Annotated in this window: 52 protein-coding genes, 1 other RNA gene and 1 pseudogene (1 of these 54 running past the window's edge); 36 read left to right on the top strand and 18 right to left on the bottom strand. The window is 41.2% G+C overall.

Going from position 1 to position 57,671, the window contains the following annotated elements; translation table 11 throughout:
• The 3 genes in view from OU683_RS06010 to OU683_RS06000 are tightly spaced (at most 10 nt apart) and all read left to right on the top strand, a layout consistent with a single transcriptional unit that may run on beyond the window.
• Window positions 1-480, top strand: the 3' portion of a protein-coding gene (locus OU683_RS06010) for a universal stress protein (RefSeq protein ID WP_268136254.1). Its footprint begins 372 nt before the window's first position; only the last 480 of its 852 coding nucleotides appear in the window; the start codon falls outside the window, past its left edge; its stop codon occupies window positions 478-480.
• Window positions 481-490: 10 nt separating this feature from the next.
• Window positions 491-1,336 carry a restriction endonuclease gene (locus OU683_RS06005; protein WP_268136252.1) on the top strand — a complete coding sequence of 282 codons (846 nt, stop codon included), beginning with the start codon at window positions 491-493 and terminating at the stop codon, window positions 1,334-1,336.
• Window positions 1,329-2,702 (top strand): MBL fold metallo-hydrolase RNA specificity domain-containing protein, encoded by a 1,374-nt coding sequence (locus OU683_RS06000; RefSeq protein ID WP_268136250.1) that lies wholly within the window; start codon window positions 1,329-1,331, stop codon window positions 2,700-2,702. The genes OU683_RS06005 and OU683_RS06000 overlap by 8 nt, the downstream gene beginning before the upstream one ends.
• Before the next feature lie 77 nt (window positions 2,703-2,779).
• Here OU683_RS06000 and OU683_RS05995 read toward each other — a convergent pair whose 3' ends face one another.
• Window positions 2,780-3,007, bottom strand: coding sequence for a hypothetical protein (locus OU683_RS05995; RefSeq protein WP_268136248.1), 228 nt, complete (start codon window positions 3,005-3,007; stop codon window positions 2,780-2,782).
• A gap of 213 nt (window positions 3,008-3,220) precedes the next feature.
• Between OU683_RS05995 and OU683_RS05990 the strand changes: the two genes are divergently transcribed.
• The 5 genes from OU683_RS05990 to OU683_RS05970 all read left to right on the top strand — a co-directional run bounded on the left by OU683_RS05990 (window position 3,221) and on the right by OU683_RS05970 (window position 6,308).
• A complete protein-coding gene (locus OU683_RS05990; RefSeq protein WP_268136246.1) occupies window positions 3,221-3,652 on the top strand; it encodes a hypothetical protein in 432 nt (143 codons plus the stop codon).
• Between the two features lie 20 nt (window positions 3,653-3,672).
• A complete protein-coding gene (locus tag OU683_RS05985; RefSeq protein ID WP_268136244.1) occupies window positions 3,673-4,116 on the top strand; it encodes a hypothetical protein in 444 nt (147 codons plus the stop codon).
• Window positions 4,117-4,449: 333 nt separating this feature from the next.
• Window positions 4,450-5,067 (top strand): SOS response-associated peptidase, encoded by a 618-nt coding sequence (locus tag OU683_RS05980; RefSeq protein ID WP_268136242.1) that lies wholly within the window; start codon window positions 4,450-4,452, stop codon window positions 5,065-5,067.
• An 85-nt stretch (window positions 5,068-5,152) separates the two neighbouring features.
• Complete coding sequence (locus OU683_RS05975) at window positions 5,153-5,947, top strand: HipA family kinase (protein WP_268136240.1); 795 nt, start codon at window positions 5,153-5,155, stop codon at window positions 5,945-5,947.
• Window positions 5,925-6,308: a DUF3037 domain-containing protein gene (locus OU683_RS05970; protein ID WP_268136238.1), complete on the top strand. Its 384-nt coding sequence runs from the start codon at window positions 5,925-5,927 to the stop codon at window positions 6,306-6,308. The genes OU683_RS05975 and OU683_RS05970 overlap by 23 nt, the downstream gene beginning before the upstream one ends.
• A 47-nt stretch (window positions 6,309-6,355) precedes the next feature.
• On the opposite strand, the gene wrbA is transcribed toward OU683_RS05970, so the two are convergent.
• From wrbA to OU683_RS05950, 4 genes are all read right to left on the bottom strand, one after another.
• Window positions 6,356-6,964, bottom strand: a complete 609-nt coding sequence (gene wrbA / locus OU683_RS05965) for an NAD(P)H:quinone oxidoreductase (protein ID WP_268136236.1) — start codon at window positions 6,962-6,964, stop codon at window positions 6,356-6,358.
• 152 nt (window positions 6,965-7,116) lie between these two features.
• Entirely contained in the window at window positions 7,117-8,376 is a 1,260-nt protein-coding gene (gene capB, locus OU683_RS05960) for a cysteate-C-fatty acyltransferase (RefSeq protein WP_268136234.1), read from the bottom strand.
• Between the two features lie 186 nt (window positions 8,377-8,562).
• The gene (capA, locus tag OU683_RS05955) at window positions 8,563-9,603 is read right to left on the bottom strand and encodes a cysteate synthase (protein ID WP_268136232.1); all 1,041 of its coding nucleotides are present in this window, start codon (window positions 9,601-9,603) and stop codon (window positions 8,563-8,565) included.
• A gap of 87 nt (window positions 9,604-9,690) precedes the next feature.
• Window positions 9,691-11,760 carry a S9 family peptidase gene (locus tag OU683_RS05950; protein ID WP_268136229.1) on the bottom strand — a complete coding sequence of 690 codons (2,070 nt, stop codon included), beginning with the start codon at window positions 11,758-11,760 and terminating at the stop codon, window positions 9,691-9,693.
• A 126-nt stretch (window positions 11,761-11,886) separates the two neighbouring features.
• Between OU683_RS05950 and OU683_RS05945 the strand changes: the two genes are divergently transcribed.
• Window positions 11,887-12,216 (top strand): YbaB/EbfC family nucleoid-associated protein, encoded by a 330-nt coding sequence (locus OU683_RS05945; RefSeq protein WP_268136227.1) that lies wholly within the window; start codon window positions 11,887-11,889, stop codon window positions 12,214-12,216.
• Between the two features lie 110 nt (window positions 12,217-12,326).
• On the opposite strand, the gene OU683_RS05940 is transcribed toward OU683_RS05945, so the two are convergent.
• Window positions 12,327-13,355: a threonine aldolase family protein gene (locus OU683_RS05940; protein WP_268136225.1), complete on the bottom strand. Its 1,029-nt coding sequence runs from the start codon at window positions 13,353-13,355 to the stop codon at window positions 12,327-12,329.
• 135 nt (window positions 13,356-13,490) lie between these two features.
• Here OU683_RS05940 and prfB point away from each other — a divergent pair.
• The 3 genes from prfB (at window position 13,491) to OU683_RS05925 (ending at window position 17,762) form a co-directional block, all read left to right on the top strand.
• A protein-coding gene (gene prfB, locus OU683_RS05935) for a peptide chain release factor 2 (protein WP_268136223.1) occupies window positions 13,491-14,589 on the top strand; the annotation gives its coding sequence in 2 pieces (ribosomal slippage) (window positions 13,491-13,553 and window positions 13,555-14,589; 1,098 coding nt in all).
• A gap of 100 nt (window positions 14,590-14,689) precedes the next feature.
• Window positions 14,690-15,034 (top strand): arsenate reductase (glutaredoxin), encoded by a 345-nt coding sequence (gene arsC, locus OU683_RS05930; RefSeq protein WP_268136221.1) that lies wholly within the window; start codon window positions 14,690-14,692, stop codon window positions 15,032-15,034.
• A 187-nt stretch (window positions 15,035-15,221) separates the two neighbouring features.
• Complete coding sequence (locus OU683_RS05925; RefSeq protein WP_268136219.1) at window positions 15,222-17,762, top strand: TonB-dependent receptor; 2,541 nt, start codon at window positions 15,222-15,224, stop codon at window positions 17,760-17,762.
• A 114-nt stretch (window positions 17,763-17,876) separates the two neighbouring features.
• On the opposite strand, the gene OU683_RS05920 is transcribed toward OU683_RS05925, so the two are convergent.
• A complete protein-coding gene (locus OU683_RS05920) occupies window positions 17,877-18,050 on the bottom strand; it encodes a hypothetical protein (RefSeq protein ID WP_228913349.1) in 174 nt (57 codons plus the stop codon).
• 194 nt (window positions 18,051-18,244) lie between these two features.
• Between OU683_RS05920 and fumC the strand changes: the two genes are divergently transcribed.
• A complete protein-coding gene (gene fumC / locus OU683_RS05915; protein WP_268136216.1) occupies window positions 18,245-19,642 on the top strand; it encodes a class II fumarate hydratase in 1,398 nt (465 codons plus the stop codon).
• Window positions 19,643-19,775: 133 nt separating this feature from the next.
• On the top strand, window positions 19,776-20,177 hold the full coding sequence (locus tag OU683_RS05910; protein WP_268136214.1) for a hypothetical protein: 402 nt from the start codon (window positions 19,776-19,778) through the stop codon (window positions 20,175-20,177).
• Here OU683_RS05910 and hutH read toward each other — a convergent pair.
• Window positions 20,147-21,652 carry a histidine ammonia-lyase gene (gene hutH / locus OU683_RS05905; RefSeq protein WP_268136212.1) on the bottom strand — a complete coding sequence of 502 codons (1,506 nt, stop codon included), beginning with the start codon at window positions 21,650-21,652 and terminating at the stop codon, window positions 20,147-20,149. The two genes, OU683_RS05910 and hutH, sit on opposite strands and share 31 nt — an antisense overlap.
• On the bottom strand, window positions 21,652-23,181 hold the full coding sequence (locus OU683_RS05900; RefSeq protein ID WP_268136210.1) for an NAD(P)H-hydrate dehydratase: 1,530 nt from the start codon (window positions 23,179-23,181) through the stop codon (window positions 21,652-21,654). The genes hutH and OU683_RS05900 overlap by 1 nt, the downstream gene beginning before the upstream one ends.
• Before the next feature lie 140 nt (window positions 23,182-23,321).
• On the opposite strand from OU683_RS05900, the gene gcvT reads away from it, so the two are divergent.
• The 7 genes from gcvT (at window position 23,322) to OU683_RS05865 (ending at window position 29,152) form a co-directional block, all read left to right on the top strand.
• Complete coding sequence (gcvT, locus tag OU683_RS05895; RefSeq protein ID WP_268136208.1) at window positions 23,322-24,404, top strand: glycine cleavage system aminomethyltransferase GcvT; 1,083 nt, start codon at window positions 23,322-23,324, stop codon at window positions 24,402-24,404.
• A gap of 3 nt (window positions 24,405-24,407) precedes the next feature.
• On the top strand, window positions 24,408-25,226 hold the full coding sequence (locus tag OU683_RS05890; protein ID WP_268136206.1) for a sugar nucleotide-binding protein: 819 nt from the start codon (window positions 24,408-24,410) through the stop codon (window positions 25,224-25,226).
• Between the two features lie 73 nt (window positions 25,227-25,299).
• Window positions 25,300-25,590 carry a 4a-hydroxytetrahydrobiopterin dehydratase gene (locus tag OU683_RS05885; RefSeq protein ID WP_268136204.1) on the top strand — a complete coding sequence of 97 codons (291 nt, stop codon included), beginning with the start codon at window positions 25,300-25,302 and terminating at the stop codon, window positions 25,588-25,590.
• Window positions 25,591-25,647: 57 nt separating this feature from the next.
• Window positions 25,648-26,376: a YebC/PmpR family DNA-binding transcriptional regulator gene (locus tag OU683_RS05880; RefSeq protein ID WP_228913359.1), complete on the top strand. Its 729-nt coding sequence runs from the start codon at window positions 25,648-25,650 to the stop codon at window positions 26,374-26,376.
• Between the two features lie 144 nt (window positions 26,377-26,520).
• The gene (locus OU683_RS05875) at window positions 26,521-27,408 is read left to right on the top strand and encodes a cation diffusion facilitator family transporter (protein WP_268136203.1); all 888 of its coding nucleotides are present in this window, start codon (window positions 26,521-26,523) and stop codon (window positions 27,406-27,408) included.
• 129 nt (window positions 27,409-27,537) lie between these two features.
• Window positions 27,538-28,266, top strand: coding sequence for an NYN domain-containing protein (locus OU683_RS05870; RefSeq protein ID WP_228913361.1), 729 nt, complete (start codon window positions 27,538-27,540; stop codon window positions 28,264-28,266).
• Between the two features lie 43 nt (window positions 28,267-28,309).
• Window positions 28,310-29,152 carry a pirin family protein gene (locus OU683_RS05865; protein ID WP_268136200.1) on the top strand — a complete coding sequence of 281 codons (843 nt, stop codon included), beginning with the start codon at window positions 28,310-28,312 and terminating at the stop codon, window positions 29,150-29,152.
• A 153-nt stretch (window positions 29,153-29,305) separates the two neighbouring features.
• Here the strand turns inward: OU683_RS05865 and OU683_RS05860 are convergent, their stop codons facing one another.
• Window positions 29,306-32,515 (bottom strand): cytochrome c biogenesis protein, encoded by a 3,210-nt coding sequence (locus OU683_RS05860; protein ID WP_268136198.1) that lies wholly within the window; start codon window positions 32,513-32,515, stop codon window positions 29,306-29,308.
• A 127-nt stretch (window positions 32,516-32,642) separates the two neighbouring features.
• Between OU683_RS05860 and OU683_RS05855 the strand changes: the two genes are divergently transcribed.
• From OU683_RS05855 to OU683_RS05815, 9 genes are all read left to right on the top strand, one after another.
• The gene (locus OU683_RS05855) at window positions 32,643-33,410 is read left to right on the top strand and encodes a Rossmann-like and DUF2520 domain-containing protein (protein ID WP_268136196.1); all 768 of its coding nucleotides are present in this window, start codon (window positions 32,643-32,645) and stop codon (window positions 33,408-33,410) included.
• Window positions 33,394-33,906 (top strand): KdsC family phosphatase, encoded by a 513-nt coding sequence (locus OU683_RS05850; RefSeq protein ID WP_268136194.1) that lies wholly within the window; start codon window positions 33,394-33,396, stop codon window positions 33,904-33,906. Before OU683_RS05855 ends, OU683_RS05850 begins: the two co-directional genes overlap by 17 nt.
• Window positions 33,903-34,229 (top strand): DMT family transporter, encoded by a 327-nt coding sequence (locus OU683_RS05845; RefSeq protein WP_268136192.1) that lies wholly within the window; start codon window positions 33,903-33,905, stop codon window positions 34,227-34,229. The genes OU683_RS05850 and OU683_RS05845 overlap by 4 nt, the downstream gene beginning before the upstream one ends.
• A gap of 3 nt (window positions 34,230-34,232) precedes the next feature.
• On the top strand, window positions 34,233-35,153 hold the full coding sequence (locus OU683_RS05840) for a geranylgeranylglycerol-phosphate geranylgeranyltransferase (RefSeq protein ID WP_268136190.1): 921 nt from the start codon (window positions 34,233-34,235) through the stop codon (window positions 35,151-35,153).
• Between the two features lies 1 nt (window position 35,154).
• Entirely contained in the window at window positions 35,155-35,742 is a 588-nt protein-coding gene (locus OU683_RS05835) for a Maf-like protein (protein ID WP_268136188.1), read from the top strand.
• 63 nt (window positions 35,743-35,805) lie between these two features.
• Window positions 35,806-36,345 (top strand): mechanosensitive ion channel domain-containing protein, encoded by a 540-nt coding sequence (locus OU683_RS05830; RefSeq protein ID WP_268136186.1) that lies wholly within the window; start codon window positions 35,806-35,808, stop codon window positions 36,343-36,345.
• A gap of 54 nt (window positions 36,346-36,399) precedes the next feature.
• A complete protein-coding gene (locus tag OU683_RS05825; RefSeq protein WP_268136184.1) occupies window positions 36,400-38,928 on the top strand; it encodes a PIG-L family deacetylase in 2,529 nt (842 codons plus the stop codon).
• 108 nt (window positions 38,929-39,036) lie between these two features.
• Complete coding sequence (locus tag OU683_RS05820; protein WP_268136182.1) at window positions 39,037-40,740, top strand: sodium:solute symporter family protein; 1,704 nt, start codon at window positions 39,037-39,039, stop codon at window positions 40,738-40,740.
• Window positions 40,730-41,704, top strand: coding sequence for a Gfo/Idh/MocA family protein (locus tag OU683_RS05815; protein WP_268136180.1), 975 nt, complete (start codon window positions 40,730-40,732; stop codon window positions 41,702-41,704). The genes OU683_RS05820 and OU683_RS05815 overlap by 11 nt, the downstream gene beginning before the upstream one ends.
• Window positions 41,705-41,854: 150 nt before the next feature.
• On the opposite strand, the gene OU683_RS05810 is transcribed toward OU683_RS05815, so the two are convergent.
• From OU683_RS05810 to OU683_RS05800, 3 genes are all read right to left on the bottom strand, one after another.
• A complete protein-coding gene (locus tag OU683_RS05810) occupies window positions 41,855-42,700 on the bottom strand; it encodes a DUF2911 domain-containing protein (RefSeq protein ID WP_268136178.1) in 846 nt (281 codons plus the stop codon).
• Between the two features lie 103 nt (window positions 42,701-42,803).
• Window positions 42,804-43,559: a 3-deoxy-manno-octulosonate cytidylyltransferase gene (kdsB, locus tag OU683_RS05805; RefSeq protein ID WP_268136176.1), complete on the bottom strand. Its 756-nt coding sequence runs from the start codon at window positions 43,557-43,559 to the stop codon at window positions 42,804-42,806.
• An 84-nt stretch (window positions 43,560-43,643) separates the two neighbouring features.
• Window positions 43,644-45,083: an ATP-dependent DNA helicase gene (locus tag OU683_RS05800; protein ID WP_268136174.1), complete on the bottom strand. Its 1,440-nt coding sequence runs from the start codon at window positions 45,081-45,083 to the stop codon at window positions 43,644-43,646.
• 116 nt (window positions 45,084-45,199) lie between these two features.
• Between OU683_RS05800 and OU683_RS05795 the strand changes: the two genes are divergently transcribed.
• Genes OU683_RS05795 through OU683_RS05785 form a run of 3 tightly spaced genes read left to right on the top strand, consistent with a single transcriptional unit; the run spans window position 45,200 to window position 47,194 of the window.
• Window positions 45,200-45,850 (top strand): hypothetical protein, encoded by a 651-nt coding sequence (locus tag OU683_RS05795; protein ID WP_268136172.1) that lies wholly within the window; start codon window positions 45,200-45,202, stop codon window positions 45,848-45,850.
• Window positions 45,834-46,664: a DUF3822 family protein gene (locus tag OU683_RS05790; protein WP_268136170.1), complete on the top strand. Its 831-nt coding sequence runs from the start codon at window positions 45,834-45,836 to the stop codon at window positions 46,662-46,664. The genes OU683_RS05795 and OU683_RS05790 overlap by 17 nt, the downstream gene beginning before the upstream one ends.
• Window positions 46,661-47,194 carry an RsmD family RNA methyltransferase gene (locus OU683_RS05785; protein WP_268136168.1) on the top strand — a complete coding sequence of 178 codons (534 nt, stop codon included), beginning with the start codon at window positions 46,661-46,663 and terminating at the stop codon, window positions 47,192-47,194. The genes OU683_RS05790 and OU683_RS05785 overlap by 4 nt, the downstream gene beginning before the upstream one ends.
• A 388-nt stretch (window positions 47,195-47,582) precedes the next feature.
• Here OU683_RS05785 and rnpB read toward each other — a convergent pair.
• Window positions 47,583-47,919, bottom strand: an RNA gene (rnpB, locus tag OU683_RS05780) — RNase P RNA component class A.
• A gap of 150 nt (window positions 47,920-48,069) precedes the next feature.
• Here rnpB and OU683_RS05775 point away from each other — a divergent pair.
• The gene (locus OU683_RS05775; protein WP_268136166.1) at window positions 48,070-49,962 is read left to right on the top strand and encodes a DNA polymerase III subunit gamma/tau; all 1,893 of its coding nucleotides are present in this window, start codon (window positions 48,070-48,072) and stop codon (window positions 49,960-49,962) included.
• Window positions 49,962-50,543, top strand: a complete 582-nt coding sequence (locus tag OU683_RS05770) for a MiaE family protein (protein WP_268136164.1) — start codon at window positions 49,962-49,964, stop codon at window positions 50,541-50,543. Before OU683_RS05775 ends, OU683_RS05770 begins: the two co-directional genes overlap by 1 nt.
• On the opposite strand, the gene OU683_RS05765 is transcribed toward OU683_RS05770, so the two are convergent.
• The 4 genes from OU683_RS05765 to pdxH are packed head-to-tail and all read right to left on the bottom strand — an operon-like array spanning window position 50,530 to window position 54,676.
• Window positions 50,530-51,438: a Ppx/GppA phosphatase family protein gene (locus tag OU683_RS05765; RefSeq protein ID WP_268136162.1), complete on the bottom strand. Its 909-nt coding sequence runs from the start codon at window positions 51,436-51,438 to the stop codon at window positions 50,530-50,532. The two genes, OU683_RS05770 and OU683_RS05765, sit on opposite strands and share 14 nt — an antisense overlap.
• The gene (gene ppk1 / locus OU683_RS05760; RefSeq protein ID WP_268136160.1) at window positions 51,435-53,543 is read right to left on the bottom strand and encodes a polyphosphate kinase 1; all 2,109 of its coding nucleotides are present in this window, start codon (window positions 53,541-53,543) and stop codon (window positions 51,435-51,437) included. Before ppk1 ends, OU683_RS05765 begins: the two co-directional genes overlap by 4 nt.
• On the bottom strand, window positions 53,544-54,029 hold the full coding sequence (locus tag OU683_RS05755) for a SixA phosphatase family protein (protein WP_268136158.1): 486 nt from the start codon (window positions 54,027-54,029) through the stop codon (window positions 53,544-53,546).
• 2 nt (window positions 54,030-54,031) lie between these two features.
• Window positions 54,032-54,676: a pyridoxamine 5'-phosphate oxidase gene (pdxH, locus tag OU683_RS05750; protein ID WP_268136156.1), complete on the bottom strand. Its 645-nt coding sequence runs from the start codon at window positions 54,674-54,676 to the stop codon at window positions 54,032-54,034.
• Window positions 54,677-55,232: 556 nt separating this feature from the next.
• On the opposite strand from pdxH, the pseudogene OU683_RS05745 reads away from it, so the two are divergent.
• Window positions 55,233-57,671 (top strand): annotated as a pseudogene (locus OU683_RS05745) (hypothetical protein); the annotation flags it as partial.

Below are 57,671 nucleotides of genomic sequence, written 5' to 3'. Positions count from 1 at the left end.
ATCTATGGGACAAATACATTAAACATCATGGAGGAGATTGAAAATTGTCCGGTTTTGACTGTTCCTTCTAACATGGTTTTTGCACCTCCAAAAGAAATTGTTCTTGCCAACAGCTTTAAAGCTGAACTGACTCCCGACGACCTGGATTTCCTTATTTCCCTGGCGGAAAAATTTAAAGCCGCTATTAGAATTCTCCACATAGCCGAAGAAGGTGGCCTTAACAAATCTCAACATCATCACAGGAAGTTACTTAGTGAAAAACTCGAGGAGGTAAAACACTCGTTTCATTCCCTGGAATATCTTAGTGTACCTCTGGGTATCTATTCTTTTTTAGAAAGCCGGGGAAGTGGATTAGTCGCCTTTATAAATAAAAAACATACCTTTTTAGAAAACCTGCTCCTAAACCCATTATACAAGAATTTAGCCCACTATTCAAAAGTACCGGTTTTGGTACTCCACCAGCCTCCAAAGGCAGATTAAAGAAAACGTCATGAAAGTTATTACCGCCTCGGGGGAAAGATCAGAGTTTTCGGAGTCAAAAGTGGCATCTTCCCTAAGAAGAGCCGGTGCACATGAGCCCGTTATCAAAGATATTCTTAAAAGCCTGCGCGGGCACTTACATCCCGATATTTCTACGAAAGAAATATACAAGCAGGCTTTTGATCTCCTTCGAAAGCAGGACGGCCTCACTGCCTCCCGTTTTAAACTTAAAAAAGCTATCTATGAACTGGGACCTACAGGATTCCCTTTTGAAAAATTTGTAGCTGCCATTTTTGAGAATAGCGGTTATAAAGTAGAAGTCGGAAAAACTCTCCAGGGATCTTGTGTAAGTCATGAAGTAGATGTAGTAGCACAGAAAAAGGACCTCAAAATGTTCATGGAATGTAAATTCCATAGTGAACAGGGAAAAAAATGTGACGTAAAAGTTCCTCTGTATATCAACTCCCGGTTTATAGATCTGGAAAGCTTTCACCTTAATAGGCACAAAAATGAAGGTTTTCGCCATGAGGGTTGGGTAGTTACAAATACGAGGTTTACACAGGATGCTATCACCTATGGCAAATGTGTAGGTTTACACCTTTTAAGCTGGGATTATCCTAAAGGGAATGCTTTAAAAGAAAGAATAGACAAATTAGGACTTTACCCCATTACCGTTTCCACTCTTTTGTCTGCCAGAGAAAAACAATTTCTCTTAAGCAGAGATGTAGTGCTGTGTAGGCAATTATTAAAAGACAACTTTTTTCTCGACCAGCTGGAGGTAAAAGAAAACAGAAAGAGAAGAATTCTTCGGGAAATGGAAGAACTGGTTGTGCCCTGTAAAAAAGCAAATGCCTGAAAAAGTAAATATTCGTTTTCTGGGTGCCGCAGGTACCGTCACAGGGTCAAAGTTCCTGCTTGAGACCCCCTGGATGAATATTCTCATTGATTGCGGATTATTTCAGGGACTCAAGGAATTAAGAGAACTCAACTGGAAACCTTTTCCCTTTCCACCGAAAAATATTGACCTTGTACTTCTCACTCATGGACACCTGGATCACACAGGTTACCTGCCAAAATTAGTTAAAGGCGGCTTTACCCGCGAAATTCTGGGAACCTCTCCCACGCTGGCTATAGCCGAAATTATCCTCACAGACAGCGCTAAAATTCAGCAGGAGGATGCTAAGAGGGCTAATGAAGAACATTATTCAATCCATGAGCCGGCATTGCCACTTTATAACGAAGAAGATGTTGAAGAAACTGTTAAATTATTCAAATCTGTTAAGACAGATGAATGGATGGAGGCCTCAGAAAAGGTCAAATTTCGCTTTCTTAGGAACGGGCACATCCTGGGAGCAACCTTTATTGAATTAGATATTAACGGTAAGATCTTCGTCTTCTCAGGAGATATCGGCCGAAAGTCAGACACTCTTCTGGAAGCCCCTCGCAAACCGGGGCATGCAGATTTCCTTTTTATGGAGAGCACATACGGGGATAGGATACATCCCGAGGAAGACGTTGATGAGATCCTTGATTCCTGCATCACAAATACCATTGAAAACAATGGAACATTAATTATCCCCAGTTTTGCAGTAGAGCGTCTCCAAACATTGATGTACAGGATCTATCTACTTTATCAAAAGAATAAGGACCTAACCATTCCCGTTTATATTGACAGTCCCATGGGCAACGAGGTGCTTAAAGTCTTTAGCAGTTTTATGTCCTGGCACAAATTAAATACTGAAGAATTTAAAAAGATGAAAAGATTCTTCAGGATCATTACTCAATATAAAGACACCTGGAAAGTAATTGACGATCCTCAACCCAAGGTTGTCATAGCGGGTAGCGGGATGGTCACTGGAGGCAGGATCTTAACTTATTTGAGATTTCATCTTAAAGACCCCAATACCACCATTCTTTTGGTCGGTTTCCAGGCCGAAGGAACAAGAGGAAGACAACTTCAGGAAGGCGTGGCCGATGTAAAGATCTTTGGAAATTACTATGAGGTAAAAGCCGCAGTAAAGAACATTAACAGCCTTTCTGCCCATGCAGATCAACATGAATTACTGGATTGGCTCATTGACCTGGACAATAACCCGAATCGGATTTTCCTTATCCACGGCGAGAAAAAAGCTTCAGATGTTCTTAGGGTTAAAATTAAAGACCGTTACGGCTGGCATGCCGAGATTCCACACCTGGGAGATACCATAACGGTAGAAGTATAAACAAAAAAAATCCGTGGCTCTCACCACGGATTCTTGTTTGGACATTTTTAAATGCCCGGATTTCTTAAGAATTGAAATTATTCTACAGAAGGAGTATTTGTAATGTCTTCTACTACAGTACCGCCAGTGCTTGTTGTATCAACAACAACTTCTTCAGTCTCAACAGCCTCAACCTCAACAGGAGCCTCAGGAGTTTCGATCACTTCTACTGTAGTGTCTTCAGTAGTTTCAGTAGTTGTTTCTTTACAAGAAGTAAATGAGAATACTAATGCGATAGCAGCAAAAGTCAAAAAGGATTTTTTCATTTTTAATGAATTATTAATTGTTTGAGGGGTCAAATGTATATCATTTTTTGACACTCAATACAACGGCCAAAAAATATTTTAGTTAAATTTTATGAGTTTTCTAAAATGCGGTATTTTTCTTGTTTTACACCCCAAAAAAAATTTCTTATGTGACATTTGTCAGTTTGATGAACAGTTTTTATTCTTACCTTAATAACTTAAATACAGAAGATTATGAGCCGGAACACATCCAGAAGTTTTTCCGCAAATGAAAAGGACATAGATCGCCTGTTAAAAGAAAACAGCAGGTGGAAAGAAAGATTAGCCTACTTCAATGAAGAAATCAACTTCTTAAACCTGTACCTGGGTGCAGATATCTTTCAAAAGAATATACTAAACCTATATGAGCGGCTTCAGCTTTTCTATGATGCCCTGCAGAATTTTAAACAGGAGATCCTGGAGCTTACCAGGGAAGTCCATAACCACCGGTATGACATTGAAGGAATACTGGAATGTGAGGATATAAGCTGTGAAGTCTTTTACCACGATGAACATTTAAAACTCGAACAAAGGATCCTGGATTTTGCCCAAAAATTCAGAGAATTCAAAATGGAAATTTTTTCCTATACCGGGCGCCTGTTACGACGAACCAGCAAGGAGCATTAACAAGTCTAATTTTTTTTGCCATGAAGAATAAAGCCCATAACTACAGGTACATCGAGTGGAAAACACCCGACGAAATGCATTTCTCCTCCTTACAGTGGAAATCTGAACTCAGCTTCATTAAGGACGAACATCGCTTTTTTGAAGATATGCTTAAAGAATATACTTTACCCATAATTGAATCCCAACTTTTTACACGGGTAAAGGAACTTATAAACCAGTTAGATCTTTCGGTTAAAGATCTAAAAGTTCTGGAAAAAAGGGTTTCCGAACATATTAACCGGCTTCGAAACTTGCTTGACGACGTGGACGAACCAAAAGAGGGCCGTGTATATCGCAAAGAACATAAGGAAATCCTTAATGATGTCACTCACTTTTCCAGACAGTACAAACGACTTAAAAAGGAAATTTTTGAAATCATAAGTAAGGTAATGAAACAACAAAAACAGAAAAGGCTACTGGCCTAAGTGCTTAAAAATATTTAAAAAGCACATTTTTTTATTTGAAATGGAGACTGTCTAAATTGCTATTGATCGTTAATCTGAATTTGTTCTGAAGCTTATTAAACAAATTTTTCAGAACGAACCAGAACTTAAAACTCCTGAAATCTTAGGTGAACGGAAAATGGCTTTTTGACATTCTCCTTTTTTTTTAAACCTCAATAAGGTTTATAGTTTTAAGAACTACGGAAAAAGGGCCTGCCAAATTACAGTTACCGGTAATACTTCTCAAAAAAGGCAATTTAGGATGGCATTTTTGAATGCTTTTTTCTGAAGAAAATTTATCTTTAGAAAAAACATATGTGTTTCCGGACAAAATTAAACTCCAGGATCACCGAGATCGAAAAAACTTTTAAAGCTACTTTCTCCGAACCGGAGCTTTATACTCCGCAAGAAGAGATCAATGGCTTCGACTTTTTAACCAATCCTGTCATCACAAATGATGCCCCGGGAGAGATCCTTTTTTTTAACTGGGGCCTTATCCCCTTCTGGGCAAAAAATGACAGCCTGAAGAAATCCACCCTCAACGCAAGAATTGAAACCCTCGACGAAAAACCTGCTTTTCGGAATTCGGTAGATAATAGATGCCTTGTAATCGCTAATGGATTTTATGAGTGGCAGTGGCTGGACGAAAAAGGAAAAACCAAGCAAAAGTACCTCATAACATCATCTGAAGAAGATATTTTTGCCTTCGCCGGAATATATTCTCACTGGCAGGATCCTGCAACCGGCAAGTCTATTGGCTCTTACAGCATCACCACCACCCAGGCGAATGAATTGATGAGCGAGATTCACAACAACAAGCAACGAATGCCGGTGGTGCTTCACCACAGGGATCACTCTGCCTGGCTTGAAGGAGCCTCACATAAGGAATTTGCTTTTCCTTATGAAGTAAACCTAAAGGCCCAAAAAGTGTAAAAACTATTTATATTTCCGGAATAATCCCGGGACTCTGCCGAAGAATCTTAAATTTGCTTCAGAAAATGCCATTTTTAAACCTTCTATGGGAGAAATAATAGATATACGCACAGTCACCGTTTGCCGCTATATCACCGCTTTACGAGAGGGTGGCTCTCTCCCGGCACTGGCCGAGGCCGATGATGATTTCAAATACGTCCTAAAGTTTCGAGGAGCGGGACATGGAGTTAAAGCATTAATAGCCGAATTCCTTGGCGGAGAAATTGCCAGGGCTATTGGGCTAAGAGTTCCCGAGCTAGTATTCGCTAATCTTGATGAAGCCTTTGGTCGTACAGAAGGGGATGAAGAAATTCAGGATTTGCTTCAGGGCAGTAAGGGGCTCAACCTTGCCCTGCATTTTCTTTCGGGGGCAATTAATTTTGATCCGGCAGTGACTGTTGTAGATGAAATAACTGCCTCCAAAATTGTATGGCTGGATGCTTTTATCACGAATGTGGACCGCACCTTCAGGAACACAAATATGCTTATGTGGCACCAGGAGCTTTGGCTAATTGACCATGGAGCTTCCTTTTATTTCCACCATTCCTGGACTAACCTGGAGAAGCATGCACAAAGCCCTTTCAGCTTAATAAAAGATCACGTACTGCTTCCCCAGGCCACTCAACTCAAGGAAGTAGATGAACAGATCAAACAGCTGCTGAAAATCGAAAAAATAAGGGAGATCGTGGAATGTCTACCCGATGAATGGTTACAATGGAGGGAGACCGATCTTTCTCCGCAAGAGATTAGAGCAGCATATATTAAGTTTCTTGAAATTCGTCTCAGGAATTCAAATATCTTTATAAAAGAAGCAAAAAATGCAAGACAGGCACTTATATGAATATGCTACCATAAGGGTGGTACCGCGGGTGGAACGGGAAGAGTTCCTCAATGTGGGGGTTGTGGTGTTTTGTAAAAAAGAGAAATACCTGCAGGTAAGGTATAAAGTGGATTCAGAAAAGTTGCACATGCTTTGCAAAGATCTCGACCTGGACCAGCTGGGAAAGAACCTGGAATCTTTCGAAAAGATCTGCCTTGGTTCCAAAGATGGAGGCCCAATTGCCCAAATGGATATACCCTCGCGGTTTCGATGGCTCACAGCAATACGAAGTTCTGTAATCCAGACTTCGAGGCCTCACCCGGGCTTGTGTGTTGATTTGGACAAAACCCTTGACAGGCTATTCTCTGAGTTGGTATTATAAAAAAAGCTGCCAAAGCAGCTTTTGTAACTTACCTTTTAAAAAAGGTATTATTTACTTCCCTTTTTCACCCAACTTCCCATGGTCATGGTTCTCTTTACCTGATGGGCAACTGCCTTTTTAACCTTATCCCCCAGTTCTTCTTTACCTGCCGTTATACTTACTCCATAGGGATTTCCTCCTGCATTGAATATGGCTTCATTGGTATATCCCGGTGCGGCAACTATTGCTCCCCAGTGAAACATGGTTTTGTACAAAGAAAGTAAGGTAGATTCCTGCCCCCCGTGAACATTACTCGCACTGGTCATTCCACTCACCACTTTATTGGCCAGTTTCCCGTTAAACCAAAGGCCGCCGGTCATATCGAGGAACTGCTTGAACTGGGATGGCAAATTTCCATAACGGGTTGGAGCACTAAAAATATAACAGTCTGCCCAATCCAGGTCATCCATGGAAGCTTCCTTTACATCTTGTGTGGCTTCCAGGTGCTTCTTCCAGTCCTTATTGGCCTCAATTGCCTCTTTTGGTGCCAGCTCCTTTACTTTTCTAAAGCGCACCTCTGCTCCATTTTCTTTGGCTGTTTCTTCCGCCCACTTTGCAAGTTGATAATTTGTTCCTGTAGAACTGTAATAGATCACAGCTACTTTTAAATCTTCCATAGTCTATCTTGTTTTATAGTTGTTAATTCATTTTCAATAAGATAACCTGAAAATATCTACTTTTCTGCTAAACAAATTATAAAAGTTAATACGCAGCGGAACAAAAAATCCCCTTTTAAAAAGGGGATTTATAAGTTATATTTTTAAAAAGACTATTTTTCCATTGCCTCAGCAACTCCTGCGGAAAGCCTTCTGTAAGTACCATTTTCCAGGCGCTCACGAATTGCTGAAAAAGCAGTCAAAGTAATTTCCACATCCTCTAAGGTATGAGTAGCTGTTGGAATTAATCTTAAAAGTATCATTCCTTTAGGAATAACCGGATAAACTACGATAGAACAGAAGATCCCGTGATTTTCCCTAAGGTCGTTGACCAGGGCCATAGCTTCAGGAATACTTCCCTTGAGATAAACCGGAGTCACACAACTTTGAGTTGTTCCTATATCAAAGCCACTGTCTTTTAAGCCGTTTTGAAGAGCATTCACATTCTCCCAAAGCTTTTCTTTTAGTTCGGGCATTGTTCTAAGCATCTCAAGACGTTTAAGAGCGCCAATTACCAGCTGCATTTGCAGGGACTTGGCAAACATTTGAGAACGAAGATTGTACTTAAGATAATCCATGATTTCCTGGTCTCCTGCGATAAAAGCCCCGGTACTGGCAAGAGATTTTGCAAAGGTTGCAAAATAAACATCGATTTGATCCTGCACTCCCTGCTCCTCACCTGCTCCTGCTCCTGTTTTACCAAGAGTACCAAAGCCGTGAGCATCATCTACAAGTAACCTGAAATTATATTTTTCTTTAAGAGCAACGATTTCTTTAAGTTTTCCCTGCTCTCCCCTCATTCCAAAAACACCTTCAGAAATTACAAGGATTCCGCCACCGGTTTGCTCTGCGATCTTCTCGGCACGCTGGAGGTTCTTTTCGATGCTCTCCATATCATTATGCTTGTAAGTAAAGCGCTGACCTAAGTGCAGGCGCACCCCGTCAATAATACATGCATGAGCATCCACGTCATAAACAATAACGTCTTTTTTAGAAACTAGGGCATCAATGGTAGAAACCATTCCCTGGTAACCAAAATTAAGTAAGTATGCAGCCTCCTTGCTCACAAAAGAAGCGAGTTCCTCCTGCAATTTTTCATGTAGAGAGGTGTGACCACTCATCATCCTGGCGCCCATTGGATAGGCAGAGCCCCATTCTGCAGCGGCTTCAGCATCTACTTTGCGCACTTCGGGATGGTTTGCAAGACCCAGGTAATCGTTGACACTCCAGGTAATTACATCCTGCCCGCGGAATTTCATACGATTGGAAATGGGACCTTCCAGTTTAGGAAAAACAAAATAACCTTCAGCTACTTCACTCCACTTGCCTAAAGGCCCTTTGTCCTTATATATTTTATCGAATAAATCTGCCATTTTATATATTTTTCACTTCAACAAAAGTAACAAATAAATAGCAACTGCAGAATCATGGCCGGTCAACTGCATTGAAAAACATGCACTTTTCAGCTTTATTCTTAAGAGCAGCTGCTCCCTGTCGCTATTTAAACCTAAATTGTTTGAAAGGAATCAATAAAGCAGCCCGGTAAAGGCCTCCTGCTGTTACTTTATAAATTCTATTTGATTCTCTGCCTTTTCGTTCTTGCTGTCGAAGAACCCCTGCTCATTCATCCAGTCATCACTAAAGACTTTGCTCATGTAACGGGAACCATGATCGGGGAAAATTATCACAATATTGCTATCGTCGTTGAATTCACCTTCTTCGGCCAGTTGTCGCACTCCCTGTAAAGCAGCACCACTGGTGTAACCAACAAAAAGTCCTTCGGTACGGGCAAGCTCACGTGCAGCATGTGCGCTGTCTTCATCACTTACCTTCACGAATTTGTCTATGCTCTCGAAATCTGTAGCTGTTGGAATAAGATTTTTCCCTAATCCTTCAATGCGATAAGGATAGATCTCTGCAGCATCGAATTCTTTGGTTTCATGATATTTCTTGAGAACAGAACCATAGGCGTCAATTCCAAGGATCCTGATGTTGGGATTTTGTTCCTTTAGGAATCTTGCAGTTCCCGAGATTGTTCCCCCGGTACCGCTGCAGGCTACCAGATGCGTGATCTTTCCTTCGGTCTGTTTCCATATCTCGGGCCCGGTAGAACGGTAATGAGCTTCTATATTAAGCTCATTAAAATATTGATTGATATAAACCGATCCTTTGATCTCGTCATGCATTCTTTTTGCAACCTGGTAATAAGACCTGGGATCATCGGCAGTCACATTAGCAGGACATACATAGACCTTTGCACCCATAGAACGTAGCATATCGATCTTGTCTCTGGAAGATTTTGAGCTCACCGCAAGGATGCACTCGTAACCTTTTATAACGCTAACCATGGCAATACTAAAGCCGGTATTCCCCGAGGTAGTCTCAATAATTGTATCTCCCGGTTTAAGAATTCCTTTTCTTTCGGCTTCTTCTATAATATGTAATGCGATTCTATCTTTGGTGGAGTGCCCGGGATTAAAGGCTTCCACTTTTGCGAAATAATGTCCTTTAAGATCCTGAGTAATACGATTTAAGTGAATTAAAGGGGTATTACCAATTAGTTGTAATACATTATCGAAAACCTGTAAATCTTCTCTCATAAATTGAAGTTATTTACAATAATCGCATTCAGAGATTTTATTCCGAATGCGATCACAAACGAAGCAAATTTAAGTCAAATATTTTAATTATTCGTGGATTCCCTCTAAATCGAGGAGAAATGCATACTCTTCGGCTACTTCTCTCAAAGCCTCAAATCGCCCTGATGCTCCTCCATGGCCCGCCTCCATATTAGTATGAAAAAGTAGTTTATTCGAATCTGTCTTTAACTCCCTCAATTTCGCCACCCACTTCGCCGGCTCCCAGTACTGCACCTGCGAATCATGTAATCCTGTGGTAACCAGCATGTGTGGATACTCCTGCGCAGTGACATTGTCATAAGGCGAGTAGGATTTCATATAGAAATAGAACTCAGGATCATTTGGATTTCCCCATTCATCATACTCCCCGGTAGTCAATGGAATGGTTTCATCCAGCATTGTCGTTACAACATCTACAAATGGAACTGACGCTATAATTCCTTTATATAGCTGCGGAGCCATGTTGGCTATTGCTCCCATTAACAATCCACCGGCAGAGCCTCCACTTGCGTACATATGTTCACTGGAAGTATAATTCTCATTGAGCAGGTGCCTGGTACAATCTATAAAATCTGTAAAGGTGTTCTTCTTTTTCAAAAGTTTACCGTCATCATACCACTGCCGGCCCAGATATTCACCACCTCTAACATGAGCTATGACAAAGATAAAACCGCGATCCAGAAGACTCAAACGAACATTGGAGAAATACGGGTCAATGGTAGACCCGTAAGATCCATAAGCATATTGTAAAACAGGATTTGTTCCGTCTTTTTTAAGATCCTTTCGGTACACCAGGCTCATCGGGATCTTAGTCCCATCCTGGGCAGTTGCCCAAATACGATCGGAAACATAATTCTCTTTTTTAAACTTCCCTCCCAGGACCTCCAGTTCCTTTTTGACATCTTTTTCTTTGGTGCGCATATTGAAATCAACGACCTGTGTAGGCGTTGTCAAAGAATTGTACATGTATCTAAGGGTCTCTGTATCGAAGTCGGGGTTGATACCGGTGAGCGCGGTATAAGTTTCGTTGTCGAACGGCAAAAAGTAAGAATCTGTGCCATCCCACCTACGAATATGGATCTTATTCAATCCTTCACTTCTTTCACTAACTACCAGGTATTCCCTAAACAGGTCTATATCCTCCAGGAGCACATCTTCCCGGTGTGGTATCACCTCTTGCCAGTTCTCCATTCCCGGATTATGAACAGGAGCTTTCATTAATTTAAAGTTGGTAGCCCCATCCAAATTGGTAAGGATATAAAAACAATCCCTGTAGTGGGCGATACTATATTCCACCCCTCTCATTCTTGGCTGAACAATCTGCACTTCCCCATCGGGATCATCGGCAGCAATAAAGCGAAATTCCGAAGTCAAGGTACTATCAGATCCAATTATTATGTAGCGATGAGATTTTGATTTGTAGACATAGGTGTGGAAGGTTTCATCTTCCTCGAAGAAAACAAGCTCATCATCTTTAGCTTTTGTTCCAAAATGATGTTTAAAAATTTTGTTACTGCGCAGGGTTTCTTCATCCTTCCGGGCATAAAAAAGTGTTTTGTTATCATTTGCCCATGTAGCGCCACCGGTAGTATTGTGTATCTTTTCGGGATATATTTCCCCTGTCTCCAGGTTTTTTATAAAGATTGTATATTTCCTTCGGCTTACTGTATCCACCGCATAGGAGATCAATTTATTATTAGGGCTTACACTTAACCCGGTCAACCTGTAATAATCGTGACCTTTGGCCATTTCATTAACATCAAAGAGTATTTCTTCGGGGGCATCAAGCGTTTCTTTTTTACGTGAATAAATAGGATAATCTTTTCCTTTTTCGAAACGCGTGATATACCAGTAGCCATTCAATTTATATGGAACAGAGGAGTCATCCTCTTTTATCCTCTTCTTTACCTCCTGAAAAAGGTTTTCCTGCAGCTCCCTGGTATGAGCTGTCATTTCATCATTATAAATATTCTCCCGGGTTAGGTAATCCAGAACTTCGGGGTTGTCACGTTCGCGCAGCCAGAAGTAGTCATCTGTACGCACATCTCCATGTTTTTCAAGCTTTACCGGAACTTTTTTGATCCGCGGAGCAATTATTTCTTTTGCAGCAACTTTCATTTTTCCCATCTTAATTTTACCGGCTGCAAAGTTACGATTTCTAATAAAGAAAACTTAAAACTGTATCTATAAGTTCTCTTATATGACCTTTTTAGGTAATTTTGTTACAACCATAAAAATGACACTATGTTTGGAGATATGATGGGCATGATGAATAAGATCAAAGAGACCCAGAAAAAAGTTGAAGAAACTAAAGAAAGGTTAAAAACCGTAATGCTTGATGAGCAGTCTGCCGACGGACTTCTTAAAGTAACAATTACCGCAAGCCGTGAGATCAAGAACATTGAAATTGCCGATAAACTTCTTGAAGATAAAGAACAGCTGGAAGATTACCTGGTTCTAACCATTAATAAAGCCGTTGCCCGTGCTACCGAGGTAAATGAAGCCGAACTTGCAGCCGTTGCAAAAGAAGGTATGCCCGATATTCCCGGAATGAATGATATGCTCGGTCAGTAGATCTTAGATTTCAGACGTGAGATTTAAGATAACTTTTTAAAATTCTGACGTCTAAAGACAACATTCTGAAAAATACCCTTCAAAAATGACATTTTTGGAGGGTATTTTTTTTACAATTCAATTCCTTTCAATACCTCCAGAAATCTTCTATGCATTTCTTCTGAATAATCCAAATGGGTCACTACTCTCAGTTTTCCCTGCCCCATATTGCTAATCCTTATATTCTCCTGCTGAAGAGCTTTCATGAAAGCAGCTTCATCTGAAGGATTTTTTAAATAAAAAATGACAATATTGGTTTCAACAGGCTCTACTTCCCCAATATAACTTTGCTCTTTTAGGGTCCTGCCAATTTCTGAAGCTCTATTGTGATCTTCGGCTAAACGCTCCACATGGTTATCAAGAGCATAAATTCCCGCAGCGGCCATAAAACCTATCTGGCGCATTCCGCCCCCGAGAACTTTTCTCACCCGCATGGCATTTCTCATAACTTTTTTGTTCCCGATAAGCACAGTTCCCATTGGGGTGCCAAGCCCCTTGGATAGACAGACAGACACTGTATCAAATACCTTCCCGTATTCCTTAGGATCTTCTTTTTTGGCAACAAGAGCATTAAAAAGCCGCGCTCCATCCAGGTGGAAACCAAGATTATGCTCATCACAAACCTTTCTAATCCTTTTTATCTCTTCAAAGTCATAACAAGCTCCGCCACCCTTATTTGTTGTGTTTTCCAGACAAACGAGCGTAGTAAGCGGACTGTGATAAAAATCGGGAGGATTGATATTTTCCTCCACCTGGGCGGCCGTGATCATACCCCGGTCCCCGTCTACTAATTTGCAGGAAACTCCGCTGTTAAAGGAAGCCCCACCTCCTTCATAATTGTAGACATGAGCCCATTTATCACAAATCAATTGATCGGCAGGTTGGGTGTGCAGCTTAATGGCCGCCTGGTTTGCCATACTCCCGGTAGGAAAAAAAAGCGCTTCATCCATTCCAAACATGTCGGCCAGTTTTCTTTCCAGCTTATTTACTGTGGGATCTTCTTTATAAACATCATCCCCTACCTGGGCGTGGATAATAGCCTGCATCATACCTTCAGTAGGTTTAGTGACTGTGTCACTTCTAAGATCTATTTCTTTCATGATTCAATTTTAAACGTTCAACCTTCAGAAAAAAAGTTGGAAACCGGCATTTTTGAAGGCGTATAAAACTATAAAATAATTGTAAAATAGTTTCCGGGAACCCTCATAAATTCTATTTTTGTTCAAAATTCAAGTATGCTTACTATAGATACTATTAAAGATCTCAAAGATCGCCTGGTTGCGTTAAGGAGGTATCTTTGACGTTGATGCCAAAAAAATAGAGATATCCAATCTCCAGGAAAAAACCCTGGCACCCGATTTCTGGAACGATCCAAAAAAGGCTGAACTTCTTCTGAAAGAACTCAATTCCCAAAAAAAATGGGTTGATGACTATGAAGAGGCGGTCACTCTTGTGGATGACCTCGAAGTAATTTTTGAATTCTACAAAGAAGGGGAAGCCACCGCCGAAGACGTCGAGGAAAGGCATGAGAAATCCAAAACTCTAATTGAGGACCTGGAATTTAAAAACATGCTTTCGGAAGAAGGAGATAATTTGAGTGCGGTTCTCCAGGTAACTGCCGGTGCCGGTGGCACCGAGAGTTGCGACTGGGCAGAAATGCTTATGCGAATGTACCTGCGCTGGGCCGAAGATCGCGGCTACTCTGTACGTGAACTTAATTACCAGGCCGGGGAAGTTGCCGGTATAAAAACCGTCACCATTGAAATAGAAGGAGAATTTGCCTTTGGCTGGCTAAAAGGGGAAAACGGGGTACACCGCCTGGTGAGAATCTCTCCCTTTGACAGTAATGCCAAAAGACACACTTCCTTTGCCAGCGTCTATGTATATCCTTTAGCCGATGACACTATCGAAATTGACATCAATCCTGCAGATATTTCCTGGGAAACCATGAGATCTTCGGGTGCGGGAGGACAAAATGTGAACAAGGTTGAAACCGCCGTGAGGCTTCGCCATGCCCCATCTGGAATTGTGGTAGAAAATTCTGAAACCAGGTCTCAATTGGATAACAAGACAAAGGCGATGCAGTTACTTAAGAGTCAGCTTTATGAAATCGAACTTCAGAAGCAACAGGCACAGCGAAGGGAGATTGAGGATTCAAAGATGAAAATTGAATGGGGATCGCAGATTAGAAATTACGTGATGCACCCATATAAACTGGTGAAGGATGTGCGAACCGGTGAAGAAACAGGAAATGTAGATTCGGTGATGGATGGAGATATCAACCGGTTCCTTAAAGCCTATCTCATGATGATGGGACAAAAAGTCGAAGAGTAACAAGATTTGAGATTTGAGATAAAAAAATCCTTTCATCCAACAACAAAGTCAACTATCTCAGGTCTAACATCTAAAATCTAACATCTAATATCTATTAAACATGATTACAATTTACCACAACGCCAGATGTAGAAAGTCCAGGGAAGGGCTGGAAATCCTGAAGGAATCTGGAAAGGATTTTGAGATTAGAGAATACCTGAAGGAACCACTTAATGAAAAAGAAATTACAGATCTTCTTCAGAAATTAAACATGGCTCCTATTGAACTTGTACGGACTGAAGAAAAGATCTGGAAAGAAAATTATCGGGACCGGGACCTCAGCGATAAAGAATTGATAAGGATAATGGCTGAACATCCTAAACTTATTCAGCGCCCGGTGGTAGAAACCAACACCAAAGCCGTAGTTGGACGACCGGCCTCCAATATTGAAGATCTTATTGCTTAAAAAACAAATTACGGTTGAGCAGAAGAAATAATTTCCTGCAGAAGTTAAATTTTTAGGCACCTATATTTTTCTTTTAGCACCTACACCTTAACCGCTTTTTAATCAGCGGCTTATAAAAAATGTTTATTTTTTTAGAGAAAAAATTAAACCATTTTGATTTTTAGCTGTCCAAGATTAAAAACCAAATATGATTGCGAGCATAACCCGGCACCGCTTCAGTGCCTTATTTTTTTCCTTCTTTTTTCTTCTTTCTTTTTCAGCCTTTGCACAAGACTCCCAGTACGAGGTTTCGGGAAAAGTGACCGATGAGCAGGGAACTCCCCTCGAATACGCCACAATATCTTTTCAAAGCACCAATGACCCTAATAAACTCACGGGAGGGATTACAGATGCACAGGGAAATTTTGCTATTGAAGTACCGGAAGGAAATTATGTTATCACTGCAGAATTTATAGGTTTTAGTCCAAAGAAATTTTCGGCCCGTGAAATCAATTCAGATATACAAATGGGCCGGATTGTATTGGGAATGGCCGCGGGAGAACTGGAAGAAGTAATTGTAACAGCAGAAACAACCCAGGTGGAAATTCGGCTCGATAAAAAAATATACAATATAGGAAAAGACCTTACCACTGCAGGAGGTACAGTGGCCGATGCACTTAACAATGTACCGTCTGTCTCTGTTGACATCGAAGGCGGCATTAGCCTGAGGGGAAATGAAAATGTTCGCATCCTTATTAATGGAAAACCTTCGGCCATGGCCGGGTTTGGAAATACAGATGTTCTTTCACAACTGCCTGCAGATGCTATTGAAAGGGTTGAAGTGATTACCTCCCCTTCAGCAAGATATGATGCAGAAGGTACGGCAGGTATTTTAAATATCATTTTGAAAAAAGAAAAGACCCTTGGCTTTAATGGATCTGTTTCAGCCCAGGCAGGACACCCCGACCAGTTGGGACTTTCGGCCAATGTGAATCTTAGAACCGATAAATTCAACTTTTTTAATACTACAGGATTCAGATATTTTGATGCTCCCGGTAATGCTTTTTCCGACACTTATTATTTTGCAAGAAACGAAGCAGATCCATATCGACTCATTGAGAACAGGGATATGCAGCGGTTAAACAGGAATTTCAACACTAACTTTGGAGTTGAATATTATATTACAGATATGTCTTCTATTACTGCCACAGCTTTTTTGAGGTATGGAGAAGATGAAGATCTCACTACAAATATGAGCCGAAGATTTGATACATCAGATCCCGACAACAGGGGAAGCCTGGTGCGCAGAACTGAGCGGGTCGAAGCTGAAATGGAAGAAGATAACAGTTATCAATTTTCGATTAACTACATCAATAAATTCAACAATAGCGGGCATCAACTCACGGCAGATCTTCAATATGAAAACGATGCGGAAACTCAGACCAGTGTTGTGAATGAGGAATTGCTCTTGAACGAGCTGCCCGATGAGCCAGATTTCTTTGACGAGGAAGCAGTTACTGAAGAGACGCAAGAGGAATACCTGGTTCAGGCAGATTATGTACTTCCCATTGGGGAAGAATCTCAATTCGAAGCGGGTTTCCGTGGGAATTTTGAAGAGGAATTAACAGAGTACGTTTTGGAACTGGGAGATCCTATGACGAGGAATTTCGTAATTAATGATACTCTTTCGAATGACTTCACATATAATGAAAATGTTCTTTCCTTATACTCTCAATATGGAACGAAGATCGGAGATTTCTCTTTCCTCCTGGGACTAAGGCTGGAAAATACTCAGCTAAAAGGTAAAATTGAGTCAGAATTAACTGAAGCTGAACTACAGGATGCTTATGGTATCCCGATTGATACAGATTTTGACAACAATTATCTCGGACTCTTTCCAACTGTGAATATAATTTATGAAATTGATGAAAGAGAAAATATAACCATAGGTTACAACAGAAGGATCAACAGGCCGCGTGGTTGGTATATGAACCCATTCCCTTCGAGATCAAGCAGAATTAATATTTTCCAGGGAAATCCAAATCTTGAACCGGCTTTTTCAAATGCTTTCGATGTAGGTTATCTGAAGAGATGGGATGAAAAACTAACGCTTACTTCCTCTGTCTATTACCAGCGGGAAACCAATTCCTTCCAGCGAATTGAGGAATCTACGGGAGAATTCACTGAAGAAGATGGAATCCTAATTATAAGAACGATCCCGGTTAATTTCGCTACCAATACAAGGATTGGTGCGGAAGCCGGTGCTCTTTACAACCCTACCGACTGGTTAAGGCTTAACGGAAGTATTAACTTTTTTCAATTCGACACAGAAGGAGAATACAGAGGTGACTTCTACAGTGCTAAGAACACCAGCTGGTTTGCACGATTTAGTTCTAAACTTACCTTACCGGCCGAAATACAGTGGCAGACTAATGCTTTCTATAGAGGTGCCTCCGAAGATATCCAGGGAACTCAAGATGGATTGCTTTCGATAGATATGGCCGTGGCCAAAGAGTTCTTTAATGAAACCCTTTCTCTATCACTTAACGTAAGAGACTTGTTGAACTCTAGAAAACGTGAATCCATTTCTACCACCGACTTCTATACGAGAGATAGTCGATTCCAGTGGAGGCAGCGCAGTGTTACCCTATCCCTTACTTACAGATTTAATCAGCAGAAAAGAGATCAGGGACGTAATGAGCGGGATTCCGGAAATGGTGAAGACAATGGAGGGGAAGGAGAATTTTAGGATCCTTGAATATATATAAAACTACAAAAGCCGTCGAAATGACGGCTTTTGTAGTTTTATATATACATTATATGAATTGGGGGATGCCACAAAAAAAAGGACATGAAGTCCTTTTTAAGCTTTTTCTCTTTCCAGGCGTTTCTTTTCTTTTCTTTCATCGAGCATTTCTTTAACTGCTCCTCCAATCCAATAAGGAATTATGGCTGTTAAGAACAACATTACCCAAAACCCGATGAGCAGTATAATAAGAAAAGCTAAAAAGCCCAGATATTGATCAAATTCAAACATGTTTGCTATTTTATTGAATCTTTGCCAAAGATAGAAACTCTGGGAGGTAATCACAAAAGTTTTTATTTTATTTTTTGTTCACTGAGCTTCAGAGATTTTGTGGGATTTTTTTCTCTTGTGCCCTCTAATTTTGTTCTTTTTAAAGTGCTTAAATTTTGGCGAAAATGTAAATTTGTAACAAACCTAATACAATCATGGAATACAGAATAGAAAAAGATACCATGGGGGAAGTGAAAGTTCCTTCAGATAAACTTTGGGGAGCGCAAACAGAACGCTCCCGGAACAACTTCAAAATTGGTGCTCCCGGTTCTATGCCTCTGGAGATCATTTATGGCTTTGCCTACCTCAAAAAAGCGGCAGCTTTTACCAACTGTGAGCTTGGCGCTCTTACTGTAGACAAAAGAGATTACATCGCAAGGGTATGCGATGAGATCCTTGAAGGAAAGCACGATGATCAATTTCCTTTGGTGATATGGCAAACAGGAAGTGGGACTCAAAGTAATATGAACTTAAACGAGGTCATAGCAAATCGTGCCCAGCAAATTGCAGGAAAAGGGATTGGTGAGGGTGAAAAAGTACTTTCTCCCAATGATGATGTGAATAAATCCCAATCGTCCAACGATACTTTCCCTACAGGGATGCACATAGCGGTTTACAAGAAAATCGTAGAAACAACAATTCCCGGAGTTAAGAAACTGCGAAATACTCTAAAGAAGAAATCGGAAGAATTCAAGGACGTGGTTAAAATTGGACGTACCCATTTCATGGATGCCACTCCCCTAACCCTGGGACAGGAATTCAGCGGTTATGTATCACAGCTTGACCATGGTCTAAATGCTCTTGAAAACACTCTGCCCCACCTTTCGGAACTGGCTTTGGGAGGAACAGCCGTTGGAACAGGCTTGAATACTCCTAAAGGTTATTCTAAACGTGTTGCAGAATTCATTGCAAAGTTCACAGAGCTCCCATTTATTTCTGCACCAAATAAGTTCGAGGCTCTTGCTGCACATGACGCTTTTGTGGAGACCAGCGGCGCTTTGAAAACACTTGCAGTTTCCCTTAATAAAATCGCCAATGATGTTCGTATGCTGGCATCTGGTCCTAGAAGTGGTATTGGGGAAATCCTTATTCCTGCTAATGAACCAGGATCCTCGATTATGCCCGGTAAAGTAAACCCTACGCAGGTAGAAGCCTTAACCATGGTTTGCGCCCAGGTGATAGGAAACGATGTTACCATTAATGTTGGAGGTATGCAGGGACAGTTTGAACTCAATGTATTTAAACCCGTAATGGCAGCGAATATTCTTCAAAGTGCACAACTTCTGGGAGATGCCTGTGCATCTTTTGACGAACATTGTGCTGCAGGAATTGAACCTAACAAGCCAAGAATACAGGAGCTCCTTAACAATTCCCTCATGCTGGTAACTGCCCTTAACACAAAAATAGGGTATTACAAAGCAGCCGAAATCGCAAATACTGCGCATCAAAACGGCACTACATTAAAAGAGGAGGCAGTAAATTTAGGATATGTCTCTGCCGACGAATTTGATGAATGGGTGAAACCTCAGGATATGGTCGGTTCCTTAAAATAAATTGTAACTATATCAAAAATAGGGTCTTAAAACTTAAATTTTAAGACCCTATTTTATTTTATAAAATCCTGTTTTCAGTATCCTCATATTTCGGTAAAAAATCCTATTTTCACATCCTTATTCCCTACGCCTAATGATAAAAAAAGTTGAACTCAACTGCGGAGTGATCTGGGTTCATGACAGGATACTTATAAATGAAATGAATGAAGGGGCTCTACTGGATGTGGAGACAAACAGGAAAATATTGCAAATTGGTCGTGATAGTTTTAATAATGACTTTTTTGGATACATCTCCCACAGGATAAACTCTTACGCCGTAAATCCCATGGTATATAGAGAATCTGCAGAAAACCCTCAATTAAAAGCAATAGCCGTCGTTTCCAAAGATCCAGTGACCCGTGAAACTGCACTTCTTGAACAGCAGTTTTACGCAAACAAGAACTGCTTTAAGATATTTAGCTCACTGGAAGAAGCCACAGCCTGGATGTTTGAATTGATTAATTCCTATTCAATTGCAAATTCTGTAAGGTTGTAATCTTTTAGAAATTTTCTGGCTTTTTGGATATAAGGTGCCATCACAACATCCTCCCTCACTAATGGAACTTCCTTTCGGAAATCATCTATAAGTTTTTGCAGTACAGGAGAAGTTTTATTTTTTCCTCTATAGGAAAGCGCCTGGGATGCATTATAAAGTTCTATCGCCAGTACCGTCGCAACATTATCAATTACCTTCACAACTTTTGTTGCCGCGTTAGCCCCCATACTTACGTGGTCTTCCTGCCCGTTCGAAGACACAATAGAATCAATACTTGCAGGGCTGCAAAGTTGTTTGTTCTGGCTAACAATACTGGCAGCAGTATACTGCGGAATCATGAATCCGCTGTTGAGGCCGGGAGTATCCACCAGGAATGCAGGCCCTCTCAAGCCCGAAACCAGTTGATAAATTCTTCTTTCTGAAATATTCCCCAGCTCTGCCATGGCAATGGCCAGGTAATCGAGAGGCAGGGCAATTGGTTGCCCGTGAAAATTCCCTCCGGAAATGATCTTATCGGCATCGACAAAAATGTTCGGATTATCGGTGACCGAATTGATCTCTGTTTTAAAACTTTTATAAACGAAATCAAGAGTATCCTTACTCGCACCATGCACCTGTGGAATACACCTAAAAGAATATGGATCCTGCACATTCTGTTTTACCTGCTCCGCAATCTCACTACCGGCCAGGATCTTCCTTATTCTTTCGGCTGTTTTTATCTGCCCCCTGTGTGGTCTTACAAGATGTACCAGCTCATTAAAGGGAGAAATATTACAATCAAAAGCATCCACAGACAGAGCCCCAATAACATCGGCCCACATTGAAAGCCTATTAGCTTTAAGAAGCGCATAAACTCCATGAGCACTCATGAACTGGGTCCCGTTAAGCAGGGCCAGCCCTTCTTTTGATTGAAGCGTGATAGGTTCCCAACCGAATTTCTTCAGCATTTCTTCTGAAGGAATTATTTTTCCGTCAAGATATACTTCTCCTTTTCCAATTAAAGGCAGCGACAAATGCGCTAGCGGAGCCAAATCGCCCGAAGCTCCCAACGAACCCTGGGAGTATACGACCGGCAACACATCTTCATTAAAAAAATCTATTAATCTGTTAACTGTTTCAAGTGACACCCCCGAATGTCCATAATTCAATGACTGAACTTTAAGAAGAAGCATCAATCTTATGATAGGTTTTGAGACTTTTTCCCCTGTTCCGCAGGCGTGAGACATTACCAGGTTCTCCTGAAGTTTAGTAAGATTTTCAGAAGATATCTTCACATTACACAAAGATCCAAAGCCTGTATTTATTCCATATATCGGAGTTTTATTCTCCTTCATCTTATTGTCGAGATACATTCTCGCCTTCTCGATGTGATAAACAGCCTCCTCACTTAAAGCAAGATTTTTTTTCTTTTCCAGTATCTCTCTTATTTCTTCAATATCAAGAACAGAAGAACTTATATAATGACAATCTCTCATTAGGAATTGTTAGTTTGTTTGTTTTCAAAAAGATCAAAAATGGCCGCTCCTGTATTTTTAGCAATATCTCCAGCTATTACTCCCTCATAGCTAAGTTTTTCGGCTGCAAGATCGCCCGACTTCCCATGCAGGTAAACTCCCAGGACTGCTGCGCGTAAAGGCTCATAACCCTGGCCTATTAGGGCGGTAAGTATACCCGTTAGAACATCCCCGCTACCTGCCGTGGCCATCCCGGGATTTCCGGTTGTGTTGATAAAAAAATCATTTGGGGCTACAGTAAATGTGAAAGTGCCTTTTATAACCACCACGACCTTATATTTGGTGGCAAAGGATTTTACCTTCTCAAGTTTTTCAAAATCATCTTTCCAGGAACCAATTAATCTCTCCAGTTCTTTGGGATGAGGAGTCAACAAACTTCCTTCGGGTAAATGATCAAGTAAATTATTATTTTTCGAAAGTATGTTTAGCCCATCGGCGTCTATGACCATGGGTTTCCTGTAATTTTTCAGCAATTGTTCAAAAGCCTTTACTGTTTCTTCATTAGTCCCTACTCCTATTCCAAATCCTATCACATCTGGCTCAAGATCAAATTTCAGGTTTGTAAGTATCTCACTATGAGAGTCGGTTAAAACCATAGCTTCAGGAAGTGATGTTTGGAGTATTTCATACCCGCATTTAGGTGCAAAAATAGTCACCAACCCAGCACCCGCCCGCATTGCGGCAGTTGCAGAAAGACAAACGCTGCCTATTTTCCCGTAGCTCCCTCCAATAATGAGTGCATGGCCGTAAGTGCCCTTATGGGAAAACCTTTTACGGGGAGTGTAAAGTGCTTTGGCTTCAGGTTTTGAAATTAACTGGGCTGCAGCCGGGGCATTCTGAAGAAAGTCGGTGTCCAGGCCAATATCCAGAATTTGAAGGTCCCCCACAAAAGGCGCAGTACTGGGCATGTAAAATGCCATTTTTGGCACCTGAAAGGTAATGGTATAGCTGGCCCGAATGATCGACTCCTCGTCTTCAACCGCGGCATCGGCCATAAGTCCCGACGGCATATCAATAGCCAGAACAAAAGCACCTGAACCGTTAATGTGCCTTACCAGCGAAGCAACCCAATCGGGCAGTGGACGGTTTAATCCTACTCCAAAGATGGCATCCACAACAAAGTCCCCATATTTTATTTCGGGGAAATCTTCTTCAGATTTTAGAAGTATGGGCCATTCTTTACTATGGTTCTTTACCCGGTCATAATTCAGCAAAAAGTCTTGGGAACGTTGGTCGCTGTAGTTTACTATATATATGGTAACATCGTAACCTGCTTCTATCAATTGCCGGCCAACTACCAGGCCGTCCCCTCCATTATTACCTATTCCGCAAAAGATCTTTACAGGAATAGGAGCTCCCTCCAATCGCCTGTGGATCTCCTCAAAAACCAGGCTGGCAGCTCTTTCCATGAGTTCGGTGGAGGATATCCCCTGCTTTTCAATGGTGAGCTTATCGGCCTTTTTTATCTGTTTGGCGGTAAGGATCTTCATTGGTCTTTGCTTTTTGAAAGTTATACAAATATAGAATTTCCATTGGCCCTATTCCTGCCTTATCTATTTCTGTTGAAAATTTCCTTATTAAACCCTCATTCTTTTCTGAAATTAATAAATTTGCGCAAAATAATTTTTAAATGAAAAATACTGCCCTTACCTCTACCCATATAGAACTTGGAGCCAAAATGGTTCCTTTCGCAGGTTATAACATGCCTGTTTCTTATGATGGTGTAAATATTGAACACGAAACCGTGAGAAAAGCGGTAGGTGTATTTGACGTTTCTCACATGGGAGAATTCCTCATCACCGGGGAAAATGCTCTAGCATTGATCCAGAAAATAAGTTCCAACGATGCTTCCAAACTTACAGATGGAAAGGCCCAGTACAGCTGCATGCCCAACAACGAAGGTGGTATTGTAGATGACCTTATCATTTATCGCTTCAACGAGGAGAAATACCTACTTGTAGTAAATGCATCAAATATTGAGAAGGACTGGAACTGGATCTCTCAGCACAATTCCATGGATGCCAACATGCGCGATCTTTCAAATGAATATTCGCTGCTGGCCATCCAGGGACCTAAGGCTGCCGAAGCTATGCAGTCTCTTACAAATGTTGACCTTAAAGAAATAAAATTCTACACCTTTGAAGTGGCACCTTTTGGCGGAGCCGAAAATGTGATCATATCGGCTACGGGATATACCGGCAGCGGCGGATTTGAGATCTATGTAAAGAACGAAGATGCCCAAAGGGTATGGGATAAGGTTTTTGAAGCAGGTGCAGCCTATGGCATAAAACCGGTTGGTCTTGCTGCAAGAGATACTTTGCGGCTAGAAATGGGCTTTTGCCTCTACGGAAATGACATTGATGACACTACTTCTCCAATAGAAGCAGGTCTTGGGTGGATCACAAAATTCACAAAGGATTTTGTGAATTCTGAAGCTCTTAAAGAACAAAAAGAAAATGGTCCCGCCCGAAAGCTGGTTGGTTTCGAACTTAACGAACGTGGAATTCCTCGCCAGGGCTATGACATCGTGGATGATAATGGCAAGGTTATTGGCAATGTAACTTCAGGAACCATGTCCCCATCTCTTGAAAAAGGTATTGGAATGGGCTATGTTCCTGTAGAGTTGGCCAAGCCGGGAAGTCAAATTAATATTCAGATACGTAAAAAAACCCTTCCTGCTACGGTGGTAAAAATGCCATTTTATAAAGGATAGTTTTTGAAAAAAATATTGATCTTAGGGGGAAGCGGCTTTATCGGGAATTCCCTGTATAAAGAGCTTTACCCCTATTTTGATACCCACGCTACTTACCGCACAGAAAATGCTTTTTTTGCCAAGAACCAAAAATTCCATCAATTTGACATGGAGCGGGAAAGTGCAAGTATCCTTCTGGAAAACCTGCGTCCTAATGTCATCGTTTCTGCTCTTCGCGGAAATTTCCTCGCACAGGTACACACCCATTTTGAAATCATAGATTATATTCAAAAGAACAAGAACACTAAGGTTATTTTTCTTTCTTCGGCCAATGTTTTTGACGCCTTTACAAATTACCCTTCTTACGAATATGACAAAACTCTTTCTCAAAGTGTTTACGGAAGGTTCAAGATCAAAATTGAAAATGCACTGCTGCGACTGCCCAACAATAAATATGTTATTGCCAGGCTGCCTATGGTTTTTGGAGCCAACTCCCCCCGCGTGAACGAGATCAAACGCCAGCTGAAGGAACATGAGGCTATTGAAGTTTTCTCCAATGTAGTTGTGAATGCAACTTTTGAAGCAAAGTTAACCCAGCAACTTCACTACATCGTCAATAGAAACCGCCAGGGCGTGTTCCACCTGGGAAGCAATGATCTCATTCATCACAATGACCTGGTAGGCGAAATTTGTGAAGCTCTGGGAGAAAAGAAGCCACTGCTTAAGAATGTTTACGACTCCAACTTTGACCGTTTTCTGGCCGTAATACCAAAAGATAACCTGCTGCCAAAGAATTTACAGATCTCAATCCAGGATGTAGTGGCAAGCACCCTTGTTTCCTAGTTGTTAATCTTCTACTAATTCTATTTTGGCCTCTATAAGGTTATGTAACTTTAGAAAAACTAAACCTGAAGTTATGCAAATTCTAGACAAAAACGAGATCAAAAAGAGACTGGAAGACCTTGAAGGATGGGAGTTTAAAGATGATGCCATTCATACCTCTTTCCAATTTGAAAATTTTAAAGAAGCATTTTCGGTTATGGTAAGGATCGCATTTGAAGCCGAAGCCCAGCAACACCATCCCGACTGGTCAAATGTTTATAATGAACTCCAAATTTCCCTTTCCACCCACGATGCCGGCGGAGTGACCGAAAAAGATTTCAAACTGGCCCGGACCATTGAAAATATAGTAGATGCAGGGGAATAATCTTTTTTAAGAGCTTGATGATTTTTCCTATTTTTACCCGACAATTAATACAAAGAAATGGGAAGAGCATTCGAATTTAGGAAAGCACGCAAAATGAAACGTTGGTCTGCTATGGCCAAAGCTTTTACTCGCATTGGGAAAGATATTGTAATGGCCGTAAAAGAAGGCGGTCCAGATCCCGACACCAACTCCAGGTTGCGGGCCGTGATCCAAAATGCAAAGAGTGTCAACATGCCCAAAGATAATATCGAACGCGCGATTAAACGGGCGTCAGATAAAAGCCAGGGCGACTATAAAATTGTTCTTTTTGAAGGTTATGCCCCACACGGGATTGCTGTGTTGGTGGAAACCGCTACAGATAATAATAACCGTACGGTTGCCAATGTTCGGTCCTATTTCAACAAATGCGACGGGAACTTAGGCACTTCAGGCTCTGTAGAATTTATGTTTGATCATTCCTGTAACTTCAGGATCCCAAAAGAGGGTCTTGATGCCGAAGAACTTGAACTTGAACTAATCGATTTTGGTGCCGAAGAAGTTTTCGAAGATGAAGACGGCATTATTATTTATGCTCCTTTTGAAGCTTTTGGAGCCCTTCAGAAGGAATTGGAAAGCCGCGACATTGAGATCATTTCTTCAGGATTCGAATACATTCCACAGGTAACAAAGAAATTATCTTCCGAAGAAGCAGCCGATGTTGAGAAACTTCTGGAAAAGCTGGAGGAGGACGATGATGTACAGCATGTATATCACACCATGGAAGAATCTACTGAAGAGGAAGAATAACTATAAGAGCCTGTTTTAAAAGCCTTATTTTTGTCAACCTAATCTTGTTTTCAGGTTTTCATCATTACTGAAATTCAGATTAAAATTAAACTGAGAAAAGACTTTTTAAATTGCTTTTCCAGCAGCCTCTTTAGATTGGATTCCATGAAAACCGACGCGCACCAAAAGGCAATCAAAGCCTCTTACTATAGCATTTTTGGAAATGCGGCTTTAGCCGTAATAAAAGGTGTGACCGGTATCTTCGGAAATTCCTATGCGCTTATCGCCGATGCCATAGAGTCTACCACCGATGTTTTTTCAAGCCTTCTCGTGCTTTTTGGCTTAAAATATTCTGCCCGCCCGGCAGATGAAAATCACCCTTATGGGCACGGTCGTGTAGAACCTCTTATCACATTTGCTGTGGTGGGTTTCCTGGTTGTTTCGGCTACCATTATTGTAATGGAAAGTATTGAAAACATACAAACTCCGCACAAGGTACCAAAACCTTATACCCTGATAGTTCTGGCGGCAATAATCTTGACCAAAGAGATCTTTTACAGGTTCATCAATAAAAAAAGTGAGGAAACAAAAAGCAGCTCTTTAAAAGCCGATGCCTGGCACCACCGTAGTGATGCTATCACTTCCCTAATGGCTTTTATTGGAATTTCCATTGCCCTCTTTATGGGAAAAGGATACGAAACTGCCGATGATTGGGCGGCTCTGTTTGCTTCAGGATTTATTCTTTACAACGCCTATCTCATCTTAAGGCCTGCCCTGGGAGAAATCATGGATGAACATCTTTATGATGACATGGTTGAAGAAATTCGGGAGATCTCTCAAAAAGAGCAGGGAGTAATTGAGACCGAAAAATGTTTTATCCGTAAAACCGGAATGACTTTTCATGTAGATCTCCACGTAATTGTTGATGGTGAACTTTCGGTCAACCAGGGTCATGAAATTGCTCACAATCTTAAAGATCGCCTGTTGCATGAAATGCCCGAGGTGGCCGATATCCTCATCCACATCGAGCCGCACGACACAAACCACTCCTAAAAAATGCCATTTTTGACATCCTTTTTTTTAACCTTCCCCTCTGCTAAATAAATACTAATCCTGCTCCCCCGCCTGCAGGGTAGAAGCCAATTCCCTATCTTTATAGGATAATCAAGAAATTTTAAATTAATGGATGTAAAATTAGCGGTTTTAATAGACGGCGACAATATACCTTCGGCCTATGTCAAGGAAATGATGGAAGAGATCGCCAAATACGGCAACCCAACGATAAAAAGAATTTACGGTGACTGGACCAAACCCCATCTTGTAAAATGGAAAAATGTGCTGCTTGAAAATGCTGTCACTCCTATTCAGCAATATGGATATACACAAGGAAAAAATGCGACAGATTCGGCTATGATCATCGATGCCATGGATATTCTTTATTCACAAAAAGTAGATGGTTTTTGCCTGGTTTCCAGTGACAGTGATTTTACCCGTCTTGCAACAAGACTAAGAGAGGCCGGTATGAATGTGATTGGAATTGGAGAAAAGAAAACCCCAGATCCTTTTATCGTAGCCTGCGATAGATTCATTTACATCGAGATCCTAAAAAATGAGTCCAAGGAATCAAGCAAGGAAAAGACGACCAAGAAAAGTGATTACGACAAGATCACCAATAAAGTGATCAAATTGATAGCTTCCACGATCTCTGATGTTGCCGATGATGATGGCTGGGCATTCCTTGGAGATGTGGGAAGTTTACTGCAAAAAAAGCAACCAAACTTTGATTCCCGTAACTACGGTTTCCAAAAACTAACCCCTATGATCAATTCCATCGACAAATTTGAGATTGAATCACGGGAAAATCAAGGCAGGGGAAAATATAAACTTATCTACGTACGTAACAAGGAATAGGTCCAGAAATGACATTTTTGACACCTCTTAAATATATTGCTTAATGAGAACCATTAAAAGAACCTATAAAGCGGAATATCGTCCCATAGCCGACCTTATTACCTATTCTCCAATGCCCACAAGGTCATTAAGAATGATAGATCCATTTCTTTTCCTCAACCATCATGGGCCACAAAGGTATTCTCCGGGAAATAAAGGTTTGCCTTTTGGTCCTCATCCTCACCGCGGAATGGAAACTGTTACTTTCATACTGGATGGAGACATCGCTCATAAAGATTCCGGCGGAAACAATAGCGTGATCGAGAGCGGCGGGGTGCAGTGGATGACTGCCGGTAAAGGCTTAACTCATGCAGAAGTTTCTTCGGAAAAATTTAAAGCAGAAGGTGGACCACTGGAGATCCTGCAGCTGTGGGTTAACCTCCCGGCCCGACTTAAAATGACAGAACCAAAGTATAAAGGCTTGCAAAAAGAGGAAATTCCAGTTACAACTTTCAAGGATGGCAAGGTTAAAGCTCAGGTTGTTTCGGGACGTTTGAATGATACCCAAGGGGCCTTTGAAACCTCTACAGGTATTAACCTAAGCACAATATTCTTTGAACGCGAAGGTGTTTTTACCGCCACTGTTCCGAAGGACCACAACATCCTGTGTTATGTCATTAAAGGAGAAATAAAGATCAATGGAGAAATCATCCAATCCTTACACCTGGTAGAATTCAATAATGATGATGAAGAGCTTCAAATAGAAGCCCTGGCAGAAAGTATAGTTTTATTTGGTCATGCAGAGCCCTTTAATGAACCCGTGATCGCACAGGGGCCATTCGTTATGAACACTGTAGAAGAGATAGAACAGGCCTATGCCGATTACCAGCAGGGAAAGTTTGAGTAGTTTTCAGGCTAATCCAGCGGAAAAATTTCATTCCTAAAGAAATTCCTCCACCCTGTATAGAATTAAAAAATCCTGCCTTACAGCAGGATTTTTTAGTTCAATATTTTGAAGTAAGTGGGAAACAAAATTTCAGCCACCACTTAACAATAACAACTATTTATCTTTCTTCTTTTTCTTCTTGATATAGTCTGCAGTTAGCCTGCTGCGGTTACCCTTTTTATAATATTTAGTGAATCTCCAATAAGAGACTGCTCCTAAAAGTGCTACTACAGCAACCGAATAATATATGAAATCTGGTGTAATTACTTTATCTCCGCTGGCATAGGAATGCAGACCGGAGAGGTAAAAGTTTACTCCAAAATAGGTCATCATGATACTGGCAAAGGAAATTACTGCCATAAAATTAAACAACCAACGGCTCCTCATTCCCGGCACCAGGCGCATGTGTATTACAAAAGCGTAAACCATTATACTCACCAAAGCCCAGGTTTCTTTTGGATCCCAACCCCAGTAACGGCCCCAGCTCTCATTGGCCCACTGCCCTCCAAGAAAGTTTCCAATGGTTAACATCACTAAACCTATTGTGAGAGCCATTTCAGTAATAATAGTAATCTCCTTAATGGTAAGGTCCATTTTCTTTTTGTTCTTCTTTGTAGTGAAGATCATAAGAAGCAAGGCCACCGCCCCAAGGATCATCCCCAGAGTAAAAGGTCCATAACTACCAACAATAACCGAAACGTGGATCATCAACCAGTAGGAATCCAATACCGGCTGTAGATTGGCAATAGAAGGATCCATCCAGTTCCAGTGAGCGATCATAAGGATCATGGCCGTAACAAAAGCCGTGGATGCAATAGTAAGATCACTTTTTCTTCCGAAGAGAAGTCCGAAGAGCATTGTAGCCCACGCCACATAGATCATCGATTCATAGGCGTCACTCCAGGGAGCGTGACCCGAAATATACCAGCGGGCCGCTAATCCTGCAGTATGTAAGGCAAAGAGAATAATGATCACCACCTTACTTACAGTAATAGACCCCTTTATAAATTTATTATCCCTAAAGATTTGGGAGATCACCAGGACCAACATAAGAACTCCGGCCAACATGTACATCCAGAACAGATTCCGGAATATATCGTATTTGTTGTAAAGTATCTCTGTTTTTATCTTCTCTTCGGAAGGTATTACTTCTTCTCCAAATTTCTTTTGAAAGCCCTTGATACTGCTTAGCAATTCGTTTGCCTGAGCATAATCTCCGGTTTCCTTGGCAGTTTGCAGCGCATTAAAATACATTGGAAGGATCTGCCTGGTATATACTGAATCCATTCCCTTAAAACCTGCCTCGGCAGCTTCGGGATAGGAAACCCACTTATTGTTCTCGTGCTCCGGGATTGGAAAAATCCTTAATATCTTCCCCTGCAGGGCATTATAGAGAAGATTCACCCGCCTGTCTGTCTCAATGAAATCCTTTTCAAATTGATTGGGAACCGAGGCCATATATGCCCGCTCCAGATAGGGAGAAAGTTTATAATTTCCTTCCCTGTCAAAAAAGCTGGTTAAAGCAATAAATTCCTGTTCCTCAGGCACACCCACGATGTGACGAATACTATCATTGTCTTTTTTGACCTTGATTATGGGGACATTATACCAGATAGTTGGATTCTCTGTAAGGGAAATGATCATCTGGTCCGAAGACAAACCTTCATATTCTGAACTCTTACTAAGCTTACGAAGTAATTCTGAAGAATAGGTATTGACAGGCTTCATTCTTCCGCCGGCATCCTGCACTACGAGTTGGCCGAATTGCGCTGCATGCTCTTCGGAAACCACATTTGCCTTTATAATCGAATCGATCTGTGCCTTTGGAATAGTTAAAGGATTCTCATGCTCATGTCCATCTTCCTGGGCAAAACCTGCAGTTGTAGAGAACAGCACCAGTAGAATAGCCGTAAGTTTAGATTTCTTTTTCTTCACTTTTTCAAGCATTTGCTTAAGTTCTCCAAAACGGGATCCTTTTGCGAACAGGACCCACATTAAACCAATGTATAATAATGTATAACCGATATAAGTAATCCAGGTGCCCCAAAAATCGTGGTTTACAGAAAGGACAGTTCCTTTCTCATCGGGGTCAAAGGAGGCCTGGAAAAAGCGGTAACCTTCATAATCCAGGACATGATTCATAAAAATCTCATAATCAAAAGTTTCTTCCTCGTCAATGACCGTCACTTTACTTTTAAATGAAGAGTAACTTTTTTCGGTGCCGGGGTATTTTTCGGCAATAAAATCGTTGAGCTTAATGGAAAAAGGAAGCTCATATTCTTTAGACCCGTATCTGACATAAAATTCGAGTCCGCCAAGGTTAAGCTTCAAAGGATCTGTGATCCTTCCTTGCCCTCCTAATAATTTAACTGTTTGAGATTCCCCGGCAGTGGTGACACGCACAACCGCAGCATCCTGTTGGCCTTCGGTCTTTTCTTCGGTAGGAATTACGTCATATTTCCCTCTTATCACAGGATCGGGTAACACGAATTGCATCCCCGCCATATTGTACAGAGAACGCAGCAAAAGCGTTTGAACAGAGTCGGCGGCAACTTCACCTTGCAGTTGATCGGCCATTCTCATATACGTTCCTTCAAAGGGAGAAGAAATAGAGTATTCTCCATTTTCATGGGTTATGTTAATCGCACCTTCGGTAGGTTTGTTAAAAGCGAACAAGACATTGTGGATATTGGAAACTTCGCCTTCCTTAAGAAAATGATCATGCCGGTCACCACCTCCTGCTTCCACGATCTTAAGGTAATTATCACCTTCGGGATCTTCTACAAGACCTTCTTCGGCTCCGTGAATGTAATCGAGGATCTCCAGTTTTACCGGCTGCCCATCATAATCTGTATTGAAAGAAAATTCATTGGAAGCACCGGGTGCCAAAAGCACCTCATTTTCCACTACCCTTCTTCGCGGCTCCCCATCCATCTCACCGTCGATGAAAGTCATCAAATATGTCTTTTCTGAAAGGAAAGTATTTTCTGTCGCCCCTTCTCTTATGGGCATCATGCCTTCATAACTAATATAACGGGTGACAAAAGCACCAACAAGTATAAAAATGAAGGAAAGATGGAGCAATAAAGAGGACCATTTTTCTTTTTTGTGAAGCCGGTACCTGAATATATTTCCTAAAAAGTTAACAACGAATAAAGCCATGATGACTTCAAACCAAAGGGCATTGTAGATCCATACCTTGGCTGTCGCCGTACTATACCAGTTTTCAATAAAAGTTCCCAGTCCCAGCGCTACGGCAAAAACAATAAAAAGGAAGGCCATTAACCGGGTGGAAAAGATGATAGAAGCTATTTTTTTCTGCATCGAGGGGTTGTTTTTTTAAACCCTGCAAAAGTAAGGAATTTATGAGGAATTAAGATTTTATTAATACTACATTTTCTCTCCTGCAGCAGCAGCCATCGGAGTTAAAGAAATTTGGTATTTTTGCCGCATGACAGAAATTGTACTTTTGGGGACAGGCAATGTTGCTACACATCTTTTCAAAGCTTTTACAGCTTCGGAAGAAATCCATGTCAAACAGGTCTACAATCATTCTAATAATACCCTCGACTTCTTCAGAAATAAAACTGAAGTGACCACAAGTATTTCTGAACTTACCTCTGCCCATATTTATATTATGGCTCTTAAAGATGATGTCATTCCTGAAGTTGCCGCAAAACTTCAGCAAAAAGACGCACTGGTAGTTCATACTTCGGGCTCTGTTGCTATTGATGCCCTGGCCGACTGCCCCCGAAGAGGAGTATTCTATCCGCTCCAGACGTTCTCTAAAGACAATGAAGTAGATTATTCGCAGATCCCGTTTTGCCTGGAGGCTAATTCTCCCAATGACCTGGAGTTGCTTAAAAAGGTGGCGGGAATGATCTCTGGGAAAAGCTATGAGATCTCTTCGGCACAAAGAAAAAAATTACATCTCTCGGCGGTTTTTGTGTGCAACTTTGTAAACCACCTGTACGCGGTTGGAGAACAGATCTGTCAAAAAAGCGGAATTCCGTTTGAAATTTTGAAGCCCCTCATTGCAGAAACTTCAAGGAAAGTCCAGCATGCATCCCCGGCAAAAGTACAAACGGGACCGGCCATAAGAAATGACCGCTCCACAATTGATGCTCATCTACAACTCCTGGAATCTTCTGAAGAAAACCGGGAAATCTATAAACTCTTAACTTCAGCAATTCAAACCTTCCATGGAAAAAAGCTATAAAGAATTCCTTAGCCAGATAACAACATTCATTTTTGACGTAGACGGGGTCCTTACCGATGGATCTATTCAAATAAGCAGCAACGGCGATCTTCTTCGCACTATGGATATTAAGGATGGCTACGCAATGAAATATGCCAGAGACAAAGAATACACCATCTGCATCATCTCTGGCGGAAAGAATGAAGGCGTACGCCACCGTCTTAAAGGTCTGGGAATTACCGACATTTATTTGGGCTGTCCCGACAAGGTGGAGCAAATGGAAGAATTTTTTGATGTTTACGATATCAATCCCGAAGAAGTGCTTTATATGGGAGATGACCTCCCCGACTTATATGCAATGAAAAAAGTAGGGCTGCCTTGCTGCCCACAGGATGCTGCAGCCGAGATAAAGGAGATTTCCCGCTATGTATCTCACAAAAAAGGCGGTAAAGGTTGCGTACGGGATGTGATCGAGCAGGTTTTAAAAGTGCAGGGCAAATGGAATGACCACAAATGAATTGGCTCCTCCTCATTATCGCCGGACTCTTTGAAGTAGGGTTTGCAACCTGCCTTGGAAAAGCCCGGGAAACAACCGGCAGCACTTCCTTATGGTGGATGGCAGGTTTCTTTGCCTGCCTTAGTGTAAGCATGGCTCTTTTATACAAAGCCACTCAAGCCCTTCCCATTGGTACTGCTTATGCTGTGTGGACGGGAATAGGAGCTTTTGGTACGGTTTTGATCGGGATCTTTATTTTTAAAGAACCTGTTCATTTTTGGCGGCTGTTTTTCCTTTTTACACTTATAGCTTCGATCATAGGGCTTAAATTCGTTTCAGCTTAATCAATGCCTGTACTCGCATTTTTGAAGCTGATTAGGCTTCCAAATCTTTTGATGATCATTCTCACGCAGGTACTGGTAAAGTATTTCCTGTTTGAGCCTTTCAATATTGCAACAGTTCTTAACCATTTTAATTTTTCTCTGCTCGTTCTTTCCATGATTTCTCTTGCTGCAGCCGGGAATATAATAAATGACATTTATGACATAGCGGCCGATAAGATCAACAAGCCTCAAAAATTAATCATTAGTCAAAAGATTTCAGAAAAAATTGCCTGGAACTGGTTTATAGCTTTGAATATCATTGGAGTGGGAATAGGTTTTTACCTTAGTAATATTGTTGGCAAACCTTCTTTCGTTGCACTTTTTATCCTGCCGTCTGCTTTCCTTTATTTCTATGCTACCCAGATCAAGGGAACTGTCCTGGTTGGGAATCTTGTGGTAAGCGTGATGGTCGCCATGATCATTGTCATGGTGGGAATTTTTGATCTCGTGCCGTCCATCACCCCTAAAAATCTCTCTACTCAAAAAGTAATTTTTTTGATCCTTCTTGACTATGGCATTTTTGCTTTTTTAGTGAATTTTCTTCGGGAAATGGTAAAAGACCAGGAGGATATCACCGGCGACTACAATGCAGGGTATAATACTCTACCTGTGCTGCTGGGCAGAGGCCGAACTAACTTTATCATTTTCATAATTGCCCTGCTACCGCTATTGGGAGTGCTTTATTATTTATATACGTACCTTTATGAAAGCCGGGCTGCCATGCTTTACATTATGTTTGCCGTGGTAGCCCCTCTTCTCTATTTTCTGGTAAAAATTGTGGGAGCCGAAACTAAAAAAGATTTCCACCACCTTAGCCTGGTGCTTAAATTAATCCTGGCCGCAGGGATATTCTCTATTGGCCTTTATAGATTTGTATTACTATAATATGTTACAGGAAAAACTAAAAGACCATCATATCATTCTTGCTTCAGGTTCTCCCCGAAGGCAACAATTCTTCAATGACCTTGAGATAGATTTTGAAATAAGATTAAAGCCGGTAAAAGAAGAATATCCTTCAGAATTAAAGGATGTGGAGATCACTAATTATCTGGCAGAACTCAAAGCTGCAGCTTTTGACGGGGAACTTTCCACCAGTGATATTCTTATTACCAGTGACACAATTGTATGGCACGAAGGAAAAGCATTGGAAAAGCCTAAAGATCCTGCCCAGGCACTGGAAATGATCAAAGCTCTTTCGGGAAAATCGCATGAGGTCATTACGTCTGTTTGCTTTAAAACGGTAGAAAAGCTACGAACCGTCCATGCGATCACTCGGGTTACCTTCAGCAGCCTGGAAGAGGATGAGATCAAATATTACATAGATAAATACAGACCTTTTGATAAAGCCGGGGCTTATGGTATCCAGGAATGGATTGGCCTTATTGGTGTAGAACATCTTGAAGGCAGTTATTTCAATGTGGTAGGCCTGCCCACTCACCTGGTGTACCAGACCCTACGGGAGATTGCTGAATAATTTTCAGCTTAATTTCAGCATCCTAATCCTAAAAAGTATATTTACAAAAATTCATTTTCAGGAATGTTAGACATCTTTTTTTTCAGCCGGAATCAAATAATTACCACTATTGCCATTCTTTTGGGATTATGGATCCTGCAATTCATTATGAAAAAGGCAGCCCACCGTGTAGGCCACCGCAGTGAGATCCATATAACCCGTACCAGGCTTATGTTTAAGTACATCAATATCCTGGTCACAATAATCGCTATCTTTCTGCTTTCCCTTACATGGGGCTATAATGCGCAGGAAATTGCGCTTATTTTTTCCTCCCTGTTCGCGATAATTGGAGTGGCCATGTTTGCCATCTGGTCGATACTTAGTAATATCACAGCAGGTATTATCCTATTCTTTTCCTTTCCATATAAAATTGGAAGCCGAATCAAGATCCATGATAAAGACATGCCTGTAGAAGCTATTATTGAAGACATTAAAGCTTTTCACCTGCATTTAAGAACGCTTGAAGGGGAGTTGATCACCTATCCTAATAACCTCATCCTGCAAAAAGCAGTTTCTTTAGTTGAAAAAGAATATCATGCAGATGAAGGTAAAGATGCTCTCTAACATGGTTTGGTGAGGATTCTTGTTATATTTGAAAGCATATCAATAGAAAATCCTATGCGAAAGCTTTTTTGCCTTTTTCTTTTTTTCATTACTGCTCTTGTTCAGGCTCAAAAACCTGAAAAATTAAGTTCTTCCGAGATATATTCTGAAATTGAGAAACTCAATTTTCTTGGTTCTGTGCTATATGTAGCTGCTCATCCCGATGATGAGAATACCCGACTCATCTCCTATTTTAGTAATGAACTTGATGCCCGCACTGCATATCTTTCTTTAACTCGTGGTGATGGCGGCCAAAATTTAATTGGGCCACAACTTAGAGAGCTGCTTGGAGTAATACGCACCCAGGAACTTTTGGCTGCAAGAAAAATAGATGGCGGGGAACAATTCTTCACCCGCGCAAATGACTTTGGGTACAGCAAAACACCCGAAGAAACCCTTAACATCTGGAATGAAAAAGAGGTTCTTAAAGATGTAGTTCGCACCATAAGGTCTTTTAAACCGGACATAGTCATCAACCGCTTTGATGCTAATTCGGCCGGGGAAACTCACGGCCATCATACCTCATCGGCCATTTTAAGCAGCCGCGCATTTGATCTTGCCGGAGAAAAATCAGCCTATCCGGAGCAGGCAGAGGAGTTGGGAACATGGCAGCCAAAAAAGCTGTTTTTCAACACCTCTCCCTGGTTCTATAATTCCCAGGAAGCATTTGATGCAGCCGATAAGTCCCATTTCCTCAGTTTTGACACCGGCGTTTATTTCCCGCTAAAAGGCATGTCGAATACCGAGATTGCTTCCCTTAGCCGCAGTCAACATCAATCCCAGGGCTTTGGAAGCACAGGAACCCGAGGAAGTGCTGCGGAATATATTGAACTTCTAAAAGGAGAACATCCAAAGAACAACAAAGATGTATTTCACGGGATCAACACCACCTGGACCCGCGTAAAAGGTGGAAAAAAGATTGGAGAGATCCTCGCCGGTGTGGAAAAGAACTTTGATTTTGAGAACCCCGCTGCCAGTGTACCTGAATTAGTAAAAGCTTACCGGTTAATCCAAAACCTGGAAGACAGGCACTGGAGAGATATCAAATCGGAACAAATAAAAAGTATAATTGCCGCTTCCATGGGTCTGTACCTGGAAGCTGTGGCCGGTTCTTCACTGGCTACTCCGGGAGAAGAAGTAAAACTTAACCTGGAAGCTATTAACCGAAGTAATATTCCCGCAGAACTCGTCTCAGTAAAACTACAGCCGACAGGAAGAGAAATCTCTACGAATCTTTCCCTTACCAATAACAGTCCTTCGGTTGAAGAAGTGGATTTTTTAATTCCCGAAAACATTAATTTTACAAGTCCTTACTGGCTTAATGAAGAAGGCAGCCTTGGGATGTATAAAGTCGAAAACAAGGATCTAACAGGTTTACCAGAAACTCCACGGGACCTAAAGGTGGAATTTATGGTGAGGATCAACGATGAGCATATTCCTTTTGAAAGAAATATTACTTATAAGTTCACTGATCCCGTTACAGGGGAAACCTACAGGCCTTTCGAAGTTGTGCCGGCAGTTTCGGTCACAGTAGGAACCGAAGTTATGGTCTTTGCAAACGGTGCCCCGGGAAAGATCCCGGTAACTGTGAAGGCCATGAAAAATAATATTTCGGGAATACTTGAACCCGGAAAAATCAGCAGCTGGAAAATATCTCCCGAAAATCACATTTTTGACACCCTTCGAAAAGGTGAGGAAGTGACTTTTACTTTTGAAGTGCATCCACCGGCTGTTCAGGATAAGGTGACATTTAATCCTGTAGCTGTAGTGAACGGAACAGAATATTCAAAAACTGTGCTTCAAATGGATTATCCGCATATTCCACTGCAAACACTGGTGCTTCCAAATAAAACACAACTTGTAAAACTGGATATCCAAAAAAGGGGAAATTTGATAGGTTATATTTCGGGGGCCGGGGACGTTGTTCCGCAGGCTCTGGAACAAATAGGTTATTCGGTAGAAATGGTGGATCCCGCATATATCTCTGCTTCCTCATTAGCTAAATATGATGCCGTGGTTGTAGGAATACGCGCATACAACACTGTAGAAGAACTTCGGCATAGACAGACCGCACTATTTGAGTTTGTAGAACAAGGCGGAAATTTGATCCTGCAGTACAACACCAGCCGCGGACTCGTAACCGAGGAACTCGCTCCCTATAAACTGCAACTTTCGAGGGACAGGGTGACCGATGAAAATGCTGAAGTTAATTTCCTGGCGCCAACTCATCCCATCCTCAACACTCCTAATAAAATCACCTCTAAAGATTTCGAAGGATGGGTGCAGGAGCGCGGTCTTTACTTCCCGGATCAATGGGGAAAAGAATTTACTCCCATTTTGGCGATGAATGACAAAGGAGAAACTTCAAAAAAGGGAAGTTTGCTTGTGGCGCCTTATGGTAAGGGCAACTTTATTTATACGGGACTAAGTTTTTTCAGGGAATTTCCCGCCGGTGTACCCGGGGCCTTTAGGCTTTTTGCTAATATGATCTCCCTGGGAAAGAATGAACCTACTCCACCAGCGAATAATCACAATTCGAACTAATGGGAAGTCCGAAGAAATATCAGTGGAAAAGATCATATACCGTAGTTCTTATAGCTAATGCTGTCTATATTTTCCTGTTTTACGTGCTCATGACAATATTTTCCTGATATGCAGCAAATAGACTGGATCATTTTAGCCGGCACTCTAGCTTTCATCGTAATCTACGGTGTCTACAAAACACGCGGCAGCAAAAATGTCCAGGATTATATAAGGGGAGGAAATGAAGCCAGGTGGTGGACGGTGGGACTTTCTGTTATGGCCACACAAGCCAGTGCAATAACTTTTCTTTCTACCCCGGGACAGGCCTTCCATGACGGGATGGGCTTTGTGCAGTTCTACTTTGGCTTGCCCATTGCGATGATCATCATTTGCATGGTCTTTATTCCCATTTACTACAGGCTGGAGGTTTATACAGCATATGAATATCTCGAAACCCGGTTCGATTTAAAAACAAGGACCTTAACCGCTTTTCTCTTTCTTGTTCAACGTGGGCTGGCGGCGGGAATTACCATTTTTGCCCCGGCTATTATTCTTTCGGCGGTCCTGGGCTGGAACCTTACGACCCTCAATATTATTATTGGGATCCTGGTGACCATCTACACGGTTTCCGGCGGAACCAAAGCTGTCAATGTCACTCAAAAACAGCAAATGGCGGTAATCTTCTCGGGAATGATAATAGCCCTGGTACTAATCATTCAATACCTTCCAGAAGAGATCAGCTTCCCCGAAGCGCTTGAAATAGCCGGTGCCAGCGGAAAATTGGATATTCTGGATTTCTCATTAGATCTTGACAACCGCTATACTTTTTGGAGCGGGATCATAGGTGGAACTTTTCTTGCCCTCTCCTACTTTGGAACAGACCAGAGCCAGGTACAGCGGTATCTTTCGGGAAAATCTGTTAAGCAAAGTCAGCTGGGACTAATCTTCAACGGGCTACTAAAAGTCCCTATGCAGTTCTTCATTCTGTTGGTAGGGGTCATGGTTTTCGTTTTTTACCAGTTCAATTATTCACCACTAAATTTTAATCCGGCAGCCACCAATGCCGTCATCAACTCTGAACATTCTTCGGAATACAACAAGCTTCAGGCAGAACTGGAGCAAATTCAGGATCAAAAACAGCAGAAATCCCTTGATTACGCCAACGCCGGAAAATTTTCAGAAGGAGATCGTGATTCCTTTAAAAATGAACTCGTGCAGCTCAATGCAGCCGAATTACAGGTACGGCAGGAAGCAACAGAATTGATCAACAGGGCAAATCCTGAAATAGAAACCAATGACAAGGATTATGTGTTCATACATTTTATCCTGAACAATCTCCCGCGGGGACTTATTGGATTGCTGCTGGCAGTAATTCTATCGGCAGCCATGTCTTCAACAGCTTCAGAATTAAATGCCCTGGCTTCGACCACCATGATTGACCTCTACAAAAGGAATGTAGGTGAAAAAACACAGGAGCATTACGTTCGCATGTCCAAATGGTTTACCCTTGGCTGGGGACTTATCGCCATTGCCGTGGCCAGCATAGCAGATCTTTTTGACAATCTTATTCAGTTAGTGAACATCATAGGCTCCCTCTTCTATGGAAATGTGCTGGGAATATTTTTGCTCGCTTTCTTTATAAACTACGTAAAAAGCAATGCCACTTTTATTGCGGCTTTAATAACACAGGCAATCATTTTTGTGCTGTATTTTCAAGAGGTGATGCCATACCTGTGGTTAAACCTTGTAGGTTGTCTACTGGTCATAACATTGGCCGTGATCATACAGACTTCCCAACCGCATACTACAGAAATAGTGAAAAATGAAGACTGAGAAGATTAAATGGGGAATTATTGGCCCCGGAAAAATAGCAAAAAAGTTCACCACCAGCCTTAAAGAAGTCAAAGACGCAGAACTCTTTGCAGTGGCAAGCAGATCTACCGAAAGGGCAACAGCCTTTGCTAAAGAAGCCGGAGCAAAGAAAGCTTATGGATCTTATGAGGAAATGCTGCAGGATGAGGAAATTGATGTGGTATATGTGGCTACCCCTCACGTCTTTCATTACGAACACACTCTTCTCTGCCTGGATCATGGCAAGCCGGTCCTTTGCGAAAAACCCTTTGCAATAAACCGGGAGCAGGTTGAAGAAATGATCTCGACAGCCAGGGAAAAGCAGGTTTTCCTCATGGAAGCAATGTGGACACCCTTTTTGCCTCACATACAATATTTAATGGAAGAGCTGCAAAGCGGAAAATACGGAAGCATCAGGAAGCTTACTGCCGACTTTGGTTTTGATGCGCCTTTTGACGAGAACGGAAGGCTTTTTAGAAAGAGCCTTGGAGGCGGCAGTTTGCTGGATATTGGTATCTATCCCGTATTTCTTGCTCTTCATACTCTGGGAGTCCCTGAAAATATTGAAGCCAATGCAAAACTGGGAACAACAGAGGTGGATGAAAATTGTGATGTATATTTTAGGTACCCCAATGGAGCAAAGGCTGAACTAAAAAGCAGTATCACAGAAAAAACTCCCACCACTGCCGAATTTGAACTGGAGAAAGCAAGCATAAGGATAAGCTCAAGGTGGCACGAACCTTCTACCGTCTCAATTACTACAGCCGAAGGAACCATAAGCAAGACCTTTGATGTGGCTTCGTATGGCTATGAATATGAGGCAAAACACATTCAGGAAATGTTGAGGAAAGGAAGGATCGAGAGCAACGTAATGACCCCTGAAAAAAGTCTTGAACTAATTACGGTGCTGGATGAGATAAGGAAGCAAATTGGGCTTGAATATTAAAAAGAAAAGGCCGTCTAAAAGTAAGATTTTACGTCAACCTGAACTTGTTTCAGGTTCTACTAAGTTCTGAAAACAAACACAATGAGATTCTGAAATAATTTCAGAATGACGTTTCACCACCTTTTTAGACAGCCCTTTTTAAATGTTATTTTATTGAGCTCCCCACTCTTTTAGAGAGTCTTTATTCAATTTTATGTAATCTTTATTTCCTGCTTTTTCTGCTGCGGCAAGAGATTTTTTAGCTGTGGAAATAGCTTCTTCTTTTTTTCCAAGATCAGCTTCAATTAAGGCCTTTCTGCGCACTACCCAATAGGCATCTTCTCCACCTATTTCAACAGCTTTCTTAATCCACTCATAAGCTTTGTCTAGATCTTTTTTCTCGTCGTGATAATAAGTAGCTGCAGAAAAATAATCTCCTGCCGAAGGCCCATTCATTACTCGCTGGATACTGGCCATAGCACGCTCGTCTGTTGGAACATTAAAGTCCAAAGTAGCCACAGTATTTTCCCAGATGAAATTAAGGGCAGCAGAATCGTTTTTGAGTTCATCTATGAGAATGGTAAAAGTCTCCATAGCCATTGGCATTTCCTGTACTTTGGCAGTGGCTTTAAGAGCAACTTTATTCTCATCCCACTCCTGTGGAAGGCCCCAGTTATTGCTGTCTTTGTAGAAGATCACCTCCCATTCATTTTCCCCCGGAATGGTATACACAGCATAGGTTCCTTCTTTTAGCTCTTTCCCCTCAATCGTAACGTTGGTATCAAAAGAAATGATGGTATTACTGTTGGCCCCGGTACGCCATTTTTCTCCGTAAGGCACAAGATCTCCAAAAATGGTTCTGCCTCTCATCCCCGGGCGGGAATATTTTATATCCACATTGGTAAGACCTACCTCCTGCTCAATTTTAGCAGTGGGACTGGGTTGTGGGACTTCGATTTGGGCAGAAGCAAAGTTGCTTATTAGCCCTGCAAAAAGAACAAATAAAATTTTTTTCATGATAATATCAGGTTGGTTTTCCCCAAAGATATAGATTTTCACCATGCAGCCTGCACGAAAAATTCACCGGTTCAAGGCAGCCAAAAATGATAATTTTCAACCCCTATTTTTCGGCAGCTATGATCTTCCTCGCTTCCTCAAGATCTTCAGGAGTATCTATCCCTACCCCTTTCACTTTTGTTTCGACCATTTTTATGTTTTTTCCGTATTCCAGGTATCGTATGCATTCAATTTTTTCCGTAGCTTCAAGTTTAAGCATTGGAAGACGGTAAAAATCCAGTAAAGCCTGTTTTCTAAAAGCATAGATCCCAATGTGTTTGAACCAGATTACGCCAGAATTCTTTTCACGGGGATACGGAATGGGCGAACGGGAAAAATAAAGCGCAAAATCCTCTTTGTTAGTGATCACTTTGACATTATTGGGATTTTCAATATCCTTCTTATCCACTAGCGGCGCCTTTAAAGAGGCAAGATCAATAAGATCGGCATCTTTACCGCGAAAAACATTTAGAAGTAACCCCAGGCTGGCGGTATCGATCATAGGTTCATCCCCCTGCACATTAACAACTATATCCACATCCATATCTTCTACTGCTTCGGCAATACGGTCACTCCCACACTCGTGTTCCTTCTTGCTCATAATGGCTTTTCCCCCATTTTTGATGATCTCTTCAAAGATCATATCGCTATCGGTCACCACATAGACCTCGTCAAAAAGGTTAGTATTTAGTGCGGCTTCGTAGGTTCGCAAAATGACGGTTTTGCCGTGCAGGTCCTGCATCAGTTTCCCGGGAAAACGTGTGGCGGCATACCTGGCCGGGATCATTGCAATTATTTTGAGAGGTTGTTGTGTAGACATAATTTGTTGATTCTGTTATTCTGCCAAAAATTTCAGTTTATTTTAAAGCAGGCCGTAAAGAGTGCCCAAAAATGGCATTTTTGACTAGTCAGCCGGGGCAAAAAAATCATCTTTAAAGCCAATTAAATATAATTTTTTCTGGGCACGGGTTAAGGCTGTATACAGCCATCGCAGATAATCCTTATCGATCCCGTTTGGGAGATAAGGTTGCTCCACGAAAACAGTATTCCACTGCCCTCCCTGAGATTTATGGCAGGTCATGGCGTAAGAAAATTTAATTTGTAAGGCGTTAAAATACTTGTTGTTCTTCACCTTTAGAAACTTTTTATATTTTGACCTTTCTTCTTCGTAATCTTTCATGACTTCCTGGTAAAGCCTGTTAGACTCGTCATAAGTCAGGGATGGATTATTACTTTCAAGAGTATCAAGTAACACTACGGTTTCTATGGGTTGCATATTTGGATAATCAACCATCTGCGCTTTAACTTCGGCAAACCTGAAGCCATATAGTTCCTTGATCGCAAAGATTTCCAACACCTTGATGATATCACCATTGGCGATAAAACCGGCTTCACTGTTAGGTTTAACCCAGAAGTAATTATTCTTCACAACCATTAAATAATCCCCTGCAGAAATTTCTTCCTCCTGGAAAAGAATCCTGTTCCTTATTTGCTGATTATACAGATTTGCCCTTTTATTGGACCTAACGATTATGGTGGTGTCTTCATGTCCCAGGTTGCGATAAGAATCCTCAATGGCCTCCATTATTTCATGACCATCTGTCAACCTAATAACATCCTTCTTGTTACTGAGTTCAAAACTGAAGCTTTCATAGAACTCTTCCCGAAGCGCCTCCCGTATTAAGGTGGCATTGTGCAGAATATCACTTTCTTCACTTTGGCGCACTACCTCGTCAAGCTCGATATGCGTCACCTCTTTTAAATAAGTGTTCTGAAGTTTTTGTTCCTCAAGTGCCGGGCTCACCTCCAGTTTGACGGGCGGCAATTGTGCGGTATCTCCAATCAAGATCAATCTGCAGTTATGCCCCGAGTAGACGTATTGAAGAAGATCATCGAGCAAAGATCCATTTTCAAACATTTTGGCGTCATTATTAACATCGGGGATCATTGAGGCCTCATCCACAATAAAAATGCTGTTGCGATGTTTGTTGGGCTGCAGCACGAAACTTACTCCCGCGCCCGAATTCTTTTTAGGAAAGTATATCTTCTTGTGAATGGTAAAGGCTTCCCTTCCGGAGTAATTTGCAATCACCTTGGCTGCTCTGCCTGTAGGCGCGAGTAGAATACCACTCTTTTTTACCTGCCACAGGTTTTTTACTAAAGAACTAATAATTGTGGTCTTTCCTGTACCGGCAAAACCTTTGAGAAGAAACAGGGAATCCTTACTTCCATCTATTACAAAAGAGGCCAGCTGCTGCAGTGCAATATCCTGTTTTAATTTAGCTTCAAATTTCAGGTCATTCAGTAAAAGGTCGTAAAATAAAGCAGCGTTGATTTTTTCCATGGTCATTTTCCGTCGAAGCCCAAAGATAACAAGGTTTTTTTCGGAAGAATCTTTTGTGAATAAAAAAAAATTGTAGATTTGCCTGAATACTTAATTAAATCATAAACTGCACCCGCATGAAACTTGTCATTCAGTTAGTTCTTTGGATTGTGATTATTTTCCTTGGATACCTGGTTTTTAATTCAATTTATGAGCCTATTAAATTTAATGAAGTCAAAGAGGCAAGATATGCCAAAGTTATTGAAAACTTAAAGGATATTAGAGATGCAGAACTGGCTCACCGTACGGTAACCGGGGAATTTGAAGGAGATTGGGATAATCTTGTTCGCTTTATTGACACCGCACAGTTTACCCTTACACAAAGAAGAGATACTACGGTAATGGACGAGGAATATAGAAAAACCTATGGAGTTGACCGCAGGATCGAAATAGTAGTAATCGATACTCTTGGATACAAGTCGGTAAAAGATTCTCTTTTTAAAGGATCAGATCGTTACAAAACCATGATGAACGTTCCAATTAAAGGAGTAGATGCACAATTCCAGCTTGATGCAGGTACCATAGACAAGAGTGGAAATAAGATCCCGGTTTTTGAAGCTAAAGTAGCTAAGAAGGTTATTCTGTTTGATCAGGACAGCGACTTGATAAACCAGGAGGAGGAAGTAGTATCTGTAGATAACGTGAACGGTCCATTTATTAGCGTTGGTTCCATGGATGAAGTAAATACCAGCGGGAACTGGCCTTTAAAGTATGGTGACGCAGAATAAGGAAACAAAAAGCACAAATATAAAGTTGTCCATTCAGGTAAGCCTGAATGGACTTTCTTTTTGTGCCCTTTCCAAAGATGAGAAAAGAATTGTCTTCTTTAAGGACATGCTCTTTTCCAGACGGCTGAATCCTGCACAGGTACTTCAACAAATAGAAAAACAGTACGAACAGGAATCTTTTTTAAGAAAAGAAAATCCCGAAGTAGTAGTTCTTTTTTCCAACGAACTTTACAGCCTTGTACCACAGGAGTTCTTTGAAGAAGAAAATGCTTCGGAATATCTCAAGTACAACACAAAGATCCTGGAAACAGATTATGTTGCCCATGATGAAATAACTTCCGCAGAAATTGTCAATGTTTATATTCCCTACACCAATATCAATAATTTCTTTTTTGACAGGTATGGTGAATTTGAATACCGGCATTGCGTAAGTGTCCTTGCTGAAGAATTCCAGATTCAAAATAGCTTCCAGACAGAAGGCACAAGAGTTTACCTCAATTGTTTCCCCGGGGGTTACGACCTGCTGGTGTATCAAAAAGGGCAATTATTACTCGCAAATACTTTTAATTGTTCAACCCGGGAAGATTTCATCTATTATTTGCTGTTTTGCGCAGAACAACTGGATCTTGACCCTACAAGTTTTGAATTAATCCTGTTGGGAAGGATCAAGGAACATTCAGATTATTACGATATCGCTTACAATTACGTGAAGGAAATAAAATTCCTGCAAACTTCTTTTGGTTATCTTTTTAACAGTAAGGAAGAGCCTCCAAAAGGTTATATGCATTATACACTTTTTAAAGTACTCGAATGAGAATCGTTTCAGGAATACATAAAGGGAAAAAAATCATCGCTCCAAAGAAGCTTCCGGTAAGGCCTACTACAGATTTTGCCAAGGAAGCTCTTTTCAATATTCTTAATAATCAGTATCATTTTTCTGCATTAAAGGTCATTGACCTTTTTAGCGGAACGGGAAATATTACTTATGAATTTGGTTCCCGTGGTGCGAAAGAGATTATTGCTGTTGATGCCCATTTTGAATGCGTAAAGTTCATCAATAAAATGAAAGGAGAACTTGACCTGCCTGTAAGGACGGTTAAAAGTGATGTATTCAAATTTCTTAAAGCTACAGGAGAAACTGCGAACATTATTTTTGCAGACCCACCATATGATTTTGAAACCGAGTCCCTTCAACAAATTGTAGAGCTCACATTTTCAAGAAATCTTCTTGAAGAGGGAGGCTCCCTCATCATAGAGCATAGTAAAAAAATTGATCTCTCTCATATAGATCACTTTCTGGAGGTGAGAAAATATGGCAATTCTGTTTTTAGTTTTTTTTCTTAACTTAGAGAATGGCATTACCCCGCAAAGTACTGGAACTGGAATTCACTGTCCTTGAATTCTATAGAGATTTTGTTTTATCAAAACCACGGGAAGGACAGATACTAGAGGCAAAAGAGGTCGCGAAACTTATAGAAGTCTGCGGCGATTTTTTTGGCAGCGAATCTTTTGTATACCTGTCCTACAGGGTGAATGACTACAATGTTAACCCAACAGTATACATGAATCTTGACGAGGTAGATAATTTGGCCGGTATAGGTGTGGTTAGTAAAAAAACCTCCTCTCTTAAAATGGCTTTTTTTGAAAAAAATTTCTGCAAACTACCTTTTAATATTTTTACCGATCTTGAGGAGGCTGTGGAATGGACAGAGCAAGTTCTGGAGGAGAAAAGAAAAAAAGCAGACCTGTAAGCCGGATTCTGTACCTCAACTCCCGATAGCTATCGGGATTGAAGTCCTTATCATTTATCTGAAACTTTTGTTACCAAAAGTCTTTAGCTGCCTACCCTCCGGCAACGGACGGGCAATCCTTAACAGCCGGTATACATGGCATTGCACCGCATAGAGTTTACCTGATTTCACTACAGCATTACCTGTACATCCTTTCTGTTGCACTGGTCCTATCCCGATAATTCGGGATGATGGGTGTTACCCATTATGCTGCCCTATGGTGTCCGGACTTTCCTCCGCCCCACATTAATTTGGGGCAGCGATAAGGCGGTCTGCTTACGGCAAATATACAGTTAAAATGCCACTTTTGAGCAGTATAAAAATCCAGGCTTACCTCAATTGTGTCAACAGGTTTTTGTGGATAAAAACACGGGGATTATTCCCGGCTTCGGTTTTGTATTTTTATATTTGTCAATCTAAAACACTTCAATGGAACACTTTGTAGTATCGGCCAGAAAATACCGTCCTCAGACTTTTAAAGATGTTGTGGGCCAGCAGGCTATTACCAACACGCTACTAAATGCCATTGAACATAATCACCTGGCACAGGCACTGCTTTTTACCGGCCCTCGTGGGGTGGGAAAGACCACCTGCGCGCGGATTCTTGCAAAAAAGATCAACCAGGATGGCAACCAGGATCCTAATGAGGACTTTGCTTTTAACATCTTTGAACTCGATGCGGCTTCAAATAACTCGGTTGACGATATAAGAAATCTAATTGACCAGGTGCGTATCCCGCCACAAGTTGGAAAATATAAAGTGTACATCATTGATGAGGTACACATGTTGTCCCAGGCAGCGTTTAATGCTTTTCTTAAAACCCTTGAAGAGCCGCCAAAACATGCCATTTTTATACTGGCTACAACAGAGAAACACAAGATCATTCCTACCATACTTTCCCGTTGCCAGATTTTCGACTTCAAGAGAATCACGGTAAAAGACGCAAAGGAATATCTGGGATATATAGCACAACAGGAAGGAGTGGAAGCCGATGAAGATGCGCTACACATCATTGCTCAAAAAGCCGATGGGGCTATGCGTGATGCCCTTTCTATCTATGACAGGGTGGTAAGCTTTAGCGGAAAAAATCTTACCCGGCAGGCAGTAACCGAAAACCTGAACGTACTGGATTACGACACTTATCTTTCGGCTACCAATCTTATCCTTAAAAATGACATTCCGCAGCTACTTTTATTATTCAATGAGATCCTGAGCCACGGCTTTGACGGTCATCATTTTATTGCGGGACTGGCTTCACATTTTAGGGATTTACTCGTATGTAAGGATCCCAAGACCATCAACCTTCTCGAGGTGGGGGATAACACTAAGGCGCTTTATTACCAGCAATCGCAGCAGGCTTCTTCAGCATTTCTTCTAAAGGGGATCGAACTGGCCAACGACTGTGATTTGCAGTATAAAAGCAGCCGAAATCAACGCCTGTTGGTGGAACTCTGTTTAATGCAACTCGCTTCTGTCACTTTTAGCGACGAAAAAAAAAAGGATAGCAGCTATATAATTCCTCCAAATCATTTTACCGGGGCTCCCATCCCTGCACCGGCACTTAAACTTTCTTCCAAAGAGAAGGAAGTAATAGTCAATAATGAGTACGCAAAGGGAGATTCGGCCGCCCCGGCAGATTCTCAGCTGCCAAAATCTGTACCCGGAGCAATGACCGACTGTGCTCCTGTAACTTCGGAATCTGAAGCAACAGAATCTTCTGTACAGGAACCTTCAGAAAGAATTAATACTTCTGAAGAAATTCTTAATCAGGCATCGGCTTCTCAGGCTGAAACTGTTGTAAAGGCTCCTCCTGTTGAACAACCTTCCGAAGAAAAAACGGAGGTGAAAACTGAAATCGCAGCTAAAAAAGTTTCGGGCCTTTCCCTGAAGAGCATTCAGAAGAAAAAGGAACTGGAAGCCCAAAAGCGTGAAGCCAAGGCTGAAGAGGAAGTGGTGAAGAACGGAAAATTTACCGAAGAACAGATGCAGGCTGCCTGGCAGGAATTTACTGAAGAACAGAATGAAAAAGGAGAAAAGATCCTGGCATCGATCATGCAGACAGACACTCCCGCACTTATGGGTAAGAATATTTGTGTAGAACTTCCAAATGAAACCATGAAGCTGGAGCTGGAAAGAGTGCAGTACCATTTGATGGGTTTTCTCAAGGATAAACTGCAAAATACTCACATACAGCTGAAGGTAACTGTGAATGAAAAAGCTGAGAAAAAATTTGCTTTCACTGCCATTGAAAAATTTGAAAAGTTAAGGGAGAAAAATCCCCTTATTGAGAAATTACGTTCCACCTTTGATCTGGATGTATAATGCTAGGCTTAAAATTACCCACAGACCCTCGATGGGTCAATATCGTTGAAAAAAATATTGAGGAGATCCTCACAGATCATGCTTATTGTGAGCAGAAGGCTGCCTCGACGGCTATTTCCCTTATCGTCACCCACCCCGAATATTCGGAACTTGTTACGGAAATGACGGCACTTGCAAGGGAGGAAATGGCCCATTTTAAAATGGTCCACGATCGTATCCTGGAACGGGGGCTAACGCTTGGCAGGGACCGTAAAGACGAATACGTATTAAAGCTGTTAACCTTCTTCCCTAAGGGCGGAAGTCGGCTTACCAATTTAATTCACCGCCTGCTTTACGCAGCATTGATTGAAGCCCGCAGCTGTGAACGTTTCAGGTTGCTTTCGGAAAATCTTGAGGACAGGGAACTTGCTGAATTCTACAGAAGTTTAATGGTGAGTGAAGCTAATCACTATACTATGTTCCTCAACTTTGCCCGCAAATATGGGGATCGCAAGGAGGTGGACCAAAAATGGCAAAATCTTCTGGAGTTTGAAGCGGAAATTATGAAAAACCTTGGGAAAAAAGAAACTATGCACGGCTAGCTTCTTCAAGGGTTTCCTGGTACAACGATTTAATAATTCCGTCTGAAAGTCCAATTTTTGGAACATAAATTCTTCGAGCCCGTGTCCACTTCATTGCCGAGAGGTAGATTTTAGCCGCCGGCACAATAACATCTGCCCTATCCTGATTTAAGTTCAGCTCGGTGATCCTTTCCTCGTAGGTAAAGGATTGTAACAACTGGTAATAAGAGCTTAAGTAGAAAAAGCTAAGAGGTTTTCCATTAGCCTTGCCGCTGCTTTTAAAGATGTTGTTGATATTCCCGCCGGAACCTATGAGATCAATTTTAGAAAACTTGCGGGTAACTTCCCTGATCCACGCTTCTACTTCATCCCACATCTCCTGGGGGACAATATTCTCCAACAGTCTTACCGTTCCTAATTTGAAGGACCTGGAAGCAATGGTTTTACCTTTTGAATAAAGAGTAAATTCTGTACTACCACCACCCACATCTACATAAAGGTAAGTTTTATCTGATTGGATGAGGGCATGAAGGTCTGTTGCGGCAATTATTGCGGCTTCATCGGTCCCGTCAATAATGCTTATTTCTACTCCTGTTTCCTCCTCGATAAGCTGCACCACTTCCTCTCCATTAAGAGATTCCCGCATTGCCGAAGTCGCACAAGCTTTGAACCTCTCGATCTTATGTGATCTCATAAGCAATTTAAAAGCCTGCATGGTATCTATCATGCGTTTAATATTCTCGCTGGAAATACGTTTGGTTAGGAAAACATCTGCTCCCAACCTAATGGGCACCCTTACCAGGGAAGTTTTTTTAAACAGCGGTTCTCTCCCCTCCTGCTCTGTAATGGTCATAATCAACAACCTCACAGCATTAGATCCTATATCTATGGCGGCAAACTTTCTTTGTTTGATCAAACTTTTTCTTTTTCTAGTTCCAGTTTCTTATAAAAATAATCATACAGGGCGAATTGAGATCTTAGGGGCGGCTTATTATTCCGGCGGTAGGCATTATCCTGTTTTAAAGAAATAACCCTTGCTTTTACATTGTCGCTCCAGCAAATTTCGAATGTTTCCATCAATTCCTTCTGGATTTCCTTATCATAAATAGGACAACTTACTTCTACCCTATAGTCCATATTCCTCGTCATCCAGTCGGCCGAGGAAATATATATTTTGGAGTCACCTCCATTTTCAAATATGTAGATTCTTGGATGTTCCAGGTACTTGTCAAGGATACTTATGACCTCAATGTTTTCACTCATTCCTTCCACTCCCGGTACGAGACAACAAATTCCACGAATTATCAATTTCATTTTAACTCCTGCCCTGCTGGCTTCGTACAACTTATCGATGAGTGAATAATCTGATAAACTGTTTAATTTAAGACGAATTCCGGAAGATTTTCCTTCTTTCGCATTGTCTATTTCTGTTTGTATCAGTTTTACTAAACTGCTTCGGGTGTAATGGGGAGAGACCAGTAGATGTTTATATCGACTCACTTTGTAGTTTACTTCAAAAAAGTCAAAGACTTTATTGACTTCTTTCAGGATACTTTGATGGCTGGTAAAAAGAGTGAGGTCGGAATACACACGGGCAGTAGATTCATTGAGGTTTCCTGTGCTTATAAAGCCGTATCGCCTCATCTTGTCATTCTCCAGTCTTTCAATTACGCATGCCTTGGAATGCACCTTAAGACCTTTTACTCCGAAAATAAGGTTAACGCCTTCCCGCTGCATTTGTTCGGCGTAATTAATATTGGCAACTTCATCAAACCGGGCACGAAGTTCAATCTGAACAGTTACTTTTTTTCCATTCTTAACCGCATTAATTAGTGAACTGGCGATATGAGAGATCTTTGCCAGTCTATAAATGGTGATCTTTATTGACTTTACGGCAGGATCAAGTGCTGCTTCCCGTAAAAATTTTACAGTGTAGGAAAAAGTTTGATAAGGGGTATGTAATAAATAATCCTTCTTCGCGATCTCCTTAAAAAGACTGGCCTGTAAAATTAGCCCGGGTAACGGCAGAGGCTCGTACTGTTTGTACTGTAGTTCCTCTCCTCCCAAACTGGGGAAATTCATATAATCCCGCCTGTTGTGATATCGCCCCCCAGGGATTATACTATCGGTAGCATCAATACCCATTTTACTCATTAAATATTGCAGGGTATCCTGGGCAATATTCATATCATATACAAATCTCACCGGTTCTCCCTCAATACGATCTTTAACACTGGCCGAAATTTTCTCTATAAAGGATTTACTTAAATCACTATCAATATCAAGTTCAGCATCCCGGGTAATCTTGATCATATGAGCCGTTACACTCTCGTAGTCGAAAATATTAAAGATGGAATGCAAATGGTAGCGAATAAGATCATCCAGCAGGATTACATGTTGCTTCTCACCTTCCTTTGGCAGCACCACAAATCTTTCAATACTTCGTGGTATTTCTATAAGCACATATTTCTTTTCCTTTATGTGTCGGGAAACGACATGAGCATTTGCCCTTTTAGAGACCGTATTTTTCATAACCATTTTCACCGCCAGGTAGGCCGCACTGTCTTTGAGGCGTGGCAACTCATCCAGATCATTCAATATTATGGTAACCAGGGCGGGACTCACTTTCTGAAGAAAGAAATTTTTGAGAAAAGGTTGTTGCGTTTTAGAAACCTGCTTCTCATTTATAATGAAAATGTTGTGCTCCTTAAGCTTATTCTGAATTGAATCCAGGATCTTTAAACTTTCACTCTGCTGTTCAATTACGATCTGGGTTATTTCCTCCAGCAGTTGATTTGCCTTGATCCCTCCTAAAACGCTTTTTCCGCCTTTCCCGGCAAGGTCGATACGTTTAATAGTAGCATATCTTACTTTAAAAAATTCGTCAAGATTATTTGAAAAGATCCCAAGAAATCTCAGCCTCTCTATCAAAGGAACAGTTTTGTCTGCAGCCTCCTGTAAAACACGGGCATTGAACTGCAGCCAGCTTAATTCCCTGTTGATGTACTGGTTTTCCTGCATCTATCTTAAGTTCTTTGGGAATAAATACATTAATGTTTTTCCATCCTGTATTTCCTTCCAGTCTTCGGTTTCAAATTCGATCATGCATAATCCGGTAGTAGGGATATTCGAAAAATGTTGATTTCCCACTTGATTTGCTACTCCTGTAATAGCTGGGTTATGACCAAAAACCATAAGAGTATCAACTTCATTTTCACAGGAGCGAATTATATCAAGAAGGCTCCTGCTGTCAAAAGTGTAAAGCTCATCTTTTACAAAGAAGTCTTTATCTTCCACCTCCAGCCTTTCTTTAAAGATCTTCGCAGTATCAAGTGCACGGGTGGCATAACTGCTCCAAATCTTTAGTGGCTTTTCACAAAAACCCGAAAAGGCATTCAGTACAAGCCCGGCGTCTTTAAATGCCCTTTTCTTCAAAGGCCGTTCATCATCGGGCAGATCTTCCTTCCAGGAGGATTTGCCGTGCCTAACAAGTATCAATTTCTTCATAATTATGGTGCTAATCTATCCATTTTCCATCCTTCATTCTCTTTGCTATAGTAGATACGATCATGCAGACGATTTGGCCTGCCCTGCCAGAATTCGAATTCAGAAGGTATGACTTTATATCCTCCCCAATATACAGGTTTTGGAATATCTTTTCCTGAATACTCCTGCTCCAGAAGTTCCAGTTTTTTATGAAGATATTCACGGGAGGGAATCACAGAACTCTGTTGAGAAGCCCAGGCCCCAAGCTGACTGCCCCTTGGCCTGGATTGAAAATAAGTTTCCGATTCTTCTTTAGAAGTTTTTTGGGCAATGCCTTTCACCATCACCTGTCTTTCTGATGTGGGCCAGAAAAAAGAGAGGCAAACCTTTGGACTTTTAGCTATAGATCTTCCTTTTTCAGATTCATAATTGGTATAAAACACAAAGCCTTCTTTATCATATTCTTTAAGAAGAACTACCCGTGTCATGGGAAAGCCATCCAGGCCAATTGTTGAAAGGTGCATGGTATTGACTTCGTCAACTTCCTTATTGCTTTCGGTTTCCCTTATCCAGACATGAAATAAATCAAATGGATCCTGGGGGATTTCCTCCTCCAGCAACTCATGTTTCTGGTAGAGCTTGCGGTAATCGTGGAGTTTATTTTTCATACTGCCAATTTACAAAATCTACTAATTACACGAAGTACATATCCTGCTCAAAAAAGGGAAATTTTGTAAGAATTAAAACTCCCCTTCAGCATTCATCTCCACCTTGAAAAAGGGTAATAAAACCGGGGCAAATTGATGAAAAAATAAGAAGAAATTAATATTCTTTTTCGCACAATTTTTACGGTTGTAAGATTACCTGCACAAGGAATTTTTCATTAAAAAAATTCCAATTCATCTATATAATTAACTGTTGATGTGTCGTTTGTCCGTAAAACCTCACACTACATCTAAAAGATGAAAATTTCCTTTTTTTAACAGTTTTTGCCTCCTACATTTACCTTGGAAAGTTAAAGAATTCAGATTTTACCAAGCTGCAGACTCACCCAGGTCATCAACTGCTTTGTAAGAATTCTAAACCTAAAACTTCAGATTATTCTCCCCCCTACGAATAATATGAACTTAACCTAAAATCAACAAAATAAGACAATACAACCTAAAGATCTTGATGCTCTAACAGTTGAGATCAGAAGGTTTATATCATTCAAACATGACGACTATGATTTGGAAAACTACTCTAACATTACTGGTTGCTATTTTCTCCCTTGGAAGTTCCTACGGGCAGTTCTCAAGCACACAGCCTGACCTTCGGACTACTTTTACTGGTAATTGTACAGCAAATAGCTATACAATAGAAGAAGTGTTTTTAAGTGATGCGTCTGGAAATCCCATTTCCAGCACTTTAAAATCCTGCACAATAGGTGAAACCAGGCAGGTTTATGTATCGGTTAAATATAAATCGAATGCTAATGCTGATAACTATAGTGCCCGGATATTTGCTGACCTTTTAATAGATGGCGAAAAATTTACTTCAATAAATTATTATAAAGGATTTCTCCCATCTGCCACAAATACCCCACGAGTTTTCACCATTACTAATTTCTCTTATAACTGGAGTTGTGGTGAAGAATTACAGCTTACTAATTTTCTAGTGGCATGGACCACAAGTGAAAATAAGAAAAAGGATCTTTCCATTACCTATAATGACGCTGATTATATCAAGTCACAATGCCAATTTCCACCGAACATTTTTGTTTCAGCTCCTTTGGCTGTCCAATTTGACTACAGTGGTTGTACTGAAGATGGAGTTGCTACAGTTAACTATACTTCCACTACTAACGGAGGACGTGCTCCATTTATATATAAATGGGATTTTGATAGTAATGGAACAGTTGATGCTACTACTAAGAACGCCACTTTTCAATTTTCAGGAAATTTCACGACTACAAAACTTATAGTAACAGATAGTTTAAACACTTCAAATTCTTATAGCCTAACGATTAATAAACCTACCGAAGTCATAGCCAGTATTTCTGGTAATTCCGATCTCACCTGCAACGTTACCTCCGTAGAGTTGGATGCCTCTGGATCAAATCTGGCAGGTACTCCTTCTTATTCCTGGAATACAGGATCAACGTCTTCTTCCATTACAGTTACCGAAGCTGGCGAATACACTGTTACTGTTACAGATGAAAAGGGATGTTTTGATACTGAAAGTATTATAGTTTCTGCAATTTCAGATACTACTGCTCCCACTCCGGATGCAACTTCTTTACCTGATATTACTGCCCAGTGTGAGGTGAATTCTTTAACTGCTCCAACCGCTACAGATAATTGTGGGGAAACAGTTTCAGTTTCTCATAATACCACACTTCCTATCACTGCCACCGGAACTACAGTGGTAATCTGGACTTTCGAGGATGCTGCAGGAAATGTTGCTACTCAGACCCAGAATGTTGTTATTGAAGACACAACTGCACCAACTCCAGATGCGGCTTCTTTAACTGATGTAACTGCTCAGTGTGAAGTGACTTCTTTAACTGCTCCAACTGCTACAGATAACTGTTCTGCAGTAACTGTTTCTAACAACGCTTCTCTGCCTATTAATACACAGGGAACAACCGTTGTGACCTGGACTTTTGAGGATGCTCAGGGAAATACTTCAACTCAAAATCAAAATGTAATAATCACTGATGACATTGCTCCGGTAGCGGATGCAACTTCTTTACCAGATGTTACCGCCCAGTGTGAGGTGACTTCTTTAACTGCTCCAACTGCTACAGATAACTGTTCTGCAGTAACTGTTTCTCATAACGCTTCTCTTCCTATTAGTGCACAGGGAACTACCGTTGTGACCTGGACTTTTGAGGATGCTCAGGGAAATACTTCAACTCAAAATCAAAATGTAATAATCACTGATGACACTGCTCCGGTAGCTGATGAAACTTCTTTACCAGATGTTACCGCCCAGTGTGAGGTGACTTCTTTAACTGCTCCAACTGCTACAGATAACTGTTCTGCAGTAACTGTTTCTCATAACGCTTCTCTTCCTATTAGTGCACAGGGAACTACCGTCGTGACCTGGACTTTCGAGGATGCTCAGGGAAATACTTCAACTCAAAATCAAAATGTAATAATCACTGATGACACTGCTCCGGTAGCTGATGCAACTTCTTTAGCAGATGTTACTGCCCAGTGTGAGGTGACTTCTTTAACTGCTCCAACTGCTACAGATAACTGTTCTGCAGTAACTGTTTCTCATAACGCTTCTCTGCCTATTAGTGCACAGGGAACTACCGTTGTGACCTGGACTTTTGAGGATGCTCTGGGAAATACTTCAACTCAAAATCAAAATGTAATAATCACTGATGACACTGCTCCGGTAGCTGATGCAACTTCTTTACCAGATGTTACTGCTCAGTGTGAAGTGACTTCTTTAACTGCTCCAACCGCTACAGATAACTGTTCTGCAGTAACTGTTTCTAACAACGCTTCTCTGCCTATTAATGCACAGGGAACAACCGTTGTGACCTGGACTTTTGAGGATGCTCAGGGGAATACTTCTTCTCAAAATCAAAATATAATAATCACTGATGACACTGCTCCGGTAGCTGATGCAACTTCTTTAGCAGATGTTACTGCCCAGTGTGAGGTGACC

The organism is Salinimicrobium sp. TH3 (genome assembly GCF_026676115.1).
Lineage (GTDB): Bacteria > Bacteroidota > Bacteroidia > Flavobacteriales > Flavobacteriaceae > Salinimicrobium.
Note: the sequence above shows the minus strand (reverse complement) of the source record. Positions and strands in the feature narration are given on the sequence as shown.

Bases quoted from the DNA above. Each gene is read 5' to 3' on its own strand.
- OU683_RS06005 (WP_268136252.1), top strand. From the start codon at position 491: ATGAAAGTTATTACCGCCTCGGGGGAAAGATCAGAGTTTTCGGAGTCA.
- OU683_RS06000 (WP_268136250.1), top strand. From the start codon at position 1,329: ATGCCTGAAAAAGTAAATATTCGTTTTCTGGGTGCCGCAGGTACCGTC.
- OU683_RS05995 (WP_268136248.1), bottom strand. From the start codon at position 3,007: ATGAAAAAATCCTTTTTGACTTTTGCTGCTATCGCATTAGTATTCTCA.
- OU683_RS05990 (WP_268136246.1), top strand. From the start codon at position 3,221: ATGAGCCGGAACACATCCAGAAGTTTTTCCGCAAATGAAAAGGACATA.
- OU683_RS05985 (WP_268136244.1), top strand. From the start codon at position 3,673: ATGAAGAATAAAGCCCATAACTACAGGTACATCGAGTGGAAAACACCC.
- OU683_RS05980 (WP_268136242.1), top strand. From the start codon at position 4,450: ATGTGTTTCCGGACAAAATTAAACTCCAGGATCACCGAGATCGAAAAA.
- OU683_RS05975 (WP_268136240.1), top strand. From the start codon at position 5,153: ATGGGAGAAATAATAGATATACGCACAGTCACCGTTTGCCGCTATATC.
- OU683_RS05970 (WP_268136238.1), top strand. From the start codon at position 5,925: ATGCAAGACAGGCACTTATATGAATATGCTACCATAAGGGTGGTACCG.
- wrbA (WP_268136236.1), bottom strand. From the start codon at position 6,964: ATGGAAGATTTAAAAGTAGCTGTGATCTATTACAGTTCTACAGGAACA.
- capB (WP_268136234.1), bottom strand. From the start codon at position 8,376: ATGGCAGATTTATTCGATAAAATATATAAGGACAAAGGGCCTTTAGGC.
- capA (WP_268136232.1), bottom strand. From the start codon at position 9,603: ATGAGAGAAGATTTACAGGTTTTCGATAATGTATTACAACTAATTGGT.
- OU683_RS05950 (WP_268136229.1), bottom strand. From the start codon at position 11,760: ATGAAAGTTGCTGCAAAAGAAATAATTGCTCCGCGGATCAAAAAAGTT.
- OU683_RS05945 (WP_268136227.1), top strand. From the start codon at position 11,887: ATGTTTGGAGATATGATGGGCATGATGAATAAGATCAAAGAGACCCAG.
- OU683_RS05940 (WP_268136225.1), bottom strand. From the start codon at position 13,355: ATGAAAGAAATAGATCTTAGAAGTGACACAGTCACTAAACCTACTGAA.
- arsC (WP_268136221.1), top strand. From the start codon at position 14,690: ATGATTACAATTTACCACAACGCCAGATGTAGAAAGTCCAGGGAAGGG.
- OU683_RS05925 (WP_268136219.1), top strand. From the start codon at position 15,222: ATGATTGCGAGCATAACCCGGCACCGCTTCAGTGCCTTATTTTTTTCC.
- OU683_RS05920 (WP_228913349.1), bottom strand. From the start codon at position 18,050: ATGTTTGAATTTGATCAATATCTGGGCTTTTTAGCTTTTCTTATTATA.
- fumC (WP_268136216.1), top strand. From the start codon at position 18,245: ATGGAATACAGAATAGAAAAAGATACCATGGGGGAAGTGAAAGTTCCT.
- OU683_RS05910 (WP_268136214.1), top strand. From the start codon at position 19,776: ATGATAAAAAAAGTTGAACTCAACTGCGGAGTGATCTGGGTTCATGAC.
- hutH (WP_268136212.1), bottom strand. From the start codon at position 21,652: ATGAGAGATTGTCATTATATAAGTTCTTCTGTTCTTGATATTGAAGAA.
- OU683_RS05900 (WP_268136210.1), bottom strand. From the start codon at position 23,181: ATGAAGATCCTTACCGCCAAACAGATAAAAAAGGCCGATAAGCTCACC.
- gcvT (WP_268136208.1), top strand. From the start codon at position 23,322: ATGAAAAATACTGCCCTTACCTCTACCCATATAGAACTTGGAGCCAAA.
- OU683_RS05885 (WP_268136204.1), top strand. From the start codon at position 25,300: ATGCAAATTCTAGACAAAAACGAGATCAAAAAGAGACTGGAAGACCTT.
- OU683_RS05880 (WP_228913359.1), top strand. From the start codon at position 25,648: ATGGGAAGAGCATTCGAATTTAGGAAAGCACGCAAAATGAAACGTTGG.
- OU683_RS05875 (WP_268136203.1), top strand. From the start codon at position 26,521: ATGAAAACCGACGCGCACCAAAAGGCAATCAAAGCCTCTTACTATAGC.
- OU683_RS05870 (WP_228913361.1), top strand. From the start codon at position 27,538: ATGGATGTAAAATTAGCGGTTTTAATAGACGGCGACAATATACCTTCG.
- OU683_RS05865 (WP_268136200.1), top strand. From the start codon at position 28,310: ATGAGAACCATTAAAAGAACCTATAAAGCGGAATATCGTCCCATAGCC.
- OU683_RS05860 (WP_268136198.1), bottom strand. From the start codon at position 32,515: ATGCAGAAAAAAATAGCTTCTATCATCTTTTCCACCCGGTTAATGGCC.
- OU683_RS05855 (WP_268136196.1), top strand. From the start codon at position 32,643: ATGACAGAAATTGTACTTTTGGGGACAGGCAATGTTGCTACACATCTT.
- OU683_RS05850 (WP_268136194.1), top strand. From the start codon at position 33,394: ATGGAAAAAAGCTATAAAGAATTCCTTAGCCAGATAACAACATTCATT.
- OU683_RS05845 (WP_268136192.1), top strand. From the start codon at position 33,903: ATGAATTGGCTCCTCCTCATTATCGCCGGACTCTTTGAAGTAGGGTTT.
- OU683_RS05840 (WP_268136190.1), top strand. From the start codon at position 34,233: ATGCCTGTACTCGCATTTTTGAAGCTGATTAGGCTTCCAAATCTTTTG.
- OU683_RS05835 (WP_268136188.1), top strand. From the start codon at position 35,155: ATGTTACAGGAAAAACTAAAAGACCATCATATCATTCTTGCTTCAGGT.
- OU683_RS05830 (WP_268136186.1), top strand. From the start codon at position 35,806: ATGTTAGACATCTTTTTTTTCAGCCGGAATCAAATAATTACCACTATT.
- OU683_RS05825 (WP_268136184.1), top strand. From the start codon at position 36,400: ATGCGAAAGCTTTTTTGCCTTTTTCTTTTTTTCATTACTGCTCTTGTT.
- OU683_RS05820 (WP_268136182.1), top strand. From the start codon at position 39,037: ATGCAGCAAATAGACTGGATCATTTTAGCCGGCACTCTAGCTTTCATC.
- OU683_RS05815 (WP_268136180.1), top strand. From the start codon at position 40,730: ATGAAGACTGAGAAGATTAAATGGGGAATTATTGGCCCCGGAAAAATA.
- OU683_RS05810 (WP_268136178.1), bottom strand. From the start codon at position 42,700: ATGAAAAAAATTTTATTTGTTCTTTTTGCAGGGCTAATAAGCAACTTT.
- kdsB (WP_268136176.1), bottom strand. From the start codon at position 43,559: ATGTCTACACAACAACCTCTCAAAATAATTGCAATGATCCCGGCCAGG.
- OU683_RS05800 (WP_268136174.1), bottom strand. From the start codon at position 45,083: ATGGAAAAAATCAACGCTGCTTTATTTTACGACCTTTTACTGAATGAC.
- OU683_RS05795 (WP_268136172.1), top strand. From the start codon at position 45,200: ATGAAACTTGTCATTCAGTTAGTTCTTTGGATTGTGATTATTTTCCTT.
- OU683_RS05790 (WP_268136170.1), top strand. From the start codon at position 45,834: ATGGTGACGCAGAATAAGGAAACAAAAAGCACAAATATAAAGTTGTCC.
- OU683_RS05785 (WP_268136168.1), top strand. From the start codon at position 46,661: ATGAGAATCGTTTCAGGAATACATAAAGGGAAAAAAATCATCGCTCCA.
- OU683_RS05775 (WP_268136166.1), top strand. From the start codon at position 48,070: ATGGAACACTTTGTAGTATCGGCCAGAAAATACCGTCCTCAGACTTTT.
- OU683_RS05770 (WP_268136164.1), top strand. From the start codon at position 49,962: ATGCTAGGCTTAAAATTACCCACAGACCCTCGATGGGTCAATATCGTT.
- ppk1 (WP_268136160.1), bottom strand. From the start codon at position 53,543: ATGCAGGAAAACCAGTACATCAACAGGGAATTAAGCTGGCTGCAGTTC.
- OU683_RS05755 (WP_268136158.1), bottom strand. From the start codon at position 54,029: ATGAAGAAATTGATACTTGTTAGGCACGGCAAATCCTCCTGGAAGGAA.
- pdxH (WP_268136156.1), bottom strand. From the start codon at position 54,676: ATGAAAAATAAACTCCACGATTACCGCAAGCTCTACCAGAAACATGAG.